This window comes from Desulfacinum infernum DSM 9756, from assembly GCF_900129305.1.
In the GTDB taxonomy this organism is placed as follows: Bacteria; Desulfobacterota; Syntrophobacteria; order Syntrophobacterales; family DSM-9756; genus Desulfacinum; species Desulfacinum infernum.
Genome location: NZ_FQVB01000007.1, coordinates 1 through 56,786, shown reverse-complemented (window position 1 = coordinate 56,786; position 56,786 = coordinate 1). Strand labels below are relative to the sequence as shown.

53 protein-coding genes (1 of these 53 running past the window's edge) are annotated in these 56,786 nt (G+C 62.9%); 28 read left to right on the top strand and 25 right to left on the bottom strand.

The genetic code is table 11. The features are described 5' to 3' along the window. From BUB04_RS04170 to BUB04_RS04140, 7 genes are all read right to left on the bottom strand, one after another. Positions 1-517, bottom strand: partial view of a hypothetical protein gene (locus tag BUB04_RS04170; protein WP_073037242.1) — the 5' portion only. It extends 251 nt beyond the left edge of the window; the window shows 517 of its 768 coding nt (coding positions 1-517); the start codon lies at positions 515-517; its stop codon lies beyond the left edge, outside the window. A 9-nt stretch (positions 518-526) separates the two neighbouring features. After that, positions 527-799 carry a DUF1573 domain-containing protein gene (locus tag BUB04_RS04165; protein WP_073037240.1) on the bottom strand — a complete coding sequence of 91 codons (273 nt, stop codon included), beginning with the start codon at positions 797-799 and terminating at the stop codon, positions 527-529. A 548-nt stretch (positions 800-1,347) separates the two neighbouring features. Next, on the bottom strand, positions 1,348-2,076 hold the full coding sequence (locus BUB04_RS19240) for a divergent polysaccharide deacetylase family protein (RefSeq protein WP_073037238.1): 729 nt from the start codon (positions 2,074-2,076) through the stop codon (positions 1,348-1,350). Positions 2,077-2,864: 788 nt separating this feature from the next. Next, positions 2,865-4,184 carry a S41 family peptidase gene (locus BUB04_RS04155; protein ID WP_073037237.1) on the bottom strand — a complete coding sequence of 440 codons (1,320 nt, stop codon included), beginning with the start codon at positions 4,182-4,184 and terminating at the stop codon, positions 2,865-2,867. 11 nt (positions 4,185-4,195) lie between these two features. Further along, on the bottom strand, positions 4,196-5,143 hold the full coding sequence (locus BUB04_RS04150) for a murein hydrolase activator EnvC family protein (protein ID WP_178371897.1): 948 nt from the start codon (positions 5,141-5,143) through the stop codon (positions 4,196-4,198). Between the two features lie 203 nt (positions 5,144-5,346). Next, positions 5,347-6,237, bottom strand: a complete 891-nt coding sequence (locus BUB04_RS18940) for a cell division protein FtsX (RefSeq protein ID WP_073037233.1) — start codon at positions 6,235-6,237, stop codon at positions 5,347-5,349. Further along, a complete protein-coding gene (locus BUB04_RS04140) occupies positions 6,228-6,956 on the bottom strand; it encodes a cell division ATP-binding protein FtsE (protein ID WP_073037231.1) in 729 nt (242 codons plus the stop codon). Before BUB04_RS04140 ends, BUB04_RS18940 begins: the two co-directional genes overlap by 10 nt. Positions 6,957-7,092: 136 nt before the next feature. Between BUB04_RS04140 and BUB04_RS04135 the strand changes: the two genes are divergently transcribed. Beyond that, entirely contained in the window at positions 7,093-7,635 is a 543-nt protein-coding gene (locus BUB04_RS04135) for a hypothetical protein (RefSeq protein WP_073037229.1), read from the top strand. A 45-nt stretch (positions 7,636-7,680) separates the two neighbouring features. On the opposite strand, the gene BUB04_RS04130 is transcribed toward BUB04_RS04135, so the two are convergent. From BUB04_RS04130 to lgt, 4 genes are read right to left on the bottom strand one after another with little or no spacing between them, the layout of a single operon-like run. Next, a complete protein-coding gene (locus tag BUB04_RS04130; RefSeq protein WP_073037227.1) occupies positions 7,681-8,349 on the bottom strand; it encodes an MBL fold metallo-hydrolase in 669 nt (222 codons plus the stop codon). A gap of 46 nt (positions 8,350-8,395) precedes the next feature. Beyond that, the gene (locus tag BUB04_RS04125; protein WP_143156344.1) at positions 8,396-9,331 is read right to left on the bottom strand and encodes a hypothetical protein; all 936 of its coding nucleotides are present in this window, start codon (positions 9,329-9,331) and stop codon (positions 8,396-8,398) included. Next, positions 9,328-11,253: a GNAT family N-acetyltransferase gene (locus BUB04_RS04120; protein WP_084076135.1), complete on the bottom strand. Its 1,926-nt coding sequence runs from the start codon at positions 11,251-11,253 to the stop codon at positions 9,328-9,330. Before BUB04_RS04120 ends, BUB04_RS04125 begins: the two co-directional genes overlap by 4 nt. A 3-nt stretch (positions 11,254-11,256) precedes the next feature. Beyond that, positions 11,257-12,051, bottom strand: a complete 795-nt coding sequence (gene lgt, locus BUB04_RS04115) for a prolipoprotein diacylglyceryl transferase (RefSeq protein ID WP_143156343.1) — start codon at positions 12,049-12,051, stop codon at positions 11,257-11,259. Between the two features lie 141 nt (positions 12,052-12,192). On the opposite strand from lgt, the gene BUB04_RS04110 reads away from it, so the two are divergent. From BUB04_RS04110 to BUB04_RS04090, 5 genes are all read left to right on the top strand, one after another. Beyond that, on the top strand, positions 12,193-13,638 hold the full coding sequence (locus BUB04_RS04110; RefSeq protein WP_178371896.1) for an aldehyde dehydrogenase family protein: 1,446 nt from the start codon (positions 12,193-12,195) through the stop codon (positions 13,636-13,638). Between the two features lie 45 nt (positions 13,639-13,683). Then, positions 13,684-14,343 carry a molybdopterin-guanine dinucleotide biosynthesis protein B gene (mobB, locus tag BUB04_RS04105; RefSeq protein WP_073037223.1) on the top strand — a complete coding sequence of 220 codons (660 nt, stop codon included), beginning with the start codon at positions 13,684-13,686 and terminating at the stop codon, positions 14,341-14,343. Further along, positions 14,340-14,930, top strand: a complete 591-nt coding sequence (gene mobA / locus BUB04_RS04100) for a molybdenum cofactor guanylyltransferase (RefSeq protein WP_073037221.1) — start codon at positions 14,340-14,342, stop codon at positions 14,928-14,930. The genes mobB and mobA overlap by 4 nt, the downstream gene beginning before the upstream one ends. 3 nt (positions 14,931-14,933) lie before the next feature. Continuing rightward, positions 14,934-16,178: a molybdopterin molybdotransferase MoeA gene (locus BUB04_RS04095; RefSeq protein WP_073037219.1), complete on the top strand. Its 1,245-nt coding sequence runs from the start codon at positions 14,934-14,936 to the stop codon at positions 16,176-16,178. A 73-nt stretch (positions 16,179-16,251) separates the two neighbouring features. Next, on the top strand, positions 16,252-16,908 hold the full coding sequence (locus tag BUB04_RS04090; RefSeq protein ID WP_073037217.1) for a CDP-alcohol phosphatidyltransferase family protein: 657 nt from the start codon (positions 16,252-16,254) through the stop codon (positions 16,906-16,908). Positions 16,909-16,946: 38 nt separating this feature from the next. Here BUB04_RS04090 and BUB04_RS04085 read toward each other — a convergent pair whose 3' ends face one another. Further along, the gene (locus tag BUB04_RS04085; RefSeq protein ID WP_073037215.1) at positions 16,947-17,465 is read right to left on the bottom strand and encodes an AbrB/MazE/SpoVT family DNA-binding domain-containing protein; all 519 of its coding nucleotides are present in this window, start codon (positions 17,463-17,465) and stop codon (positions 16,947-16,949) included. Positions 17,466-18,324: 859 nt separating this feature from the next. Then, positions 18,325-19,404, bottom strand: coding sequence for a uroporphyrinogen decarboxylase/cobalamine-independent methonine synthase family protein (locus BUB04_RS04080; RefSeq protein WP_073037213.1), 1,080 nt, complete (start codon positions 19,402-19,404; stop codon positions 18,325-18,327). Between the two features lie 357 nt (positions 19,405-19,761). Between BUB04_RS04080 and BUB04_RS04075 the strand changes: the two genes are divergently transcribed. Then, positions 19,762-20,805, top strand: a complete 1,044-nt coding sequence (locus BUB04_RS04075; protein ID WP_073037212.1) for a hypothetical protein — start codon at positions 19,762-19,764, stop codon at positions 20,803-20,805. A 113-nt stretch (positions 20,806-20,918) separates the two neighbouring features. Here the strand turns inward: BUB04_RS04075 and BUB04_RS04070 are convergent, their stop codons facing one another. Continuing rightward, on the bottom strand, positions 20,919-21,314 hold the full coding sequence (locus BUB04_RS04070) for a hypothetical protein (RefSeq protein ID WP_073037210.1): 396 nt from the start codon (positions 21,312-21,314) through the stop codon (positions 20,919-20,921). Between the two features lie 222 nt (positions 21,315-21,536). Between BUB04_RS04070 and BUB04_RS04065 the strand changes: the two genes are divergently transcribed. From BUB04_RS04065 to BUB04_RS04055, 3 genes are all read left to right on the top strand, one after another. Next, positions 21,537-22,826 carry an IMP cyclohydrolase gene (locus BUB04_RS04065; protein WP_073037208.1) on the top strand — a complete coding sequence of 430 codons (1,290 nt, stop codon included), beginning with the start codon at positions 21,537-21,539 and terminating at the stop codon, positions 22,824-22,826. Positions 22,827-22,880: 54 nt separating this feature from the next. Continuing rightward, complete coding sequence (locus tag BUB04_RS04060; protein WP_073037206.1) at positions 22,881-23,273, top strand: pyridoxamine 5'-phosphate oxidase family protein; 393 nt, start codon at positions 22,881-22,883, stop codon at positions 23,271-23,273. 547 nt (positions 23,274-23,820) lie between these two features. Continuing rightward, complete coding sequence (locus BUB04_RS04055; RefSeq protein WP_073037387.1) at positions 23,821-25,230, top strand: cytochrome B6; 1,410 nt, start codon at positions 23,821-23,823, stop codon at positions 25,228-25,230. Between the two features lie 93 nt (positions 25,231-25,323). On the opposite strand, the gene BUB04_RS04050 is transcribed toward BUB04_RS04055, so the two are convergent. The 7 genes from BUB04_RS04050 to BUB04_RS04020 form a co-directional block, all read right to left on the bottom strand. Then, complete coding sequence (locus tag BUB04_RS04050) at positions 25,324-25,893, bottom strand: UbiX family flavin prenyltransferase (protein WP_084076127.1); 570 nt, start codon at positions 25,891-25,893, stop codon at positions 25,324-25,326. Beyond that, positions 25,884-26,675 carry a 2-amino-3,7-dideoxy-D-threo-hept-6-ulosonate synthase gene (locus BUB04_RS04045; protein WP_073037203.1) on the bottom strand — a complete coding sequence of 264 codons (792 nt, stop codon included), beginning with the start codon at positions 26,673-26,675 and terminating at the stop codon, positions 25,884-25,886. The genes BUB04_RS04050 and BUB04_RS04045 overlap by 10 nt, the downstream gene beginning before the upstream one ends. Then, complete coding sequence (locus BUB04_RS04040; RefSeq protein WP_073037200.1) at positions 26,657-27,559, bottom strand: menaquinone biosynthetic enzyme MqnA/MqnD family protein; 903 nt, start codon at positions 27,557-27,559, stop codon at positions 26,657-26,659. The genes BUB04_RS04045 and BUB04_RS04040 overlap by 19 nt, the downstream gene beginning before the upstream one ends. Beyond that, positions 27,547-28,827: an amidohydrolase family protein gene (locus BUB04_RS04035; protein ID WP_073037199.1), complete on the bottom strand. Its 1,281-nt coding sequence runs from the start codon at positions 28,825-28,827 to the stop codon at positions 27,547-27,549. Before BUB04_RS04035 ends, BUB04_RS04040 begins: the two co-directional genes overlap by 13 nt. Next, positions 28,824-29,894 carry a cyclic dehypoxanthinyl futalosine synthase gene (gene mqnC, locus BUB04_RS04030; RefSeq protein ID WP_073037197.1) on the bottom strand — a complete coding sequence of 357 codons (1,071 nt, stop codon included), beginning with the start codon at positions 29,892-29,894 and terminating at the stop codon, positions 28,824-28,826. The genes BUB04_RS04035 and mqnC overlap by 4 nt, the downstream gene beginning before the upstream one ends. A gap of 150 nt (positions 29,895-30,044) precedes the next feature. Then, a complete protein-coding gene (mqnE, locus tag BUB04_RS04025) occupies positions 30,045-31,178 on the bottom strand; it encodes an aminofutalosine synthase MqnE (RefSeq protein WP_073037195.1) in 1,134 nt (377 codons plus the stop codon). Between the two features lie 20 nt (positions 31,179-31,198). Beyond that, positions 31,199-31,861: a TetR/AcrR family transcriptional regulator gene (locus BUB04_RS04020; protein ID WP_073037193.1), complete on the bottom strand. Its 663-nt coding sequence runs from the start codon at positions 31,859-31,861 to the stop codon at positions 31,199-31,201. Positions 31,862-32,287: 426 nt separating this feature from the next. On the opposite strand from BUB04_RS04020, the gene BUB04_RS04015 reads away from it, so the two are divergent. The 10 genes from BUB04_RS04015 (at position 32,288) to BUB04_RS03970 (ending at position 39,913) form a co-directional block, all read left to right on the top strand. After that, complete coding sequence (locus BUB04_RS04015) at positions 32,288-32,827, top strand: RsbRD N-terminal domain-containing protein (protein ID WP_073037191.1); 540 nt, start codon at positions 32,288-32,290, stop codon at positions 32,825-32,827. Between the two features lie 34 nt (positions 32,828-32,861). Continuing rightward, the gene (gene dsrM, locus BUB04_RS04010; protein WP_073037189.1) at positions 32,862-33,866 is read left to right on the top strand and encodes a sulfate reduction electron transfer complex DsrMKJOP subunit DsrM; all 1,005 of its coding nucleotides are present in this window, start codon (positions 32,862-32,864) and stop codon (positions 33,864-33,866) included. Positions 33,867-33,868: 2 nt separating this feature from the next. Continuing rightward, the gene (dsrK, locus tag BUB04_RS04005) at positions 33,869-35,491 is read left to right on the top strand and encodes a sulfate reduction electron transfer complex DsrMKJOP subunit DsrK (protein WP_073037187.1); all 1,623 of its coding nucleotides are present in this window, start codon (positions 33,869-33,871) and stop codon (positions 35,489-35,491) included. Continuing rightward, positions 35,484-35,861 (top strand): sulfate reduction electron transfer complex DsrMKJOP subunit DsrJ, encoded by a 378-nt coding sequence (gene dsrJ / locus BUB04_RS04000; protein ID WP_073037185.1) that lies wholly within the window; start codon positions 35,484-35,486, stop codon positions 35,859-35,861. The genes dsrK and dsrJ overlap by 8 nt, the downstream gene beginning before the upstream one ends. Then, entirely contained in the window at positions 35,861-36,652 is a 792-nt protein-coding gene (gene dsrO / locus BUB04_RS03995; RefSeq protein ID WP_073037183.1) for a sulfate reduction electron transfer complex DsrMKJOP subunit DsrO, read from the top strand. The genes dsrJ and dsrO overlap by 1 nt, the downstream gene beginning before the upstream one ends. A 12-nt stretch (positions 36,653-36,664) precedes the next feature. After that, positions 36,665-37,822 carry a sulfate reduction electron transfer complex DsrMKJOP subunit DsrP gene (dsrP, locus tag BUB04_RS03990; protein WP_073037180.1) on the top strand — a complete coding sequence of 386 codons (1,158 nt, stop codon included), beginning with the start codon at positions 36,665-36,667 and terminating at the stop codon, positions 37,820-37,822. A 253-nt stretch (positions 37,823-38,075) separates the two neighbouring features. Next, the gene (locus BUB04_RS03985; protein ID WP_073037179.1) at positions 38,076-38,441 is read left to right on the top strand and encodes a hypothetical protein; all 366 of its coding nucleotides are present in this window, start codon (positions 38,076-38,078) and stop codon (positions 38,439-38,441) included. 211 nt (positions 38,442-38,652) lie between these two features. Further along, the gene (locus BUB04_RS03980; protein WP_143156342.1) at positions 38,653-39,021 is read left to right on the top strand and encodes a hypothetical protein; all 369 of its coding nucleotides are present in this window, start codon (positions 38,653-38,655) and stop codon (positions 39,019-39,021) included. 117 nt (positions 39,022-39,138) lie between these two features. After that, positions 39,139-39,570: a hypothetical protein gene (locus BUB04_RS03975; RefSeq protein ID WP_073037175.1), complete on the top strand. Its 432-nt coding sequence runs from the start codon at positions 39,139-39,141 to the stop codon at positions 39,568-39,570. Between the two features lie 16 nt (positions 39,571-39,586). Next, a complete protein-coding gene (locus tag BUB04_RS03970) occupies positions 39,587-39,913 on the top strand; it encodes a hypothetical protein (RefSeq protein ID WP_073037173.1) in 327 nt (108 codons plus the stop codon). Positions 39,914-40,057: 144 nt separating this feature from the next. Here BUB04_RS03970 and BUB04_RS03965 read toward each other — a convergent pair whose 3' ends face one another. Continuing rightward, positions 40,058-41,479 carry an alanine/glycine:cation symporter family protein gene (locus tag BUB04_RS03965; RefSeq protein WP_073037171.1) on the bottom strand — a complete coding sequence of 474 codons (1,422 nt, stop codon included), beginning with the start codon at positions 41,477-41,479 and terminating at the stop codon, positions 40,058-40,060. 232 nt (positions 41,480-41,711) lie between these two features. Next, positions 41,712-43,145: a dihydrolipoyl dehydrogenase gene (gene lpdA / locus BUB04_RS03960; RefSeq protein ID WP_073037169.1), complete on the bottom strand. Its 1,434-nt coding sequence runs from the start codon at positions 43,143-43,145 to the stop codon at positions 41,712-41,714. A gap of 359 nt (positions 43,146-43,504) precedes the next feature. Here lpdA and BUB04_RS03955 point away from each other — a divergent pair, with 359 nt between their 5' ends. From BUB04_RS03955 to ald, 8 genes are all read left to right on the top strand, one after another. After that, positions 43,505-43,948, top strand: coding sequence for an Lrp/AsnC family transcriptional regulator (locus BUB04_RS03955; RefSeq protein ID WP_073037167.1), 444 nt, complete (start codon positions 43,505-43,507; stop codon positions 43,946-43,948). Between the two features lie 14 nt (positions 43,949-43,962). Beyond that, positions 43,963-45,234, top strand: coding sequence for an aminomethyl transferase family protein (locus tag BUB04_RS03950; protein ID WP_073037166.1), 1,272 nt, complete (start codon positions 43,963-43,965; stop codon positions 45,232-45,234). A gap of 22 nt (positions 45,235-45,256) precedes the next feature. After that, complete coding sequence (gcvH, locus tag BUB04_RS03945; RefSeq protein ID WP_073037164.1) at positions 45,257-45,664, top strand: glycine cleavage system protein GcvH; 408 nt, start codon at positions 45,257-45,259, stop codon at positions 45,662-45,664. Next, positions 45,661-46,995 (top strand): aminomethyl-transferring glycine dehydrogenase subunit GcvPA, encoded by a 1,335-nt coding sequence (gene gcvPA / locus BUB04_RS03940; RefSeq protein ID WP_178371895.1) that lies wholly within the window; start codon positions 45,661-45,663, stop codon positions 46,993-46,995. Before gcvH ends, gcvPA begins: the two co-directional genes overlap by 4 nt. Continuing rightward, positions 46,992-48,446 carry an aminomethyl-transferring glycine dehydrogenase subunit GcvPB gene (gene gcvPB / locus BUB04_RS03935; RefSeq protein WP_073037161.1) on the top strand — a complete coding sequence of 485 codons (1,455 nt, stop codon included), beginning with the start codon at positions 46,992-46,994 and terminating at the stop codon, positions 48,444-48,446. Before gcvPA ends, gcvPB begins: the two co-directional genes overlap by 4 nt. Before the next feature lie 282 nt (positions 48,447-48,728). Continuing rightward, positions 48,729-49,418, top strand: coding sequence for a lipoyl(octanoyl) transferase LipB (lipB, locus tag BUB04_RS03930; protein WP_218588362.1), 690 nt, complete (start codon positions 48,729-48,731; stop codon positions 49,416-49,418). Between the two features lie 106 nt (positions 49,419-49,524). Then, on the top strand, positions 49,525-50,427 hold the full coding sequence (gene lipA / locus BUB04_RS03925; protein ID WP_073037159.1) for a lipoyl synthase: 903 nt from the start codon (positions 49,525-49,527) through the stop codon (positions 50,425-50,427). 22 nt (positions 50,428-50,449) lie between these two features. After that, positions 50,450-51,562, top strand: coding sequence for an alanine dehydrogenase (gene ald / locus BUB04_RS03920; protein WP_073037157.1), 1,113 nt, complete (start codon positions 50,450-50,452; stop codon positions 51,560-51,562). A 54-nt stretch (positions 51,563-51,616) separates the two neighbouring features. On the opposite strand, the gene BUB04_RS03915 is transcribed toward ald, so the two are convergent. Beyond that, complete coding sequence (locus tag BUB04_RS03915; protein WP_073037155.1) at positions 51,617-54,790, bottom strand: efflux RND transporter permease subunit; 3,174 nt, start codon at positions 54,788-54,790, stop codon at positions 51,617-51,619. Positions 54,791-54,799: 9 nt separating this feature from the next. Next, a complete protein-coding gene (locus BUB04_RS03910) occupies positions 54,800-56,284 on the bottom strand; it encodes an efflux RND transporter periplasmic adaptor subunit (RefSeq protein WP_178371894.1) in 1,485 nt (494 codons plus the stop codon). Between the last annotated feature and the right edge of the window lie 502 nt (positions 56,285-56,786).

The following is a 56,786-nucleotide window of genomic DNA, read 5'->3' as shown; positions in this document are numbered from 1 at the left end:
CCGGGAGCCCGGCCTTGAGTCTCCCCACCACCACGCTGGTGGGGCGAACCCCCACCACCCCTTCGATCATGCCTCTCACGTGAACGCGGATCTCGGGCTTTTTGGGATGGTCCGTTCGGCAAGTGATCACACCGGAGTAATTCCCCTTTTCCACCAGATTGGTGATCACCAGCCGGTAGAGATGCCCTTCTTCCACAGGCTCCACCGCCACGTCCACCTTTCCTGAAAGCCCGTTCTCCAGCCCGGTGATCGTCCACCGCTCATTGCGAGATTCCAGCTCCACCACGCCGGGCTTCAGGGCCTTGGCCGGCCCCCGGAAAAAGACGCTGTCGGAAGGACGAACCGCCACGTGAGGCACCACCCTGGCACTGAGACTCAGGCGAAGCCTGGGGTTTTCCGGGTCATCGCAGTAAACGGTGGCCCCCTTGGAAACCTTTCCCTGGTAGCCGGCCACGTTCACCCTGAGCGTGATCTTTCCCTCACCGCCGGGAGGGATTTCCCGGTCGAACCGGGCCACGCTGCAGCCTCAGCCGGGGCGCACGTCTTGGATGTGCAGGGGGGCTTCCCCCTCGTTCCTTACCAGAAAGTCATGGAGCAGCGCCCCGTCTTCGCTCACCTCGCCCAAGTCCACATGGAGCTTGTCCACCCGGATGGCCGGCCGCGGACTTGGGCTGCCGATCTTTTCCTTCGCCCCGGTGGGAACCGTCCCGGTTTCCGAACAGAGGGCGGCGGGCCCGTTTCTCACGAGCATAACCAGACAAAGCAAAAGGAATGCGGCTTTCCGCATCCAGTTCCACATCGCCGAGACCCTCCCGTCAGCAAAGTCCGGATTTCATGGAAACCTAGAGCCTGTCTGAGAACGCCGCGGACAACCTCTCTTCTCGTAGCGCAGCCTTTTAGGGCTGCGGAGGAATCCCGGCCTTCGGATAGGCCATCGTGTATTTCCTGTCACTTCATGGAGTTACCACGGCCCTTTCCGCGGGGCCAAAGCCCCGCGGCTACAAGGAGAAGGGGGCTCCCGGCCTTCCCAGCTGGAAAAACATTTTTGGACAAGCTCCTGGGAGCCTGTCTGAAAACGCCGCCACCCGTCACTCCCGCGCAAGCGGGAGTCCATAACTTACTGGAAATTCTGGATCCCCGCTTTCGCGGGGATGACGAATGGGCGTTGAACGGCGCAAATCTGCCGTTCTCGGACAGCCGCCTGGGCCGTTGTACCTTCCACGGACGCGGATCCCCGCCACCGCCCCGTGCCTGGCGAGCGGACACGCGCTCGCCGCCCCTACGCAAGACTTCAACCCGCTACCATAGGAGCGGGATTCATGCCCGAGCGGGGTGGACATCCCCTGCTCACCCCCCGTTGACGAGCCTGCCCAGGGGAACCACTTCGATGCCCTCTTTTTCAAAGGAAAGGGCCTCTTCCTGGAGCACTTTCAGCGTGACCGGGTAGGGATGGCCGATGGCCACGGCCCTGCCCTGGATCCTGGCCCTGCGGATGAGCTCCCGTATCTGCTTTCTCACAAAGGTTTCGGTGGGCACATGATCCAGAAAGATGTCCCGCTTGATCGTGGCAACACCCATCTGCTTCGCCAGATGCACTCCCACGCTGTTGGGGCTGGTGTAGCTGTCCAGAAAGTAGAGCCCCTGTTTCTTGAGTCGGCTCAGCACCCGTTCCATCTGTTCTTTGGAAGCCGTGAACCGGGAGCCCATGTGGTTGTTGATTCCCCTGGCGTAGGGGTTTTCCCGAAAGGCGTCGTCCAGGCTCTTCTCGATCTGGCGACGGGACATGGAAACCAGCAGGGCCCCGGGGCCCGGGTTCTTCTCCGGGTACCCTTCCGGCTCCATGGGCATATGAATCATCACCTCGTGCCCGTGAACGGTGGCAAGTTCGGCGATTTCCCGCGAGTGCTTGAGTCCGGGAAGAATGGAGAAGGTGATGGAGATCGGGATGTTGAGAAACCGTTTGGCCATGGAAAGGTCCTGGCCGAAATCATCGATGACGATGGCCACCTGGGCCAGGGGAGGTCCGGCCGGGGGCGCTTCCTCACGGGGAAACGGGGCCGGGGATCCCCCGCCCACGGCCGCAGCGTGCGGCCGGCTTTCCGCGGAATCACCCCGTGCTTGGGTGGAGGTGGATGTGTGCTCGGGGCCGGCTGGAGGCCTGGGTTCCGTGCGGGGCGTCGGTACCGCAGCCGGCGCCCCCCGCTCGACTGTCCTTTCCGCAGGGACTCCGGCCGGCCGGCCGCTCTTCCACAGACCCCGGTAGGGTCCGCGGCCCCAATAGAGCAGGCTGGCCAATACCACCAGGGCGATGAACCAGACGGTGAGCAGCGGGAGGAAAAGGCTGTTACGGGCCGCATTCTTCCCCGCTCCGGTTCCGGCCTTCCGCCCTGCCCTCGATCCGCTTCGATCGGACTTCCGCCCTCCCGCTGAAGCCCCTGATTTCCGGGGTCTTTTTCCCCCTGTTTGCGCCATTTTCCACCGCCCCGAAAGGCTCAGGGCCCAGGAGCCTGTCCGAGAATGGTTTTCAGGCTCAAGAGGCCCGGGAATTTCCAATCACTTCGTAGCCGCGGGGCTTCAGCCCCGCGGAAAAGGGAGCACACTAACCCGATAAACTGACAGGCAATACCCGATGGGCCATCCGACGGCCGAGGATTCCTCCGCAGCCCTAAAGAGCTGCGCTAAGAGAAAGGAGATCATCCGCGACGTTTTCGGGCAGCCTCCTAGGAGGCGGTCTGAGAACTCCCCCAACCGTCACTCCCGCGAAAGCGGGAGTCCATAACCTGCTGGAAATTCTGGATCCCCGCTTTCGCGGGGATGACGAATGGGCGTTGAACGAGGTAAATTTGTCATTGTCGGACACGCTCCTAGAAGGTCATCTGAGCCATGATCTTGTAGCTCTTCAAGAGCTCCAGGGCGCGGCGCACCTGGTTGTCCTGCTCCAGCCACTGCTCCGTCTCTTGGGTCACGGAGTCGGATTCCTCCGCATCTTTCGTCTCATTTTCCGGCGTCTCCATGTGGCGGGGGAGGTCCTTTTCCCGGATGCGGCGCATCAGCTCTTCGTCGTCGCTGTTTTCATTGACCGCCTTCACTTCCCTCTTGACCACAATGTCCGGATGAATGCCTTTGGCCTGGATGGACCGGCCGCTGGGTGTGTAGTAGAGGGAAGTGGTCAGGCGCACCGCGGAGCCGTCCTTCAAGGGGATGACGGTTTGGACCGAGCCCTTGCCGAAGGTGGGTTCCCCAATGATCACGGCCCGCTTGTGGTCTTGCAACGCTCCCGCTACGATTTCCGATGCGCTGGCGCTGCCGCCATTGACCAGCACCACAATGGGATACGGATGCCGCGCCGAACCCTTGTGGGCTTCGAATTTCATTTGCTGGCTTTCGCGACGGCCGCCGGTGTAGACAATGAGGCCCTCGTCAAGGAATTCATCCGCCACGGCCACGGCCTGGTCCAGCAGCCCGCCGGGGTTGTTTCGCAGATCCAGGATGAGCCCCTGGAGCGGGCCGTCTTCCTTTTCGAGTTTTTCCAAGGTCTTTCGCAGATCCCGTCCCGTCCCGCTCTGGAAGCTGGAGATGCGCACGTAGCCGTAGCCTTTCTCCAAAGGCCGCGTGCGCACGCTCCGGATGGAGATGATGTCCCGGACCAGCTCAAACTCCAGAGGCTTCCGGGCCCCTTCCCTCAGGATGGTGAGTCGGACCTTGGTCCCCTTGGGCCCGCGCATCTTCTGAACGGCCTCCATCAGGCTCATCTCCTGGGTGGGCGCCCCGTCGATCTTGATGATCTGGTCATTGGCCTGGATGCCCGCCCGATCGGCCGGTGTGTCTTCCAGAGGCGCCACCACCGTCAGCACGCCGTTTCGGATGGTGATCTCGATGCCGATCCCCCCGAACTTGCCCTTGGTTTCGATCTCCAGTTCCTTGTAGTCTTCCGGTCGCAGGAAACTGGAGTGGGGATCGAGCTCATGGAGCATGCCGCTGATGGCTCCGTAGATCAGCGTCTGGGAATCCACCTCCTCCACGTAGTGCTCCTGGACCAGGTTCATAACGTCGCTGAACAGCTTGAGTTGTTCGTAGATGCTTTTCTCGGCCCCGGTGGCCACCGACTTCAGAGAGACCCAGCCGGTCAACACAAAGACGATGCCCAAGGTGAAGACGATGATTTTCCTGTTGCTTTTTCGCATTGGCCTTTCCTTTAACTCTCCATCGATTTTCCAGCCGCCAGCCAATCCTCGACCCGCACCGGTCGGCCTTTATGCCGCAACTCAAAATACAGCATTGCCTTGGCGCTGTCAGCCTTTTGCATCAGGGTCGCCACGGGTTCGCCGGCCCGCACCCGATCCCCCGTGCGCTTGAGAAACGCTCCCAGGTGGGCCAGGAGGCTGAAGTAGTGGTCTCCATGGTCGATGATCATCAAGCGACCGTAACCACGGAAGATATCCGCAAAAACCACCACCCCGTCGTGCACCGCCCGCACCGGCTCTCGGGGATCCGTTTCGATGAGCACACCGTCATTATAAAGGATGGAGGAGCCAGGCGAACGTTTTTTTGTCCCCTCCCTTTTGACTTGCCCCGAAACGGGCAGAGGCAGACGCCCCTTGAGGCTCTCGAAGGGGCAGGTCCGGACCGGAACCCGGGCGATTCTCTTGCGCTTCGCCGATTCGTCAGGGTTTTCCTTAGGCGGCGCGGCTTTCCGCTCCTCCTGGAACCGGATGAGAGCCAGGATCTTTCGCTCCTTGATCTCGTCGAGGCGTTCCCGCTCATCGGCCGATTCCCGGAGAACACGCTCCATCTCCTTGCGGCGTTCCGACAGCTGCGCTTGGGCCGCCTTCAGAGATTCGCGTTCGGAAGCAAGTCGCCTCAAGAGCCCGCCGTCCATCCGGAGAAGCTCCCGGAGGGCATAGGCCCCGTGAAAAAGCGCAAAGTCCTCATCCCCACGCAAACCGCCCATGGCAACGAGACGCAGCCAGTCCACCTTGGCAAGGGAGTTCAGGCGCCGGAGCGCCCGTTGTTTCGTGCGGGCATGGGCAGCCTTCCGATCTGCAAGGCTTTGCTCCAGCCGGGCCGTCTCCTGCGCCAGCCGATCCCTTTCGCGAGCCAGGCTCTCCATTCGGTCGACCACCTCCTCCAGGCGTTTCTCCAAGGCATCGATTTCCTGAAGAAGGCTCTTGGGATCCTGCGAGCTATCCGCCGCCCACGCCCTCCGCGCCCCCTCCGGAAGGAGAGTTCCCCGGTTTCCATCGAGGCCTGCGAAAGAGATATCCGCCAAGGCAGCCGTCACCAGAAAGAAGCAGACAATGGTTTGCCGCAAGCCATGCATCGGACACCCTCGGGATCCGGCCCGGATCAGTAGGACACCACACGGCGAAGCGCCAGCCTCGCCCCCAGCCAGCTCAATCCCGCCCCGGTCAAAATCAAGACGCCCAGAAGGGCTCCGGCGTCCCCAAGGCCCAAAGCGCCCGCCCACAGGCCCGGAGGCAACACCTCCGCAGCCAGCCGCACCACGCCCCACAGGGGAAAAGCGGCACAAACGGCTCCCAGAACACCTTGCAAGATCCCTTCCAGATAGAACGGCATCTTGATAAAAGACGGCGGCGCCCCGACCACCAGGAGCACTTCCCATTCGTCCCTGCGCCCGTAAAAGGCCAGCCGCACCGTATTGGCAACAATAAGGATGGAACTTACAAGCAGGGCCCCCGCCAAAAAGATCCCCGCCCCCATGAGGGTCCGCATCAGGCGGCGAGTTTCCGCGGACCAGGCCTGTGCCGTGAGCACATCTTGGACCCCGCCCAGCGATCGCGCCTGCTCTTCAAACGAACGAAGCGCCGCCTCCATGTCGTCCGAAGCTCGCAAGCGCACCTCCAGGGCGGGCGGCAGGGGGTTTTCGTCGAGCCCTTGGAATACATCGTCCCATCCTGCATAGCGTCTTCGCAGTTCCTCCAGCACCTCTTCAGGGCTCTTGTAGCGGCATTCTTCCACAAAAGACCAGCCGGCAACGGTTTTTTTCACCCGTTCCGTTTCCTGGACCGAAAGGCCCTTTTCCAGGTAGACGACCGCCTTGGATGGGGAAAACAGGTGAGGCACCACCCGGTAAATCCCCCAAAGACCAAGACAGAAAAGCCAGGTCAGGAAAAGGCTCAACGCCACGACCAGCACACTCACGCTCGCCGGCAGGGGGTTTTTCCTGAATCCGCCCACCGCCCGCGCCAGATAGTATCCCCAACGGCTCAATCCCATCCGGGGCCTCCCAACGCGGATGCACAGACGGTTGAGGAAGCTTCCGCCTCCTCGTAAAAGACGCCCTCGTGGATGTGCACCCGGCGAGCTTCGGGAATGTGCTCCAACAGAGACGGGTCATGCGTGGCCACCACCACCGTGGTCCCACGGTCGTGCACGGCCTTCATGAGCTCCATGACCACGGCGGATGCACACGGATCCAGGTTTCCCGTGGGCTCGTCCGCCAACAGGATCCAGGGATCGTTGGCCACCGCCCTCGCCAGGGCCACCCGCTGCTGCTCGCCTCCCGACAGCCGGCAGCAAGGGGTGCCTGCCTTCTTTTCCAGCCCCACAAATTGCAAAAGGGCCTTCACCTTGCTGCGCACCAGGCCGGGCGGGCGCCCAGCGGCCACAAGGGGCAGGGCCACGTTGTAGGCCACGGAGTCCCGGGGCAGCAGCTTGAAGTCCTGAAAAACCATGCCCACCGTTCGCCGGTAGGCGGGAATATCCTTGCGGGACAAGCGGTGGATGTTTCTTCCGTCCACCAGGATATGGCCCCGGGTGGGAGCTTCGAGGCCCAGGAGCATCTTGAGGAAGGTACTCTTGCCCGCCCCGCTGGGTCCCATGAGGAACAGGAATTCCCCCTTGAGAATCTGGAGGTTGGCGTCCCGAAGGATGTCCTCCCCGGCCACATAACTCTTGGCCACGTGGAAGCACTGGATGAGCGGGAGTGAGGCCATCTGCAAATGTTATCCTCATGAAATACTTAGAATAAGTTTTCTTTTTTAGGGGATTGCCCCTCTTCTGTCAAGGAGATATATTCAGGGCCCTGGAAGCCTTCAAGACCAGCCAACCAATCGGCAGGAGAGGAAACCTATGGCGGAAATCAAGAGCACCATCGATCTCGTCATGGAAAGAACCAGGCACATGATCATGAGCGAAGAAGAGCGCCGGGCCGCCGAGCGGGCCGAACATCTGGAAAAGGCCCCGGGATATGTCCACAAGGCCGTGGAAGGACTCTGGCAACCGGAGCAGCTCCAGGAGGCCCTGGCCCAGGTGCCCGATTCCTTCCGCGAGGCCGTCCGCATGGAGGTGATCCGGGGGCTTTTGGATCGCCTGGAATCCTCCGAGTCGGCGGGAGCGGCCATGGCGGCACTGAAAGCCGTGGCCCGGGAAGGAGAACGGAGGTTTGTGGAGGAACTGGGCCGCCTGCTGGAAGCGTTTCACTCCCAAACGGAAGAGGCGGAAAGCGAGCAGAAGAAGGCCCTCCTTTCGGAGCTCGAAAGGATGGGCATCCGGGGAGACGCCATCCAGGTGGGGCCGCCGGGGAAGTCTCCCCGCGGGGATGCCCGGCGGGACCGGTTGGTCCGGAGGATCGAGGAGATCAAGGGGGCATGGCTTTCCGGCGGCAGGCCGTGACGGTGGCGGTCCGCCCGAAGGTCGGGGAAGCGAGTGCCCCGGTTCTCAGCGGCCCGTCCCGAAGATGTACTGTCGGATGATGTAGAAGTTCTCCTTCACCGCTCCCCGCCCTTCGATCCACGGCCCGTGCCCGGGACAGAGCAGCTCCACGTCCAGCCCCATGAGCTTTTCCAGGCTTTCGATCAGCTGGGCCGCGTCGCCGCCCGGCAGGTCCACCCGGCCCACGCTTTGGGCGAAAACCACGTCACCGGAAAAGAGCACCCCTTGCCCTTCCCAGAGCAGGCACACGGACCCCGGCGCATGACCGGGTGTTTCCAGCACCTGGAGGCTTTCCGTACCCAGCTCCAGGGTGCCCTCCTTGAGGTAAAAGTCCATCTGGAATTCGGGCATCTCCTGACCGGTCATCTGCCGCCACTGGTCATTGAAGCTGCGGATGAAGGAGTCCGCGTCCACGTGCATGGCCGTCTTGACCCCCAGGTCCCGGAGTGCCAAAAGCCCCTCGCAGTGATCCGGATGGGGATGGGTGGCCAGGGCCAGGTGCACGTCTTCGAAGGTGAAGCCGTCCTGGGCCATTTTGGCCTCCAGGTGATGCAGGGCGTGGGCGTGCCCCGGATCGATCAGGGTGCGGACGGGGCCGTCGATCAGGTAAGCGTTGCAATTGTTTTCGGTCATGCTTTCCCAGGGATATGCGTAGAGTCGATCTCTGAGTTTCATCGGATCCCTTCTCTCCTGTCTCGTCTGTATTCACCACCGGTCGCCATCATCTGTTTTCGCCGGCCGCCGGAAGGCGGCATCGGAACGAATCCCTCAGGCACGTGCGAAGATTGCTGTAGATGCCCTTCTGGCTGTTGATGAGATACACGGCATGGCCGATATGGAAGATTTCCCTGACCAAACGCTCGACGGGCCGGCCCTCTTCCGGCTGTTCCTCGAACCCAAGGGCTTTCCCGAACAGTGGAACGATCTTATCCCGCATGCGAAGTTCCGTGTCCACCAGAAAGACGGCCACATGGGGCTGCAGGTCATCGAGCCGGTTCAGGAAAGCCCGAACCGCCGGCATTTCCACTCCCCGCGGGGGCGACGACTTGACCTCCACGTAGACGAGACGGCCGTTGAGCAGCGCGATGACATCATAGTCTCCGCCGTGCCGGGTTCGGTTGAGCCGCACGTCGAAGAGGGCCGGGGCGAGGAATTCCCTTTGGAAGAGCTGCCACACGTACCACTCCAGCGTGGGGCCGAAGCTCGTCACCCGGGGGCTCAGCAGTTCGTAAGCACCGCTCCGCCGGATACGCACCAGGTTCAGGTCCGAAAGGATCTTGAGGTAACGGCGGACGGTGCGCGGAGCGCAGTAGCGGGTGAGATGGTCCGTCCCGGCCGCCTTGGGGGTATGAATCAGGTCGCGCAGAAAGAGGCGAAAGGAATAGCGGCGCATCAGTGCATAGAAGATCTCCACGTGGTCTTCCGGCGCGTTGGCGGGCAAAAGCACCTGCGAGTGATCCCCATGGCCGATGATGGGAAGGCCGCGCTGCCAGAGGGCGCTCTCCACGGGGTGGACCCACCGCCTCTGAGACGCCTTTAAGAAATCCACCTCCTTTTGAAGCCTTTCAACGCAAGCCCTCAGCGCTCTCACCTGCTCCGCCAGATCCGCACCGGGTCCCCCCCTTCGGGATCCCGACGCCCCTTCCATTTCCATCACTCAGGCCTTTCCGTCAGACAGGCATCGGCCGTTCGGTCGAAGTGCACCCGAATTTCGTAAAGGCCTTCCATGAAGGAGCTCTCCATGAAATAGCCCAGCTTCTGAAACACACCGAAAACGCGCTCGTTCCCGGCGCTGATGTAGGCCCTGAACTGACGCACCCCGCTCTTTTTGGCGATCTCCGAAAGATACTGGATCATGAAGGAGGCGATGCCCTTGCGCCCGTAGTCGGGATGGACGGCGAAGTCCACCTCGGCGATGAGGGTCTCCTCGTCCACCACGTAACGGCCCACCGCCACCACCCGCTCCGCCTCCATGTCCCCCACCAGCCCCACCAGGGTCATCTCCTTCTCGTAGTCGATGTTGATCAGCTTGTTCACATCCACCTGGGGATAGACCTTCATGGTGGAGAGGAAGCGGATGTAGGATTCGTCCTTGGGTAGCGAATAGAAGAATTCTCGAATGAGGCGCTCGTCCGTGGGTTTGGCGGGCCGGAAGAAGACGCGGGTCTCTTCGTCGAACACCTGGGAGACCTCCAGATTCTCCGGATAGATGGCCCGGGCCGAGCTGATGGCGAACAGCTCCCGGCGCAACACCTTCATCCGGTAGGCGTGCCGGGTAAGGTCCTCCCTGAAGTCGGGATGGGCGATGCCGATCAGCGCCAGGGCCCTCTCCCGAAGGCTGCGGCCTTGGAGCTGGGCGATGCCGTATTCGGTCACCACGTATTGCACCCCGCCGCGGGTGGTGACCACCCCGCCGCCCTCCGTCAATTCGGGTACGATGCGCGACTGCCCGTCCAGGGTGGTGGACGGGAGCACCACGATGGCCTTACCGCCCCGGGAATTTCTGGCCCCGCGCAGAAAGTCCACCGATCCGCCCACGCCGCTGTAGATCTGGTATCCCACGGAATCGGAGCACACCTGTCCGGTCAGATCCACTTCCAGGGCCGAGTTGAGCGTGACCATCTTTTCGTTCTGGGAGATGACCAGGTAGTTGTTGGTGTACTCCACGGGATGAAAGGCCACCATGGGGTTGTTGTGGACAAAATCGTAGAGCTTCTTGGTTCCGAGGCAAAAGCTGGCGATGATCTTGCCCGGGTGCAGGGTTTTTCGGGCGTTGGTGATAACCCCCTTCTCCACCAAATCCACGTAGGGATCGGTGAGCATGTCCGTGTGAACCCCCAGGTCCTTCTTGTCTTCCAGGGCGTAGAGCACGGCGCTGGGCACGGATCCCACGCCCACGCGCAGGGTGGAACCGTCCTCGATGAGCTTGGCCACCTGGGCCCCGATGGCTTTGGCCACGTCGTTGATGGGCGGAGGAGGCATCTCCAGGAGAGGCTCGTCCCACGGGATGAGGGCGTCCAGATCGCTGACATGGATGAAGGAGTCTCCCAGGGTCCGGGGCATGCGCCCATTGATCTGGGCGATCACGAATCGGGCGCTTTCCGCCGCCGCCTTCACGATATCCACGGAGATGCCCAGGGAGCAAAAACCGTGCTGGTCCGGCTCGGACACCTGGATGAGGGCCACGTCGATGGGCAGCACGCCGCTTCGAAACAGCTTGGGCACATCCACCAGATTCACCGGGGTGTAGTCGGCACGCCCTTCGGCCACGGCCTCCCGGGACGCCGCGGCCACGAAGAAGGACTTCAAACGGCACTTGTCGTGGTAACTCTCTTCCAGGAAGGTGTGCTTGCCCAGACTGAGAATATGGAGGATCTCCAGGTCCGCCAGCTTGGGCAGGTGCTCTTCCAGGGCACGCACCAGGTACTGGGGCTCTCCACAGCCCGACCCGATGAAGATGCGCTGGCCGCGCCTCAGTTCTCGAAAGGCCCTCCGGGTATCCGTCACCTTGTCCTGGAACAACTCCTGCCAGGCAGCGGACGTCCCGCCTTCCACACCGCTCACCACACCTTCCATCATGTCTCACTCCACCGCATACCTTCGGGTTCCGTAAGCGTACAGGCCTGCGGCAATCGCCATCATCCCCAGGCACAACAGCTGGCCCATGGTCAGGGTTGCCAGCACATAGCCCAGCTGCGGGTCCGGCTCCCGGAAGTACTCCAGGAAGAACCGGAAGAGCCCGTAAAAGAAAAGAAAGGCAGCAACCAGAAAACCGTCCCACCGGTCTTTTCGGGACAAGACCCAAAGTATCACGAAAAGGACCAGTCCCTCAAAAAGAGCTTCATAGAGCTGGGAGGGGTGTCGGGGAACAGCCCCTCCTCCGGGAAACACCATGGCCCAGGGAACCTGCGTGGGCCGGCCGAAGAGTTCCCCGTTGATGAAGTTTCCAATCCGGCCCAAGCCCAGCCCGATGGGAGCCGTCACGACGACGCAATCCGCCACGGCCGAAAACAGCAGGCCCCTTCGCCGACAAAAGATCCAGCCCGCCAGAACCGTTCCCACAAGGCCGCCGTGGAAGGACATCCCCCCGTGCCAGGTGGCGATGATCTCCAGCGGATGCTCCAGGTAAAAGGCCCAGTTGTGCGCCTGATAGAAGAGAAGGTAGCCGAGGCGTGCTCCCGCCACCAGTCCCACGGCAAGGAAGAAGATCAGGTCCGGGACGACCTCCCGGGATAAGCCGATCCGACGGGCCTTGGGCTGCCGGGGTACGAGCACGTACGCCGCCAGGAATCCCAGCACGTACATGAGCCCGTACCAGCGGATGCGAAGGGGGCCGACGGCCACGATCTCCGGGTCGATCTGGGGATAGGGTATCACCGTTCTTTTCTCCTCCCGCCCGAGCATATAATCACAGGCCCGTTGGGCCGTCAACGACGGCCCTGCCCCTTCATTGACAGCCCATGGGCCCTGTGCCATAGTTTTGCGTCTTGCATTCGGAGTCGGACAGGGGATGGGACATTGAACAAGCTGGAAACAGATATTCTTGATGTGGGCTGCCGTCTCGGCGGCCGTGAAGTTCGCACAGGGCAATGGACTCCGGTGCTCGATCCCGCCACCGGCCAGGTCATCGCGCGGGTGCCCTTGTGCAACGACCAGGTGGTGGACAAAGCGGTTGCCGGAGCGCTCCGGGCCCAGCCGTCCTGGGCGGATGCCCCGGTGGAGCACCGGACCTCCCTGCTCCTGGAATGGGCCCGAGCCGTCTCCAGCCGGCTGGACCAGCTGTCCCTGCTGAACTGCCGCGAAACGGGAAAACCCTTGCACGCCGCGCGGGCGGAGGTGGAAAACGCCGTCCAACTCATCCACTACTTCGCCGAGGAAGCCCGCCGACTGACAGGGCATCTGCCCCTCACCGGACAGCCGGGCAGCCAGACCCTTGTCTTTCGGGAACCCGTCGGGGTGGTGGCGGCCATCACGCCCTTCAACTACCCCATCAGCACCCTGGTGACCAAAGCGACCCCGGCCCTGGCCGTCGGGTGCGCCGTGGTGGCCAAGCCCGATGAGCACACACCCCTGGCCACCCTGGAACTGGCGCGCCTGGCCGAGGAGGCGGGCCTTCCGCCGGGAGTCTTCCAGGTGGTCACGGGACCGGGCCCCGAGACGGGCAGGGCCCTGGCGGCCCACCCCAAGGTGGCCCTGGTCACCTTCACGGGAAGCACCGAGGTGGGCAAATTCATTCAGAAGCTGGCGGCCGATGGTGTCAAAAGGCTGATCCTGGAGCTGGGCGGCCATTGCCCGGCCATCCTCTGCCGGGACGCGGACTGGGTGCGGCTCCTGCCATCCATCCTCTCCCAGGCCTTCAAGAACTCGGGCCAATACTGCTATCGAATCACACGACTCTACGTGGCCCGGGAAATTTGGGATGCCGTCCTTGAGAAACTTACCTCCGCCGCGGCCACGCTCAAGGCGGGAGATCCCCGGGACCCGGAAACCGATCTGGGTCCCCTCAACAACCCGCACATCTTCGATCGCGTCCGAAAACAGGTGCAGAAGGCCCTTTCCCAGGGCGCCGCTCTCGCCCTCGGGGGGCCGCCCCCGGGGAAGGACTCGGGGCTCTATTTCCCACCCACCGTTCTGACCGATCTGCGCCCCGGAATGGACATTCTGCGGGAAGAGATCTTCGGACCCGTCTTGTTGGTGCTTCCCTTCTCCGATGAGCAGGAGGCCGTGGACGGGGCCAACGACACCCCCTTCGGGCTGGCGGCCTATGTCTTTTGTGGCGACCTGTCCCGGGCGCTGCGCATGGCTCACCGGATCCAGGCCGGAAGCGTCTGGATCAACGACATCCACCAGGCGCGGCCGGAAGCCCCTTTTGGAGGCATGAAGCAGAGTGGTCTCGGGCGGGAAAAATCCCGCTTCGGAGTGGAAGCCTTTACGGAACTGAAAACCATCTACGTTTCCTATTGAAGCCGGTGCTCGAAAAAGTGCCGGGGGATCCACAGGAGGTCTTCCATGGTCCCCATCGTCTGTTTTGTGGGAAAGTCCAACGTGGGCAAAACCACCTTTCTGGAAAAGCTCATCCCCGAGCTGACCCGCCGGGGCTACCGGGTGGGCACCGTCAAGCACGACGTCCACGGGTTCACCATGGACCGGGAAGGCAAGGACACCTGGCGCCATGCCCAAGCGGGAGCCGGCACCATCGCCATCGCCTCCCCCGCCCGTGTGGCCTCCATCCGCACCATCGACCGGGAATGGCCGCTGGAAGAGGTGGTATCCCGGTACTTCTGGGACGAGGACATTGTGATCGCCGAGGGATACAAGCGATCCCACTTTCCCAAGATCGAGGTCTTTCGCTCGGAACTGGCCGATGTGCCGCTGTGCGACGAAAAGGACAACCTGATCGCCCTGGTCACCGACGATGCCCCGGATCTTCGGGTTCCCCGTTTCGGCTTCCATCAGGTGAGCCATGTGGCGTCGTTTCTGGAAGAGCGCTATCTCAAGGACAGAAAGCGACCCCGGGTGCTGGTCCAACTGGACGGCAAGAAACTGCCCATGAAAGACTTCGTCCAGGACTTCGTGGCGGGCGGCGTTGTGGGAATGCTCTCCCAGCTTCGGGGATGGAAGAAGGCCCGCCAGGTGCGTGTCACCATCACCATGGGGGATGAGGCGTGATCACGGGAGCGGTTCTGGCCGGCGGCGAAAGCAGCCGCTTCGGCCGGGACAAGGCGCTGGAGGTTTTCCACGGCACCCGGATGGTGGATCGCTGCGTTCAGGGCCTACGCGCTCTTTGCGACCCGGTCCTGGTGGTGGCCAACGACCTGAGCCGCCTGCTGGATGTGGACGCCGCCCTGGTCCGCGATATCATCCCCCGGCGCGGTCCGCTGGGAGGTATCTACACTGCGCTTTTCTTCTCTCCCCATCCGTGGGTTCTGGTCAAGGCAACGGACATGCCCTACCTGGAACCGGCCTTGGCTGAAAGGCTGGCCCGGGAGGCCCTCCAGGACAAGGCGGATGTGGTCGTTCCCCGTACGGGCCCCTATTATGAACCCCTTCTCGCCGCTTACCACGTGCGGTGCCTGCCCCATGTGGCCCGGTGCATTCGAGACGACAAACGCCAAATCATCAGCTTCTACGGCAAGGTGCGCGTTCGAACGCTCGAAGAAACTCAATGGCGCCCCTTGGACCCTCGAGGAAGAAGTTTCTGGAACGTGAACACACCGGAAGACCTTCAGCGCATCCTCCTGGAAGAGGAAACCTGAACCATGGCGGACGTTTCCTTGCACGAAGCCGCTCAAAGAGTGTGCGACCTCATGCCCCGGGGGCCCCTGGAGTGGGTTCCCACCGAAACCTGCCTGGGCCGCATCTTGGCCCGGAGCGTGACGGCCCCCTTCTCCATCCCCCGATGCGCCCAATCCCTCATGGATGGCTACGCCGTTTTCAGCCGGGAGACGGCCGGCGCGTCGCCCGGGCGGCCCGTTTCCCTGCCGGTGAGGGGCCGCCCTTCGGCAGCCGGACATCCGGCAGGAGACCGCCTGACTCCCGGAACATGCCGGCGGATCCTCACGGGAGCCCCTCTTCCCGAAGGGGCCGATGCCGTCGTTCCGCAGGAAGACGTGCGCCTCCAAGGGGACCGGATTCTCCTGGACGGCCCCGCCCGGCAAGGACAGTGGATCACCGTCCCCGGAGAAGAGATAACGGCGGGCGAGGTGATCCTGCACGCCGGCGACCGACTCACGCCCTCCCGACTTTCACTGGCCCTGGCGGCGGGCTTTTTCACCCTCCCGGTGGTGCGCAAATGCCGTGTAGCCGTTCTGGGAACCGGCGATGAGCTCCGCGAGCCGGGCTCGCCCCTGGAGCCCGCATCCCGCTACGGTGACAGCCGCCACCTGATCGCCGCTTTGGTCCGGCAGGCCGGCGCGGAACCGATCCATCTCGGGTCCGCGCCGGACGATGCGGCCTGCATTGCAGCGGCCCTGAAAGGAGCCGAGGCCGATCTGGTGATCACCACGGGCGGGGCCGGCCGAGGAGACAGGGACTTCCTGCTGCAGGCGTGGGCCCGGCTGGGGCTGCGCCCCCTTTTTTCGGAAATCGGTATCCGCCCGGGTCATGGTACGGCCTGTGCCGCCACGTCCTCTACGCTCTATTTCGCCCTTCCCGGGGGCCCCCTGGCGGCGGAAATCATGTTCCATGAGCTGGTGCTTCCCGCCCTCCAGACGTGGCATCGGTCCTCGGAAGGCCACCCGGAACGGGTTACCGCGACGCTGTTCGCCCCCGTCCGGAACGATGGGCCCGCCTTGAGGGCCGTGACCGGAACCGCATCGTTTCGAGAGACCGTTCTGTGGTTTCAGCCCTTCGGCAAGGACCGACCCACCCGCCACTTCTCCCGAAGAAGACTCAAGAACGCCTATGCCCTGATTCCCCCTCTAAGCGGAACACTGGGCGAGGGCCAGAAGGTCCCCATCCGCTTCTTCCTGGGCCACTGGCCCGTTGTGCACAAGGCCCCGTGAACTTCAGAGGTTGTTCAACGGTAACGCTAAGGTGTATAGTGGCGCTTCACATCCGAGGAGAGGGGACAATCTGATGCTCAAAGGAACGATCATCGAGACGGAATATTACCGCCTGCTGGAAAGATATCTGGTCCCGGTCCTGGTGAAACTGAGGCTCCGCCCCAACCACGTGTCGCTCCTGGGGCTGCTCCTCAGCCTCGTGGCGGGAATCTCTTTTGTCTTCCGCCCCTTCTGGGGAGGCGTTTTCACGCTTCTGGCCGGCCTCGTGGATACCCTGGACGGGAGCCTGGCCCGCTCCACGGGCCAGGCGAGGAAGTACGGAGCCTTTCTGGATTCCGTGCTGGACCGCTATGCCGAACTGCTCATCTACCTGGGCATCTATTTCTACTTCTATCGACAGGGGAACTTGGGGCCCGCCTTGACCCTGCTCTTCCTGCTCATCCTGTTCGGGTCCCTCATGGTCAGCTACACCCGGGCCCGGGCCGAAGGACTGGGGCAAAAATGCCTCGTGGGGCTGCTGCAACGCGGCGAACGGGTGATCCTGCTGGGCATCGGGGGCATGGCCAATCCCCTCTTCAACCGGCTCACGGAACTGCCTTTCAGCCGATCCACTCAGGACGCGGTCCTCGTGGTGGTTCTGGTGGTCCTGGCCGTTGGAACGAACCTCACCGCCTTGTGGCGGTTCTGGCACGTTCTCAACAACCTGAAACAAGAAGGAACCAAGGGGTGAGAAGGGGGGTCGAAGTTCCTCTACGACCCTCTCCCGGCTTAAGGGCTTGGCTCATCCAACTTCTTCAAGATGATGCGATCGTCTTCCCGGTAGATTTCGAAGGAATCCCCCACCGAAAAACCCAGCTGATCGATCAGGAGAGCCTTGTTCAGCGTAATGCTCCCGCTCTGGCCGATGGTCCGATGATTGGGGGTCTTGATGAGGATCGTCGGAGCCTGAGAGGGCGCGGAGACCTTGTTTCTGCGGCGCACGACAGGCTTCGGTCGCGCAGGCTGCTTGTATTCCACCTCCGGTTCAGCCTGCCGGGCCCGGGAGGGGGTGACAGTGCGTCGAACGCGGGTCGGAGCCGGTTCCTTTTCGACGACACCGGGTTCCCGCTTGGCGGAGAAGCCCACTTGGGGGATCTCTCCCAGTTCCATCAGGCCCTTGAGGTACAAGTCCTGAACTTCGCTCTTGAAACGGAGGCCGAAGAGCTTCTGGACCGCCTCCAGTGAACGACCGTTACGAATCTCGTTCACGATCAACTTGGGGTCTATATTCTTGTATTCCACATCCATCTCCCTTTCCTTTCCTCACACAAAAGCCTTCCGGCCACCTACCCCGCACCACATCCTGCGCCACCACGGCGTATGCTCTTCCGGGAAAGATCACAGCCTCTTGCTGGTTCAACACACGATTCGGCCCGTCTTTCTCTCACCGGGGTCGAAAGGGGGGTGCGTCTCGTGGACGCGCCGGCCTTTTGAGACCTCGCTACCCTTGGGCTGAAGAGGCTATGGATTGCAACTATTGGGATATTGGGATACACCCGAAAGCGATGTGCTTGCAACTAGGACACCGTTAAATTAACAAAACCCCGTCGTCCGATCAACAGCCTCTTTTGTAAAAAAGGCCAACTCGACCCAACCCCTCCATTGGGAGCCTCGGGGCCCATCCCTACCCGCTCGTTTCGCCTGGAGGCACACTCGGGGTTGAGAAACCCGGCGGGCCCTTATAGGGAACCCGTCCCGGTTCTGTCAAGCACTTTACCGGCCCGCTTCCACGGGCCTTAAAGCCCCCCGCCAGATGCCGACTGAGCACGGAATCGCTGGGATTCCGAGCACATGACGTTGAGGCGTACAGGTATATCGGGGGCAGGTCAACATCATTCGTCCCTAACGTTTTCCTCGACGTGGCGGGCCATCGGGATGGCGGTGGGCGCGAGGTAAGAGCCGGTCGGACGTTGGCGGATGTCCCGTATGCAACGGGAATCCGGCATTCCGTGGCAGATGGGATTTCATACTCCCGGCAAGGTCTGACGGGCGGGCATAAAGCCAGCCCCTACAAAATCCCATTGATCTCTTGGAAGCGGCGGGGCTTATCCCCGCCCGCTGATCGCGCGTCGATCGAAAAAGCCGATGAGAAACCGCACCATGTAGGCTACGAATTTTCGAACACGCTCTTCCTCAGCCGGTCGGCCAGGGCCCGGGTCAGGAACGCCACCCGTTCCGCCTGAGGCTCGCTCAAGGTTCCGCACCCGCAGCTCGGGGTAATGAGACTCCGGGCAAGGATCGCCGCCCTGTCCAGATCTTCATCGCATAGGCTCTGTACCTGCTCCGCCCACCACGCGGCCAGACTCTCGGCGGTCTCCTTCTCGATGGCGGAAGGATCCAGAGTGGGAACCATGCCCCAGGCCACGATGCCTCCCCGCTGGAGAAACTCCTTGAACTCGCGGCGATAAAGGGCGAAACGATCGAAATATTGGTAGGCATCGAAGTTGATGATGTCCACCCCGGCCCGATACACCAGGCCCCAGTCGGTGTTGGCGCACACGTGGATGCCCACCAGGGCTCCCGCAGCCCGGACGGGCTCCACCACCTGGCGCAAGATCTCTTCCACATCTTCGGCTGAAACCGTGATGAACGCGGACGTCCCAAAGCCCGCCAAGGCCGGTTCATCGAGGAAAAGGACCACCGGCTTGCCCAGCGTCTGAAGGTGGGTCAGTTGCCAGCGGGCCTTCATGGCCAGATGCTTCAACACCACGTCCTTCATGCGCTCGTCGTAAAGGAGCGCCTTGCGGTCCTGATCCGTCAGGCCCGTCAGGAGGGTGAAAGGTCCGACGATCTGTCCTTTGACGGCGACACAGTCCTCCGTCCGGAGAGCGACCCGTTCCAGAAAGGCCCGGAAGGTCCTCCCGGTTTCCTCCCCCATGGCGAAACGGGACTCGCCAAGAAGGGACGGCTCAGCCTCCACGGCCAAATATTCTTCGTAAAAACCCAGAACCTCCGAATCCAGGTCGGCGTCGTCGGTCTGAAGCCAGACCCGCCCCTCGTGCCATCGCAATCCCGGCAGGCCCTCCAGGTACTGCACCATCATCTGTTCGGCCGGATAGGCTGACAGCTGGGGCCATACGGGGATCTCCGGGACCTGCTCCAGGATCACATCAATGGCTTTCCGCCTGTCCTTATGAGGCATACTGCCCACGAGAGTGGCCCGCCCTTGAGGATTCCAAACTTTCATTGCAAACATGCTCCCAAAAGGATATTGTTTTATCTACTGTATATTTCTACGAGAATCGAAAAGGTGAAAATCGTCCCTCGCCGGAGGGTTGGATCTGAGTATCACACGGGGCGCTGCGCCGTCAAACGAGAGCGGACGCCTTTTCGTCTCCAGCGGCTTTTCTCGAACTCGCGGCGGATCGCAAGCCTAAGAAGGTGCAGATCCGACACGCTTGTCGGTCTCTCAAGGCAAGGGACATGAACCCGTTGTCCGACAAAGCCGCCGCCCCTTCGCGCGGGGATGGTGCCCGACAGAAAATTCATCGCGAAGCACCCCCCGAAGAAGATCCTAAGTGAGACAGGACTTGGGAGGACTTCCATGCGACAAGGACCGGAGAATCGTCCAGACCACGTTCACAACAGGCGGAAACTCCTGTGGATCGCCCTGTTGCTCCTCCTTCTGATCGCCGGCCTCGGCTACTACTGGTATTGGATCCGCCCCGGCTCTTCCGGAATCACCATCTCCACGCCCAAGGAGGCTCCCTCCCAAAGCGCCGCGGTCCCGGAAGAAGGACAAGCCGAAAGGGCAGCATCGGAACCGTCGGGGTCGCCCCCTTCCGCCGCCATCTCCGCCGGACAAGAACAGGCGTCAGCCGTTGCCGACTCCTCCCGATCCTCCACTCCCTCGACTCCCCCCGCCGGTTCCTACCCCCATGTTTCCGCCGGCCTGGGGCAAGAAGAGCGCAAGGAGGCTTTCGGACTTCATGAGAGTGTGGACCACGTGGTGCAGGCCCGGGAACCCTTCCAGGTCCAAGGCGAACAATGGACTATCGACAAGATACGACAACGTCTCGGCCCCAGTGCCCCTGAAGAGATCCGTCACGGGGAATCGGAACCCATTCTCCACTCCGTGCAGGAGCGTCCCGTCGGTCGTTTCGTCAAGCGATCCATCGGAACCTCGCTTCCCCCCGGGTCCGAGGCCGCTCCCAGCTATTACGGCGTTCGGCTGGTACGCCCCGGGGAGAATCTTTGGAACATCCATTATCAGATCCTGCGGGAATATTTCGCGAGACGAGGCGTCCACCTTTCGCCGTGGGCCGATGAACCCGCCGCCGACGGCCGCAGCACAGGTATCGGCAAGATCCTGAAATTTCTAGAGCATATCGTCTACGTTTACGACGTTCGGCACAACACCCTGGTCGAGGACATCAACCTGCTCTATCCCAACGACCTGGTGGTCTTCTTCAAGATAAGCGATGTGTTCGCCGCCTTGGATCAGGTCTCTCCCCAGGACCTGGAGGTCCTGCGCATTGTGGGCCGGACCCTGAGGTTGGAGCGCGACAGCGAAGCTCGGGTCCTTCTGGACACCCGGCAGTTCGAGCAGGAACCTCCTCCCATGCCGCCGCCGATGGCGGGGGATTGAACCTGCCGCCCAAGAAAATGACCGAGGCGCAGAGCCGAAACCCCGCGCCTCAGATGCACATCAATGATTTTGCCCAGAACCTGCGACCGGCTTTTGCCGGCGCCGCACCGGGTTCACATGCCCATCTGCAGCTCTTTCCAGGCCGCTTCCTGGGCCTCTCTTGTCCATCGGGTTTCCCACTTGCCGTCCCTCAGCACATGCAGTTTCTCCGCCGTAATGGAATTGTATTTTTCATGCAGATTCCCTTCCACACGGACCATCTCATTCACGTACCTGGAAAGAACGGCTCGGTCCAGATTCGACACAAAGAAATACGATCCTCCGTCCGCTAGGACCACGAAGACCCGCTCCACGGCGATTACGGGATCCTCCTTGCCCACCGGGCAGGTCTTGCCTTGGGTCACGCACTGAAAACCCTGTATGGTGCCTTCGACGGTCGCGGCGGAACCGATCATGGGAACGAGCAGTACCGCCAACAGCCCAATGATTCCAAACAGCCTGAATTTCATGATGTCTCTCTCTTTCCTGGGGGCGAAAGTTCGTGGCAATCGCCTGCAAAGGTGCTCTCTTGTAGGCTCGGTTATTTTCAAATAACCTAAGGACCCCAAAAGGACCTGTCAAACCGGAGAAGCCCGGAGGTTGCGGGCGCCCACATGCGGCGACGATGGAACGTGCGGCGCCCTTTTCCCGGAAAGCGACCTCATTTCGCCCCTGCGACGAGGAGGAACATCATGGCCGATGACTTGAAAAAGATGTACCGCACCGTTATGGACGACCACTTCCCGGAAAACCTCTCGATCCGTTTCGGCGACCAGGAATTGGTGTACAGGAAACGGACGTGGAAGATCCCCGACGACAAGACCGGGGAAGTCATCGAGAAGGGACTTCGCTATGGGGAAAATCCGGGGCAGGAAGCGGCCCTTTACGAGCTGGTGGGGGGACACCTGCAACTGGGCGACTGCCGGTTCATCGACCCCGGAAACGGCCTGGTGAGCGCCGTCACGGAAGAGGACATGCTCCAGGCCGGAAAACACCCCGGCAAGACCAACCTGACGGACCTGGACAACGGCCTCAACATCATCAAGTACCTCATGAAAAAGCCCGCCGCAGTCATCCTCAAGCACAACAACCCCTGCGGGGCGGCCCACGGGGAATCCCTCGCCCGGGCCTATGACCGGGCCAACCGGGCCGATCGAATCGCCGCCTTCGGTGGGTGCCTGGTGGTGAACCGCCCCATGGACAAGGAGACGGCGGAACTGGTGGCACGAAACTACCTGGAAGTGGTGGCCGCGCCCGACTTCGAAGAGGGGGCTCTGGAAATCCTGAAAAAGCGGTCCAACCTCCGCATCATCCAGATCCGCCGCATCGACCGCCTGGAAGAGTATCGGGATCTCAGGTTCGTGGATTTCAAGTCGCTCATGGACGGGGGCCTCATCGTGCAGCAGTCCGCCGTGTGCAGGGTCAAAGGCCCGGAGGACCTCAAGCTGGCGGAAGCCGTCCACGACGGCAAGACCTACCGGATTCAAAGAGAGCCCACGGAAAAGGAGATGGAAGATCTTCTCTTCGGCTGGTACGTGGAACAGGGAGTGACATCCAACTCCGTCCTGTACGTCAAGGACCAGTGCACGGTGGCCATTGGCACGGGCGAACAGGATCGCGTGGGCGTGGCCGAACTGGCCGTCTACAAGGCCTACCGCAACTACGGAGACGCCCTGTGCTTCGACAGGTACGGCATCTCCTACAAGGATCTGGAGCTGGCCGTGGAGCGGGGCGAGCGGCCGCGGGAAGACCGGGAGGCCATCGACGCCGCCACCCGTGAGGCCAAAGCAGGTCTCAAGGGATCCACCATGGTCTCCGACGCTTTCTTCCCCTTCCGGGACGGCGTGGACGTGGGCATCCGGCAGGGAATCACCGCGGTGGTCCAGCCCGGAGGGTCCCTGCGCGACTGGGAAGTGATCGAGGCCTGCAACGAAGCCGGGGTCACCATGGTTTTCACCGGCCAGCGGGCCTTCAAACACTGAGGTGAAATTCTTCCGAGTTTGGACCCACAAGGAGGAGGAGGAGGAGGAGAAGCGATGCAGGAAGTCTACGAATTTCTCAAGAAGTGCGGCACCTACTACCTGGCCACCGTCGACGGAGATCAACCGCGAGTGCGCCCTTTCGGGACAATCCATCTTTTCGAGGGCAAACTCTACATCCAGACGGGAAAAAAGAAAGACGTCTCCAAGCAGATGGCGAAGAACCCGAAGATCGAGATATGCGCCTGGGACGGCGAGCGATGGATCCGCGTGGAGGCGACCGTCATCGAGGATGAGCGCGTGGAGGCCAAGCAGAGCATGCTGGATGCCTATCCACAGCTGAAGTCCATGTATTCCGCAACAGATGACAACACCCAGGTGCTCTATCTGAAAGACGCAACGGCTCGGATCTACTCGTTTACCTCGGAGCCCAAGATCATTCGTTTCTGAGGCCCGAAAAGACGCCCTCAACCCCTTCAAGAGGCGCTCCCCGGCAAAAACATCTGCTTTCACGCGCCTCAGGCTGTACGCTCCGCTCTCGGGAGCGGCTCATGGTGATCGCGGGGCCGCTCCCGCCTCCACAAGCTCTTCATACCGACAGGCCGGAGGGAAAATCCCCGGCAAATCACCGGAAAAACCACCAACGCGGCGACCCGATAAAAATGTGAGATCCTGCGGTTGCTTCTTGACCTGCCCTGCGCCCCGTGTTTTCATAATGCATTATATGGAACTTCCGTTTTTCAGTCGCCGTTGTGGACGGAGTCCCCGGGCAAACGACCCGTTCCGAAGCGAAAACACTCCAGTGACGCACGCTCATCCTTTCTTCCGTGGGGCGCCGGCCCCCTTGGCGTCTACTCGGTGATTGTCCCAAGAAGCAGGTGCACTTTCTTTGACAGTTTCCATGGACGCCTATTCTTTTCCGTAATGCCCCGGCGCACCCTGTTCGCCGGGGAACGGATGGGTCAAACAGCACACGAAGGAAGAAAGGAGAATGGTCATGAGAGATCAATGGATTATGCCCCTATGGGGCCTGCTGGCCGCTCTGGTTCTCCTCTTGGCCCCCGTCGGCGAGGCCAACGCCGCCGATGACGGTCCCACGACGAGCAGCTATTCACCGGTGGTGATAATGGAACCTTTGCCAAAAATCATGATGCGAATGAGCAAGGCCAAAGAAGAGATCATGAAGCGCCAGAAGGCCTTGCTGGAAGAACGCTACGACCTGACCAACCGGCCCGCGGAGGGTGTGATGATGTCAGGCGGGCGAGAACCGGTCCAAGAAGGCGTTCGCGTGAAGCTCCCGAAAGGGATAACCTGGGAGGCGCTTGCGAGCATGAGTCCGGGGGAAATCAAGGAAAAGGGACTATGGCCGAAGGGCTTCTACCCGCTGCCCCATCCGAATCACAAGGAAGGGGGCATGCTTTTCCCCAAGTTCCACATAGATGAGATCCTGAAGCAGGAAGGGCGGGATCTGACCCGGTTCGATCTGGACTATGATCTGCCCGATCATTTTCTGCCCGAGTACCCACCCCCCATCTACCTGACCACCCGACCTGACCTGGGGGATGTCTCCAAGGGCAAGGTGGTCACGATCATGAACTACTACGAGCTTTTCAACGGAATCCTCAATCCTAAACAACTGGAAGGGCTCAGGCTCCTTGTCACACCGTTTCCGCAGCAGCAGTTCAACCAGACCGAGGACCGTAGGTCCGAAAAGCCGAGCCGGGGTGTCACGTGCTTTGACTGCCATGTCAACGGGCATTCGAACGGAGCCACCCACCTGGTGGGTGACATCCGCCCCCAGGAATTCCGCCACCGTCTCGACACACCGTCCCTGAGAGGAGTGAATGTACAGAGGTTGTTCGGGTCCCAGAGAGCGCTGAAAAGCGTCGAAGATTTCACCGAATTCGAACAGAGGGCGGCTTACTTCGACGGAGACCCGGTCATCGCCACCAAGAAGGGCGTCAACATCCTCGAACGCGGCAGTCAAGTGCACTTCATGGCCGAGTTTCAATCGATCCTGGATTTTCCTCCTGCCCCCAAACTGGACATCTACGGCAAGCTGGATCCGTCGAAGGCCACCCCCTCCGAAATGCGCGGCCAGGAGATCTTCTTCGGGAAGGCGAAATGCGCCGTCTGCCATGTTCCCCCCTACTACACCGACAACCTGATGCACAACCTGAAGGCGGAGCGCTTTTACAAGCCCACCCTGATCAACGGCCGCATGGCCAGTGCCGACGGCCCGATCAAGACGTTCCCCCTGAGAGGCATCAAGGACTCCCCTCCCTACCTCCATGACGGGAGGCTGCTGACGCTGGAGGATACGGTTGAATTCTTCAACCTGATACAAGGGCTAAAATTGACGCAACAGGAAAAGAAGGACTTGGTGGCTTTTATGAGGGCGCTTTAGGTAGGTGCGGATCAAACCCCGCCGGTCCACTCCGTGTGCGTGACCGGATCAGCACCCGCAGGGGTGCCGACGATTTCTCTCTCCGCACGGAAGTCATTGCAGGCCTTGCCAGCGGGCGCCCAGATCGTGCTCCACCCCCAGGTGATCCAGGATGCGGGCCACCACGAAATCCACCAGGTCCTGAACGGTTTCCGGGTGGTGGTAAAAACCGGGCATGGGCGGCAGGATGAGCGCTCCGGCTTCACACAGGGCCAGCATGTTTTTGAGGTGCACGGCGTTGAGGGGGGTCTCCCGCGGCACCACGATGAGGGGACGCCGTTCCTTGAGGCACACGTCGGCGGCCCGATGGATCAGGTTGCTGCCCATGCCCCGGGCCACGGCCGCCAGGGTGGCCATGGTGCACGGAACAATCACCATGCCCCGGGACGGGAAAGACCCGCTGGCCATGGGAGCGGTGAACTGGTCCTCGGCAAAGAGGCGCACGCCGGGAGGAAGGTCTTCCTCCAGGGGCCGGCCGATTTCCAGCCCGTACACCAGCCGACCTGCTGCCGACGCCGCCAGGTGCACGGGAATGCCCGCCTCCGCCAGCACATGGATGAGGCGCCGGGCATAGGGGGCGCCGCTGGCCCCCGTGAGGCCCACCAGGATGGGTTTCATTGCCATGGCCTCGCCGCCTCCTGAGCGGACAGCCCCTCGTGGACCAGGCCCACGATGGCCTTGAGAAAACCTTCCGGATCCCTGTGCTGAAAGACGTTCCGACCGACGGCCACCCCGGCCAGCCCGGCGCGGAGTCCCGTCCGGATCCGCTCCAAGATCACCGCCTCATCGGCTTCCTTGGCCCCGCCGGCCATGACCACGGGAACCGGTACACACCGGGCGATGCGTTCCATGACTTCCGGGTCCTTGGGGGCGGGGATCTTGATCAAATCGGCCCCCAGCTCGCCCGCCACCCGCGCCGCATGGGCGACGGCCTCGTCGGTGACGGGCTTGGGGGCATGGGCACCCCGCACATAGATCATCACCAGCAAAGGCACGCCCCACCGGAAACAGGCTTCCCCCACAGTCCCCAGGTCCCGCAGCATCTGCGGTTCGGCGTCATCGCCCAGATTCACGTGGACCGAAACCCCGTCCGCCCCACGTCCCAGGGCTTCCTCCACCGACCCCACCAAGACCTTGCCGTGAAAGGCCGGGCCCAGTTGGGTGCTGGCGGAAAGGTGCATGAAGATCCCGGGCAAGGGGCCGGACACTTTCTCCAGGCAGGCCATCATTCCCTTGTGGAGGACCACCCCGTCGGCGCCCGCACGCACGCCGTAGGACAGCACCCGGTGCAGCTCTTCCAGCCCGGCAACGGGACCGCAGCTCACGCCATGATCCAGGGGAAAGAGGACCAGACGACCGTCCCCGCGAGAAAAAAAACGGCGCAACCTCAGGCGTTTTCCACCCATCTTCGGCCTCCTTCCTCGGCTTTCTCCCGCATGGCCGTTCCCTTGCCCTCCTCTGCCCCCACGAAATCCAGGGGAGGCATCCGCGGGATGTCGCCGATCTTGACCATGTAGCGAAAGAAGAGCTCCAGGCCCGCCAGGGTCTGGCTGTCGAGATCGAAGGTGAAGGTGCGGTAGTAGCACTCCAGCCCTGCATGGTCCAGGATCCCGGCCCGGGCCGCCTCGTGGCAGATCACGTGGAGATCTTCCAGCCCCCGACTTCTGGCGGCCCACAGGGTACACACCGCCCGCTCCACCTCCCGACGTTCCGCCGGGAGCAGGTCCCGTCGAGCCACCCACAGGGCGAACACGAAGGGATGCCCCGTCCAGCGCTTCCACACCTCGGCCAGATCCCACACATGGGGATAGTCCGGATGATTGCGATACATGAGCGCTTCATCGCCGATGGCCAGAAACGCCGTGGGAGGCGCCCCGTCGGTGAGGCACTCCCCCAGGACGCCCCGCCGATAGCGCACCCGGCGAAACTTAAGCAGTTCCTGCATGAGCACCTTCAGGAGCACCACCGACGTGTCCGACTGGGTGGTGAGCAGGATTTCCCGACCGTCCAGGTCCTCCACGGGCCGGCGGCTGAGGAGCAGAACGCTCTGGACCGGGCCGTCGCAGGCGATGGCAAGCCCCGGCAGAACCTGCATCCGGTCGGGATGGCGCGCATAGGCCACCGAGGAGACGACGCTCATGTCCAGCTCGCCCCGGCGCATGAGTTCGTTCAGTTCCGCGGGGCTTCGGGCCACGATCTCAAAATCGTGGGGAATCCATCCCTCTTCCAGCGGAAAGTAGATGGGCCACACATTGAGAAAAGCAATCTTTCCCAGCTTCAGACTCGCCATTCGTTCATCACCCATTGAACGTGTCCTTCGGCCCCCCTACACACGATCCCTTCGGCCAGATCCCGCGCCCGGGACACCGCCCCCCCCAGATCCACGCGAAGGAAAGGAACGGCCGCTCCCGGACCCAGTCGGCCCCAGGCACCGTCCACACCCAAAGCCTTGGCGCCGTTGATGCTGATCATAGAAAGAATCCGCTCCGGGCCCACCCCGCCCCAGAGGGTCAGGCCATAGGCTGCTTCCTTGAACAGGTTCAGATCCTCGTTGCTGGCCCTGCTGTCCGTTCCCAGGCAGACTCGAATCCCCCGTGCCAGGGCGTCTTTCAGCTTCGGCCGCCCGCCGGTGATGAAACGGTTGCTTCTCGGGCAGAAACAGACCGTCGCCCCCGCGCGGGCCACCCGATCCCAATCGTCATCGTCCATGTAGACCGCATGGACCAGAATGGTGGAACGGTCCAGAACGCCCAAAGCTTCCAGCGCCGCCACGGGGCTCGCGCCGAAGGGACGCCACCGCGGGTTCCAGCGCCCCAGGGACTCCAGCAGGGTGCGGCAAAAACCGGTTCCCCGCTGCACGAATTCCAGCTCTTCCGGATGTTCGGCCACATGGATGGAAAAGGGAAGACCCCGGCGGCGGGTCCACTCCTTGGCTTCCCGGATGAGTTCGGGGGACGCTGCGTAAAGGGAATGGGCCGCCAAGGTCTCCACCCGGAAAGGATGGAAGGCCGCCTCCTCGGACCGGCCCGGCGCGTCCGCGACGGCCCCGGAAACGCCCGCCTCCGCCAACCCGGTAAGATGAAAGCCCAGCACTTCCACGAAGCGGACTTCCACCGGAAAGGCCCCCGGGGGCGGCGCCTCGGCCCCCTCCGGCGGGGGATTGCGCACATCGGCCGCCACCGCCGTTCCGGAAGCATGCAGCTCTTCCCTTCCCTGAGACCGCGCCCGCCGACGGCTCTCCGGGTCGAGCGCCTCCCTTTGAGCGAACAGACCCCGCACCCAGGCCGGAAATCCCGGAGGATCGTCGGGGATCCGACCCTGCAAAAGGCTCCAGTCCAGGTGCGTGTGGGCGTTCACGAGCCCCGGCAGAAGCGCGGCCCTCCCGTGATCCACCTCCCTACAGCCCCCGGAAGGCCTCCGGCCGATCACCTCCCGCCACGGGCCCACGGCGGCGATGCGGTCTCCGGCAACCGCCACGGCCCCGTCCTGGACCGGCGGCGCCGTCATGGGAAGGACCCAGTCGGCCCGGTGGATCGTCACGGTTTCGGAAGGGTTCATGCGCCGGTGCCTTCCACGTATTCGTAGGCCATGGTCCGCTGGCGAGGCTCAAAACCCGCCCCGCGGATCAACCGATGGATCTCCTCCACGGACAGCCGGAAATGAACCCCGGCCGCCGCCACCACGTTCTCTTCGATCATGGTGGACCCGAAGTCGTTGGCCCCGAAAAAGAGGGCGGTCTGGGCCACCTTGGGCCCCATGGTCACCCAGGAGGCCTGAATGTTGTCGAAGTTGTCCAGCACCAGCCGGGAAAGGGCCAGGAGCCTCAAGTAACTCACCGCCGTTTCCGGATCGCGCCGGATGGCCGTGTTTTGTGGTTGGAACGCCCAGGGGATAAAGGCCGTGAATCCGCCCGTGCGGTCCTGGAGATCGCGAAGGGCGAAGAGGTGGCGGAGCCGGTCCCCGGGCTCCTCCTCGTGGCCGAACATCATGGTGGCCGTGGTGCGGAGTCCCTGCCGGTGGGCCTCCTCCATCACCTCCAGCCATTGGGAGGCCGAACACTTGTTGGGTGACACCTTGCGGCGCACCGCATCCACCAGGATCTCCGCGCCGCCTCCCGGAATGGAATCCAGGCCCGCAGCCCGCAGGCGACGAATGACAGTGGAAATGTCCGTTCCTTCCAGCCGGGCGAAGTAGACAATCTCCGGAGGGGAAAAGGCGTGCACGTGGATGGGGTAGCGCTCCTTGATGAAGCGGAGCATCTCCTCGTAGAAGGTGAGCGGGAGATCCGGGTGGTGGCCGCCCTGCATGAGGATCTGGGTGCCGCCGAGAGCCAGGGTCTCTTCGATCTTTTGAGCCAGCTCCTCGCGGCTCAGCACGTAGCCTTCCGGGTGCCCCGGCGGCCGGTAAAAGGCGCAAAACCGGCACCCGCAGGCACAGATGTTGGAATAGTTGATGTTGCGGTCCACCACGTAGGTGACCACATGCTCCGGATGTTTCCGGCGCCGCATCCGGTCGGCCGCATGGCCCAGCCAGTGAAGATCCGCCTGTTCGTAAAGGAGCCGAGCCTCTTCGAAAGTGAGCCTTTCGCCTTCCTCGGCCCGTCTTTTCAGCGCATCCAGCTTCATGGAAGGATCCCCGAAAAACAGTGATTTTGGCGGGCGGGGATAAACCCCGCCCCTCCCTGGGAGGCCCATCGGTTTCTACAGGGGCGAATCCGGATTCGTCGCCACGACGCCTCTTGTTCCTTCCCCCTTGCACCTTGTACCTTTACTCTTTCACCTTTGGCCTTTAGCCTTTAGCATTTCCCCTTGTACCTTTTGTACCTTTTCAAAAAAACAATCGCGCTCCACCGGCTCAAAGCCGGCCTCCCGGATAAGTCGTTCCAGTTCCGTGCGGGTCAGGGCCTGTTCCGATTCGGCGCCGGCCATGTGCCCGATCTTTTCCTCCACCACGGTCCCATCCAGATCGTCCGCTCCGAAGTGCAGGGCCACCTGGGCCAGTTTGACCGTGAGCATAACCCAGTAGGCCTTGATGTGGGGGATGTTGTCGAGCATGAGGCGGCTCACGGCGATGGTCCTGAGCTCCTCCACACCCGTGGTGCCCCGGGCGTCCTCCACCTTCGTGTTGTGGGGCTGGAAGGGAAGCGGGATGAAGCAGACGAAGCCGTCCGTCTCGTCCTGGAGTCGCCGAAGAGCGTCCAGATGCTCCAACCGCTCTTCCAAGGTCTCCTTGTGGCCGAAGAGCATGGTGGCGTTGGTCTTGATCCCCAGCTCATGGGCCTCCCGAACCACCCGAAGCCACCCGTCGCCGCTCAGCTTGTCCGGACAGAGCAGGCGTCGGATGCGCGGGCTGAAGACCTCCGCCCCGCCGCCCGGAAGCATGTCCAGCCCCGCCGCCTGGAGCCTTTGCAGGACGGCCCGGGTCGAGATCCCTTCCAGCCTGGCGAAGTGGTCGATCTCCACGGCCGTAAAGGCCTTGAGCCGCACGCCGGGCCGGATCCTTCGGATTTCCCTCAGGAGCCGTTCAAAGGTCTCCAGGCGAAGGTCCGGGTGGCACCCGCCCACGATGTGGATCTCCGTGATGGGGTCGTGGAGTCGCTCGCGCACCTTTTGGAGGATCTCCTCCACCGACAGTTCGAAGGCACCCGGCCGTCCTCTTTCCCGGGCGAAGGCACAGAAGCGGCAGCCGTTGACGCAGACGTTGGAGTAGTTGATGTGCTGGTTCACCACGTAATAGGTGGTGGGACCGTGAAGCCGTGTCCGCACATGGTGCGCCAAGGCCCCCACCGCCAAAAGATCGGGACAATCCAAGAGGCGGAGTCCCTCTTCCAGGTTCAGCCGCTCCCCGGCCAGGACCTTTTCCCGCACCCGGGCCAGACCGAGTCTTTCATAAACGGACGGAGGAAGCATGGAACCACTCTCCTTTTCCATCATCGGCGCCCGGAAGGTTGCTCAGCACCCAGACCGCGGCGCAGGAAATCCACCAGGTCCCCCACCTGCTTTTCCACCCGCTCCGGCGGCGCCTGGAACAGGCCGGCGTTGCCGTCCAGGAAGGGCACACAATGGGCTTGCAGGAACCGATCCATCACGGCGTCCAGGGTGAAGACCACCAGATGGACGTCCAAGTCCGGCCGAAGATCCCCGTCCGCCATCCCCTTTTCCACCAGCGGGGTGAGGTACTCGGCGGAAAAGAGCCGGATCTTTTGCAGGAACTCGTCCCGGAAGGGAAAATCCTCCTGGAAGAGCATCTTGAGGTAGATCTGGTAGATGTGGGGATGCTTACGGATAAAGGAGACTCCCGCCAGGAGGCTGGAACGGATCCGCTCGAAGAAGTCCTGATCCGCCGTCTCCGCCTTGACCCGTCGCAGGTTTCGGCGGATGAGTTCCACGGCGTGGTCGAAGATGAAACGGAAGAGGCCTTCTTTGGTGCCGAAGTATTGAAAGAGGGACCCCTTGGCGATGCCGGTGAGTCGGGCCATGCGGTTTACGCTGGCCTGACGGAATCCGTAGCGGGCGAACTCGTCGATGGCCGTGGCGACGATCTTCTCTTTTTTTTCGGGCTTGAGCCGCTGGAATCTTTCGGTGGCCGTCATGGGCGGACGCCTCGGGTTCAGGGGGTATCCACAAAATGACCAGGTGGTCATCTTATAGAAGAGCCCGACTTCCCTGTCAACGGCCTCCTTGCCCCCTTCCAGGGGCCTCGGCACGGGGACCCTTGCACCCCCGACAGCTCACTTCGCGCCTCTTTTCACGCAATGCGGCCTCCGCACAACCCTTGGAAAACACTTGACCTTAGGATCACCCCCTCTCTATAATCGCCGCGACTTTGCGCCGCGTCCCCCGGCCAGGGGACCGGCGCACAGGTTCGAGGGGCGTCGGCCCAGGAGCGGCGGCGCTTGACACGTTTTTTCCATCCGTCTATAGTGAGATAGTTCACAAGATGAGTGCCGGTGCGCCCTCCCGGCCGTTCAAGGAGGAGCGCAGCGGACCAAGCGGCCTCTGGCGCGGACGAACCCAACATGAGCCTCACCGATTACCTCCGACAAAACCAAAAGGCCATCCTCAAGGACTGGTTTCACGCCGTGGTGGATTCCTACCCGGCGGAGACCGCCGCCTTCCTCAAGAAGGAAAAAGACCCCTTCGCCAACCCCGTGGGATACTCCATCCTGGAGGGCCTGCAGGGAGTCTTCGCCCAGGTGGTGGAAGGAGCGGAACAGGAAAAAATTACCCCCTTCCTGGACCGGATCATCCGTGTGCGCGCCGTCCAGGACTTCACGCCGGCCCAGGCGGTCTCCTTTGTTTTTTCCTTCAAGGAAGTGGTGCGCACCCGTCTGGAAGGCGACGGGAGGCTGCAGGAGCTGGCCGGGGACCTTCGTACCCTGGAGGCCGCCGTGGACCAGGTGGCCCTTATGGCCTTCAACATCTACATGGAATGCCGGGAAAAGCTCTATGAGCTGCGCGTGGAAGAAGTAAAGAACCGCACGGCGCGGCTTCTGGAGCGGGCCAATGCCATTTGGGAGAGCCAGCGCAAGGGCGAGGGCTCCCGGGAGGAATCATAAACCATATTATCAACCAACAGTGAGGTAGGGTGGTATGAATGCGTCTCGTTCCATCATTTTCTCCCTCGTCGCCGTCGGGATCCTCGTATGCCTCCCACTGATCGGAGTGGCGGCCGGGATGACCTCCTTTTTCGGGGTGATCGTCCCGTATCTGGCCGTGGCGCTCTTCTTCATCGGTGTGGTGGCGCGGGTGGTACGATGGGCCCGGTCTCCGGTTCCCTTCCGCATCCCGACAACCTGTGGCCAGCAAAAGAGCTTCAACTGGATCAAGCCGGACAAGCTGGATAACCCCTGGGACAACAAGGGGGTGGTGCTTCGGATGATCCTGGAAGTGCTCCTGTTCCGGTCGCTTTTCCGCAACAGCCGGATGGAGTTCTACGAAGGGCCCAAGATCCGCTACGCCTCCGCCAAGTGGCTCTGGCTGGGGGCCATCGTCTTTCATTACTCCTTTCTGGTGGTGTTGCTGCGCCATCTGCGCTTCTTCTCCGAGCCCGTCAGCTCCCTGGTCCATCTGTTGGAAGGTGTGGACGGATTTCTCGAAGTGGGAGCCCCCAGGCTGTACATCTCCGGTCTGGCGCTCTTGGCGGGAGTGGCCTTCCTTTTCCTTCGCCGGGTGACCATCCCGCAGCTCAAATACATTTCGCTGCCGTCCGACTACTTCCCGCTTTTCCTCATCTTCGCCATTGCGGCAACAGGCGTCCTCATGCGCTACATCTACAAGGTGGACATCGTGAGCGTCAAAGAGCTCACCATGGGCCTGGCCACGTTCCACCCGGTGGTCCCCGAGGGCATCGGCAGTCTCTTCTACATCCATCTGTTCCTGGTGAGCGTGCTCTTTGCCTATTTCCCGTTCAGCAAGCTGGTGCACATGGCCGGTGTCTTCCTCAGCCCCACGCGGAACCTGCCCAACAACAGTCGCATGGTCCGCCACATCAACCCGTGGAACTACCCTGTCAAGGTTCACACATACGAAGAGTATGAGGACGAATTCAGGGAAAAGATGATTGAAGCTGGTCTCCCAGTCGAGAAGAAGGAGTAGACATGGCTCAGGTCCCCAAAGCAGACGAACTTGCCAAGGTCAGCCACAGGCCGCCGGAGACGCCGTGGACGGAAACACCGGTGGAGTTTCGTCCGGGCACCTTCTGTTACGGCGCCAAGCCCAAGAACCTGGAGGTGGTGGGCCTTCCCAATCCCCGGGAATGGAACCCGGCCGACGAGGACTGGAAGCTTCCCGACAATTGGAAGGACATCACCCTCAACGGCATGAAGGACCGCCTGGACAAGTTCCGATCCTTCAAGCTCTTCATGGACATCTGCGTCCGCTGCGGCGCCTGCGCCGACAAGTGCCACTACTACATCGGCTCCGGCGACCCCAAGAACATGCCGGTGCTTCGCGCGGAGCTGATCCGCTCCGTCTACCGCAAGTATTTTACCGGAAGCGGCAAGATCTTCAGCAAGTACGCCGGCGCCCGGGCCCTCACCGAGCGGGTTCTGAAGGAGTGGTTCTACTACTACTACCAGTGCACCGAATGCCGCCGCTGTTCCGTCTTCTGCCCCTACGGCATCGACACGGCGGAAGTGACCATGATGGCCCGCGAGCTTCTGAACGAGCTGGGCTGCGGCATCGACTGGATCGCCGGCCCCGTGGCCAACTGCTACATGAACGGCAACCACCTGGGCATCCAGCCCCACGCCTTCAAGGACATGATCGAGTTCTTCGTGGACGAGATCGAGGAGGTGACGGGGGTTCGCGTGGAGCCCACCTTCAACCGCAAGGGCGCGGAAGTTCTCTTTATTACGCCCTCCGGTGACGTCTTCGCCGACCCGGGCACCTACACCCTCATGGGCTATATGATGCTCTTCCATGAGATCGGCCTGGACTACACCTGGAGCACTTACGCTTCGGAAGGCGGCAACTTCGGTCTCTTCACGTCCCACGAGATGATGAAGCGCCTGAACGCCAAGATGTACGCCGAAGCCAAGCGCCTGGGGGTCAAGTGGATCCTGGGCGGCGAGTGCGGCCACATGTGGCGCGTCATCAACCAGTACATGGACACCATGAACGGTCCGGCCGACTTCCTGGAGGTGCCCAAGTCGCCCATCACGGGCACGGTCTTCGAAAACGCCAAGAGCACCAAGATGGTGCACATCGCCGAGTTCACCGCGGACCTCATCCGGCACGGCAAGATCAAGCTGGACCCCAGCCGAAACGACAACAAGATCGTGACCTTCCACGATTCGTGCAACACCTCGCGGGCCATGGGGATCTTCGAGGAGCCGCGCTACATCCTGAAGCACGTGTGCAACCACTTCTACGACATGCCCGAAGGGACCATCCGCGAAAAGACCTTCTGCTGCGGTTCCGGTTCGGGCCTCAACACCGACGAATACATGGAGATGCGCATGCGGGGCGGCCTCCCACGGGCCAACGCCGTGCGCTACGTCCACGAAAAACACGGGGTCAACATGCTGGCCTGCATCTGCGCCATCGACCGCGCCGTTCTCCCGCCGCTCATGAACTACTGGGTCCCGGGCGTGGATGTCACGGGCTTGCACGAATTGGTGGGCAACGCGCTGGTCATGACGGGTGAGAAGAAGCGGACCACGGATCTCCGCTACGAGCCGCTGCCGGGCATGGAGGATGAGGAGGACGACGATGTATGACTCTGGGAAGATCATTCCAGGAATCATCCTGTTTGTAGGGCTTTTCACCTTCCCCCTGTGGTCCAACCTGGGGAAGGCGGCGCCGGCTCCCAAGCCCGAGCTGCCGAAGACGGAAAAGGTGTGTGTCATGGACGCCGCCTTCATGAAGACCGAGCACATGGTGCTCCTGAACGATTGGCGGGACAAGGTGGTGCGTGAAGCCAACCGGGTCTGGGTGGGCCCCGACGGCAAGGAGTACCAGATGAGCCTGCAGAACTCCTGCATGCAGTGCCATGCCAGCAAGACCAAGTTCTGCGACCAGTGCCACAACTACGCCGGAGTCAAGCCCTACTGCTGGGAGTGCCACCTCGAGCCCAAGGAGAATATGTGATGGAAAAGGATCGTCGCGAATTCCTGAAGATAGGCGGGATATCCGTCCTGGGCCTGAGCGCTCTGCCTGTCTTCGAGGCGCTCGCCCAGGGACAGGGCCCCAAGGCCATGCCGGACCCCCGGGCCCTCCAGGCCGGCCAGTGGGCCATGGTGGTCGATATGAAGAAGTGCTGGGAGGAGCAGGAGAAGCGTCAGTGCAAGGACTGCATGGACGCCTGCCACAAGATCCACAACGTCCCGACCATTCCCGACCCCAAGCGGGAGATCAAGTGGATCTGGCTGGAAGAGTACAAGCACGCCTTCCCCGACCAGGCCAATGAATACGCTCCGGAGCACGTGAAGGAGAGCCCCTTCCTCCTCCTTTGCAACCACTGCTCCAACCCGCCCTGCGTGCAGGTCTGCCCCACCAAGGCCACGTTCAAGAGGGCGGAAGACGGCGTGGTCTTGATGGACTTCCACCGCTGCATCGGATGCCGCTACTGCATGGCGGGATGTCCCTACGGAGCCCGGAGCTTCAACTGGGGCGACCCGCGCGAATACCTGGATCCGCAGCAGATCAACCAGGCCTTCCCCACCCGCCGCAAGGGCGTCGTGGAGAAATGCAACTTCTGCGCCGAGCGCCTGGCCGAAGGACTTCCCCCGGCGTGCGTGGAGGCGTGCAAGGCCAAGGCCCTGGTCTATGGCGACATTACCGATCCGGAGTCCGAGGTCCGGAAGATCCTGGCCGGCCAGTACACCCTGCGCCGCAAGATCGCACTCGGGACCGGACCCAACGTCTACTACATCATCTGATGAGGGGTTGACATGCTTGAAAAAGCACTGAAAGGAAGTCAGAAGTACTGGAGCCTGCTGGCCGCCTTGGCCGTCCTCTCAGGGATCGGTTTCGCCTGCTTCATGCTCCAGTTGAGCCAAGGGTTGAAGATCACCGGCATGAGCCGGGACGTGTCGTGGGGCTTCTACATCGCCCAGTTCACCTTCCTGGTCGGTGTGGCCGCCTCGGCCGTCATGGTGGTGCTCCCCTACTACCTGCACCACGTCAAAGACTTCGGGCGAATCACCATCATGGGTGAGTTCCTGGCGGTGAGCGCCGTGACCATGTGTCTTCTGTTCATCGTAGTGGACTTGGGCCAGCCCATGCGACTCCTGAACGTGTTGCTCCATCCCACGCCCAACTCCATCCTCTTCTGGGACATGATCGTCCTGAACGGCTACCTGTTCCTGAACATCGTCATCGGCTGGACCGTACTGAGCGCCGAGCGCAAGGAAGTGCCTCCGCCCAAGTGGGTGAAGCCGCTCATCTACATCTCCATCCCCTGGGCTGTTTCCATTCACACCGTGACGGCGTTCCTCTACGCGGGCCTTCCCGGTCGCCATTTCTGGCTCACCGCCATCATGGCCGCCCGCTTTCTCGCTTCGGCCTTCGCCTCCGGCCCCTCGCTTCTCATCCTGCTCTGCTACCTGTTGAAGAAGCGCACCAATTTCGATCCCGGCGACGGGGCCATCAAGAAGCTCTCCCAGATCGTCACCTATGCCATGATCACCAGCGTCTTCTTCCTGCTTTTGGAAGTCTTCACGGCCTTCTACAGCCAGATCCCCGGCCACATGCACGGGTTCGTCTACCAGTTCGTGGGCTATGAGGGTCACGGCGAGCTGGTGCCCTTCATGTGGCTGTCGGTCCTTCTCTCCGCCACGGCCCTGGTCCTTCTCGTTCCCCCCAAGTTCCGCAACAACGAAAAGCTCCTGAAGGTGGCATGCGTGGCCGTCTTCTTCGGTCTGTGGCTGGAAAAGGGCGTTGGTCTGGTGGTGACCGGCTTCATCCCCAACGTGTTCGACAAGGTGACCCCCTACGTGCCCACGGTGCCTGAGCTGGGGATCACCATCGGCGTGTGGGCCACCGGATTTCTGATCCTCACGATCCTCTACAAGGTGGCCGTGGGCGTCAAAGAGGAAATCGGCGCCTAGAAAGGTTGTTCTTCCCGTTTTGTGTCGGGGCGGTTCGCGAACCGCCCCTACCGGCAACCACCGCCGGCACACCCCCGCACCCGCGGGGATACGGATTCATCATGTCAGTCAGGGCGGCTTCGGCCGCCCTTTTTTGTTTCCTTTGCCGCATTCTTCCCGCCTCCACCTTGACCTGGTCGGATCTTCGGGTTCTTCTACATTATCGGCTTCCGGCCCCTTTCTTTTACCTTCGGTCCGAGCCCCGGAGTCTTCCATGAAGGCAGCAACCTTGATCGGTACCCTCCTCCTTTGTTTGCCGATGTTCTTTTCTCCCTGGACCCGTGCAGGGGAACTGCGCCCCTACCAGCTCCCCAGTCAGCAATATCATGGACCCTACCGCCAGTCGCCCGTGCAGAGTCTGCCGACTCCGTCCACGGCCCCGTCGCCCCGTGAACCCCAGGTGGATCCGCAAGTCTACGAAGACTTCCGGAACCACGCACTGCGCCTTACCCCCGAGCAACGGGAAGATCTTCGCCGCGCCCTGACCAGCAAGCTGGAACAGGCCAAACGGCGGGGAACTCCCGCAGAGGTCCGTCACTATGAAACCCTCCTCCGCACTCTCCAGACCACCTCACCTTAGGAGAGGCCTCCTCATCCTCGGGCTTTGCCTCGCTGCATGGATCGCCTCATGGGTATTCACGGCAGGTCTTGTGGTTGCCCGGGCGCAAGAAGTCGCGCCGTCCGAATCGGATCCAACGGAGGCCATCCTCCGCTCTTTTGATTTCTCCAACGTACCCAGGATCCAGGAGCCTCGGACGGCGGGATCGCAGGAAGCCCTGAGGACCCGGCTCATGGCGTCCCCGGAAGGCCAGGCCCTGTTGGAGAGGGCCGATGAGCTCACCCATGAGTACCGGATGCGCCAGGAACAGTACAAGTTCTACGAGGCCTTGCTTGTCAGCGTCTTCGCCATGGTGGGGCTGCTCCTGATCCTCGTTTTCATGTGCCGGCGCCCCGCCTGCTCGCCGGCCCAGATGGTCACGGCCAGCGGGCTTGTCTTCGTCATCTTCGGCACCATCCTGCTGGTCATTCTGGCGGACGTGGAAGAACAGCTCACCGCCTCCATCGGGGTGCTCGGCGCCATCGCCGGATACCTGTTTGGAAAGACCCAGGCCCTGGAGGCACCCGGGGGCCCCGGGTCGAAGGAGGATGCACGCTCTTGAACCAGCTGAATCCATGGCGAATCCTTCCGAGACCCATGACACCCGCAGCGGGCGTTCGCAACATGGCCAACAAGGCCCGAACCCATCCCGAAGAAACGGAAAGAAAGGAGCCCCCCCATGAAGCCCTCCCGAAGAAGACGCGTTCTTATCCTGCTCCTCCCGCTGTTTCTGGGGGCCTGCGCCTCCGCCATCGCCCCCTACGATCACTATGCCTACGTGCAGGCCACCTCCCTCAAGGTGGAGGCCCTGGAACTGCTGGATCTCGCAACGGAAAGCTACGAAGATCATCGGGTCCGGGTCGAGCGGTTTCGGAGCCGCATGAAAAAGGCCTACGAATACGTGCGGTCCCTGCCCCGAAACGAGCTGACCGCCCGGCAGTACGAAATCCTCATGGACCCCGACGGGCACTCCATTTTCGGAGCTCTTCGACGCTGGGAGGAGTCCGGGCGCCTGTCCCCCGTCTTCGTGGAGGAGCTTCGGGGCGAGATCGCCCAGCATTTCGACCAGGTGATCACCCTGGAGGCCGCCAAGATCAAACGGATCCCCTGACGGAAAGGATCGCGAGATGTCAGACTTCGACCGTTACCTGGAGACCTTGAAGGACGAGTTGACCCGGATGGTCCGCGAGCATTGGGCGGATTGGGGGGAGGAGGCTCTGAAGAGCGGAGACCGCTTCCTGCGGGACGTGGAGGGAGATCTTCGGAGATGGACGGCTCTTCTCGTCGAGAGACGCCTGACGGAGGAAGAGTTTCGGTTTCTCGTGGAAAGCAAGAAAGACCTTCTGGAATTGGCGGCCTTGAAGGAGGCGGGTCTGAGCGCCATCCGGCTCGAACAATTCAGAAACGGGGTGGTGAACTTGGCCGTCTCCACCGCCGTGGATGTCCTGCTGTAGCGATACCCCCCGGCGCGCGGGTCAACGAAGCCGGAAGGCGCCTTTCCTTGCCAACGAGCTGTGGGGGCGAATCATGATTCGCCCCCACAGCCACCTTCTACCATCGCCGAATGGTCCAGCGGCACTGATCGCCGCCGGCCTCCATCACTTGGAGACCGGCTCGGCCACGGCGGCCGCCTTCACATCACGGGCCTCCTTCGCTTCGTAGCGGCGCACCGTCTCGAAGATCACGGGGCACAGGGCCAGCAGCGCCACCAGGTTGGGAATGGCCATGAGGCCGTTGAAGGTGTCGGAAAGATTCCAGACGAACTTGAGCGACGTGGTGGCTCCCACGAAGACCAGCACCACCCACATCCACTTGTAGATCTCCACCGCCTTCACCCCGGCGATGTATTCGAAGCACTTGGACCCGTAGTAGTACCAGCCCAGGATGGTGGAGAAGGCGAAGAAGATCAGTCCGAAGGAAACGATGAAGGAACCGATGCCGGGCAGGGACTGGCCGTAGGCCGCACTGGAAAGAGCCGCGCCGGAAAGACCGCCCTCGATGGCCATGAGACCCTCCGGAGTGAACTGAACCAGGCCCGAAACCAGGATCACCAGCGCCGTCATGGAGCAGATGATCAGCGTGTCAATGAAAGAACCCAGCGAGGCGATAAGACCCTGAACGGCCGGATCGTTGATCTTGGAGGCCGCATGGGCGATGGGGGCCGAACCAAGGCCCGCCTCGTTGGAAAAGACACCCCGGGCCACGCCGAAACGAATGACCGTGCCCAGGAGGCCTCCGCCCACCGCCTTGCCCGTGAAGGCATTGGAAAAGATGAGACCGAAGGCTTCGGGGATGAGCGAGGCCTTGGTCACCAGCACGATGAGGGAACCCAGGACATAAACCACTGCCATGATGGGAACGATCTTGGAAGTCACCCGGGCGATGCTCTTGATGCCGCCGATGATCACCAGGGCCGTGGCCACGGCCAGCACGATGCCCGTGATGTAGGTGGGAACGCCCAGGGTGGAACGGACGGCGTCGGCCACGGAATTGGACTGGACCATGTTGCCGATGCCGAAAGAAGCGATAAAGCCGAAAAGAGCGAAGGCCCATCCGAGCCAGGCCCAGTTTCCGCCGTAGCGCTCCTGCATGCCGTTTTTGATGTAGTACATGGGGCCGCCGGACTTTTCGCCCTTCTCGTTGGTCACGCGGTACTTCACGGCCAGAACGGCTTCGCCCAGCTTGCTGGCGCCGCCCACCGAAGCGGTCACCCACATCCAGAAGACGGCACCGGGTCCGCCCGCGGCGATGGCGGTCGCAACCCCCGCGATGTTGCCCGTCCCGATGGTGGCGGAAAGCGAGGTCATGAGAGCCTGGAACGGCGTGATGTCACCGTCTTCTGCATGATGTTTGGAAAAGAGCAGCTTGAAGGCGAGACCAAGACGTCGGAACTGGACGAAACGGGTCCCCAGGGACAAGACCAGGCCCGTTCCCACCAGGAAGACGATCATCACCGGCCCCCAGGCAAAGGAGCCCAACTTTCCTACGAATGTTTCAATGGTGTGTGCCAAACCTTCCATGAAGAATTCCTCCTGAAGATGTTAGTTTGTCCGCCTCCACGGGAGCATCCGTACGCGCATCGCTTTCCGCGCGTCGCTGCACCGTCTTCCGGGAGCGTGTCCGACAATGGCAAACTTGCCTCGTTCAACGTCCACTCGTCATCCCCGCGGAAGCGGGGATCCAGACTTTCCGGCAACTTATGGACTCCCGCTTGCGCGGGAGTGACGATTTGCGGAGTTCTCGGACAGTCTCCTAGCCGTGCAGCGCCCGATCCGTGGCCTTGAAGGCCGCTTCCGCCATCACCTCCGCCAGGGTGGGATGGGCATGGATGGTTCGCGCCAGGTCGTCGGCCGTCATGCCGTGTCGCACGGCCAGGGTCGCCTCGGCGATGAGCTCCGTGGCGTGAGCCCCCACAAGATGCGCCCCCAACAGCCGGCCCGATCCCTTTTCGGTCACCAGTTTCGCCATGCCGGCCAGTTCCCCCAGCACCTGGGCCTTGCCCATGGTTCGCAAAAGCACCGTGTCGGCCCGCACGTCCACACCCCGCTCCACCGCCTGGGCCTCCGTGAGCCCCACCGTGGCCACCTCCGGACGGCAGAAGATGGCACCGGGCACCGCGTCGTAGTCCATGCGCTCCCGCCCCCCCAGGGCGCAGGAGGCCGCCACCTGCCCTTCGCTGGAGGCCACGTGGGCCAGCATCACCTTGGCAGGCCCCAGGACGTCGCCGATGGCGTAAACCCCTTCCACACGGGTCTGCATCGATTCGTCGGCCTTGATCCACCCCCTTTCGTCCACGGCCACCCCCAGCTCCGCCAGCCCGAGATCGTCCGTGTTGGGCCTTCGGCCCACACAGACCAGAACCTTGTCACAGGCCACGGCCACGGGTCCCGCCTTCTTTCCCTTGGGCGGCTCCACCCACGGGGACGGTCCCAGCACCACAGACAGCCCGTCGCCGTCCAGGTGAAGGTCCTGAACCGTCCGGCCCAGATGGAGAGCCACCTTCCGTTTTTTCATCTCCCGCTCCAGGACCTTGGAGCAGTCCGCATCCACCGACGGCAGGGGAAGCAGCCGGTCCAGGGCCTCCACAATGGTCACCTGCGCCCCCAGGGCGCTCAAAATCGTGGCGAATTCACAGCCGATCACCCCGCCGCCCACGATCACCACGGATCGGGGAACCTCCTCCATGGAAAGGGCGTGGTCGCTGGACCAGATCCGCTCCCCGTCCGGCTCCAAGCCCGGAAGGCCCATGGGCCGCGTCCCCGGAGCCAGGATGAGCCGATCCCAGGCGAGTTCCTCCACCGCCCCGTCGGAAAGATCCACCCGGGCCCGCCCCGGCCCGCTCAGGCGGGCTCGCCCCGCCACCAGCCGGATGTTATGGTGCTGGAAAAGCGCCCGGATGCCTTTTCGCTGATCGTCCACGACCTTCTCTTTCCGGGCCATGAGCCGGGCCAGGTCCATTGCGGGCGGCTCGGGAAAACGGAGACCGAAATCCGCCCCGTGGCGGGCCTTTTCCAGGATTTCCGTGGCGTGCAGGAGGACCTTGGACGGGATGCAGCCCCAGTTGAGGCAGGTGCCGCCCACATGGTCCTTTTCCACCACCGTGACCCGGGCGCCGGCCTGGGCGGCGCGCACCGCCGCCACATAGCCCCCGGGCCCTGCACCGATGATGAGGACATGTCTTTCCATGAAGGATTCCTCGGTCTTGGCCCGGACGGCGGGCCCGCTGAAACCCCCGACACCCGGGCGGATGGGTTGTGTTCGGAACGAGCGGGTTGCGGAAAACGACCCGGACCCCGCTCCCTTTTCCAGGCAGGGCCTGCCTTACTCCATGGCCTCTCCAGGGTCAAGAAATGTTTGAAGGAATCAACATGCGTTTTCCTTCACAATACGCCCTCAATCCTGTGCATTCTCCTTTTTTCGCTGTTTTGCTTTTTCTTCCCATCCATATTTCGGATACCATAAATTTTGGTTGCCTTTTTTGAGGAAATCAGCAATTCATAGGGAGCTCTTGGAACAACAAAAAACCCCTGCGCATGGAGAGGCGCATGAAGATCGACGACACCAATATGGCCATCATCAAGCGGCTGCGCCGGGGCCGGACGCCCTACCGCAAGATCGCCGAGGACCTGGGCCTGACGGAGAACACCGTCCGAAACCGCGTGCAGAAGCTCATGGACGAGGGGGTCCTGAGCATCACGGGCGCGGTGGACCCGGCGGCCCTTCCCGGGCACCGGCTGGTGATCGTGGGCGTCAAGCTCCACGACATGGACATGGTGAAGGCGGCGGAAGCCTTTGGATCCCTTCGGGGCGTGGTGGCGGTGACCATCGTCACGGGCCGCTACGACCTGATGGTGATGGTTCTTTTGAACGAGGAGTTCGACCTGCTGAAGTTCTACACCGAAGAGGTTTCCAAGGTTTCCAATGTCCAGTCGGTGGAGACCTTCGTGGTTTACAAGACCTTGAAATTCAAGGTTCCCTACGTTCTTTAAGAGAGGAGGCCTCCATGGCACCCAAGACGACACCCCTGCACCCCTGGCACACGGCCCGCGGCGCCAACATGGCCGATTTCGGCGGCTACGACATGCCCGTCTGGTACCCCACGGGGGCCAAGGCGGAGCACCTGGCGGTGGTGCAGGCCGCCGGGCTTTTCGACACGAGCCACATGGCAGCCGTTTCGGTCCGGGGCCCCGGTGCTTTCGAGCTTTTGCAGTGGACGTTCACCAAGGATCTGGAGCGCTGCATCGGTCCCGCCCGCAAGCCGCTGGCGGAGGGCCGTTGCGTGTACGGCGCCTTTCTGAACGAGCGGGGCGAGGCCCTGGACGATTCCATCGTCTATCGGGTGGGATCCGACGAGTTCCTGGTGGTGGTGAATGCCGGCATGGGGGCTCCGGTGGCGGCCCACCTTCGGGAGCAGGCGGGGTCCCGCTCCGTGGAGATCGTCGATCTCACGGACCGGGTGGGCAAGATGGACCTCCAGGGACCTCTTTCCGGCAAGATCCTGGCACGCATCCTGGCCGATCCGGAGGCGGCCTTTTCGGGCATGGCCTATTTCTCCTTCAAGGGCCACTTCGATCCCGTCCACGGGAACGCCCCGGCGGTGACCCTCAAGGACGGCACCCCCCTGCTTCTTTCCCGTACGGGTTATACGGGCGAATTCGGATTCGAGCTCTTCATCGCCCCGGAACATGTGACGCGCCTGTGGGAGGCGCTTCTGGAAGCGGGCGCCGCCGACGGGCTCCTTCCCTGCGGCCTGGCCGCACGGGATTCCCTGCGGGCCGGGGCCGTCCTTCCCCTGTCCCACCAGGACATCGGCCCCTGGCCCTTCATCCATCATCCCTGGGACTTCGCCCTGCCCTTCGGCGAAGACAAGACCGGCTTCACCAAGGACTTCCTCGGCGCCCGCGCCCTGCTGGACCTGGACACTCCCGAATTCACCAAGGCCTTCGTGGGCTTCGACCTGAGAAAGCTCGCCGACCCCCACGACGCCCAGGTGCTGGACGAGGAGGGGAACGTCCTGGGCACGGTGCTCACCTGCGTCACCGACATGGCCATCGGCCGGGTTGGAGACCGCATCTATTCGGTCACCAGCCCCGACAAGCCGGAAGGATTCCAGCCCCGCGGCCTCAGCTGCGGCTTCGTGAAAATCAGAACGGACCTGCCGGCGGGCACCCCGGTGGTGCTCAAGGACCGGCGCCGTTCCATCCGCGTGGTTCTCACCGACGACGTCCGGCCCCACAGGACCGCGCGGCGTCCCATCCGACAGATGCTTGCCTAAACCATAGAAAAGGAGGCTCCCCATGAAGGAAATCCATGAATTGATCCTGGCCGAAGACGTTCGTTACACGGAAGACCACGAGTGGGCCCGCCTGGAGGGCGACCAGGTGGTGGTGGGCATCTCCGACTTCGCCCAGGACCAGCTGGGGGAAATCGTCTACGTGGAGCTGCCCCAGGTGGGCGATTCCTTCGACAAGGGCGAAGAGTTCGGTTCGGTGGAATCGGTCAAGGCCGTGAGCGAGCTCTACATGCCGGTGGCCGGCGAGGTGGTGGCAGTGAACGAAGAACTGGAAGGCGCCCCGGACCTGGTCAACAAGGATCCCTACGGCGCCGGCTGGATGATCCGCATCAAGCCGGAAGACCCGGCCCAGATGGATGAACTTCTCGACAAGAACGCCTACCTGGAACACCTCAAGGGGATGGAATCATGAGGTACCTGCCGCATACACCCGACGACGTGGCTTCCATGCTTAAAGCCGTGGGAGCCGACAGCCTGGAGGAGCTCTTTGCGGGCGTTCCCGAGGCCTGCCGAAGAAAGGACGCCTGGACCCTTCCGGAGCCCCTCACCGAATGGGAGCTGAACGCCCACATGGACCGCCTGGCGGCCCGCATGGCGTCGGCCCATTCCTGGAAGGTCTATCTGGGCGCCGGAAGCTACGAGCACCATATCCCCTCCACGGTCTCCTACCTTTTGGGCCGCTCGGAATTCAGCACCGCCTACACCCCCTACCAGCCGGAGATCAGCCAGGGCACCCTCCAGGGCATCTACGAATACCAGACCCTCACCGCCCGGCTTCTGGGCATGGATGTGGCCAACGCGTCCATGTACGACGGCGGCAGCGCCCTGGCCGAAGCGCTCCTCATGGCCTTTCGCATCACCCGCAAGAAGCGGCGCGTGGCCGTCTCCCGGGCCGTGAACCCCTTCTACCGGCGCGTGGTGGCCACCTACTTCGAGCCCACCGGCTACGACGTGGTGGAGCTGCCTGTTTTGGCCGACGGCACCACGGACCTTTCCGGCATCGGCGGAATCGAGGATCTGGCCGCCGTGGCGGTGCAGTCGCCCAACTTTTTCGGCTGCCTGGAAGACCTGGAGGCGGCGGGCCGGGCCATCCACGATGCCGGAGCCGTTTTCGTGGCCTGCTTCAGTGAACCGCTGGCCTTCGGGATCGTGAAGAGCCCCGGATCCCAGGGAGCGGACATCGTCTGCGGCGAGGGCCAGAGCTTCGGCAATCCCCAGTCCTTCGGAGGGCCGGGTCTGGGCATGTTCGCCACGCGCCAGGAGCACGTGCGCAAGATGCCCGGCCGCCTGGTGGGTCGCACCACCGATCTGGAAGGACGCCCGGGGTTCGTGCTCACCCTGTCCACCCGCGAACAGCACATCCGCCGGGAAAAGGCCACGTCCAACATCTGCTCCAACCAGGGCCTGTGCGCCATGACGGCAGCCATGTTCATGGCGACCCTGGGCGGAACGGGCATCCGGGAGCTGGCCCAGCTCAACCACGACAAGGCGGAATACCTGAAGGAAGGACTCCTGGCCGCGGGCTTTTCGGCTCCGTTCGCCGCACCCACCTTCAACGAGTTCGTCCTGAAGGCTCCGGCCGGCTTCGCGGACACCTGGAAGCGGCTCCAGCAGCAAAAGATCGTCGCCGGCCTTCCCCTGGCTCGCCTCTACCCCGAGTTGGACGGCCACTACCTTTTCTGCGTCACCGAAACCAAGACCCGCGACGATCTGGACGCGCTTATCAGGGAGGTTTCGTCATGACAACATCCCAGGGTACCACCGGTCTCATCCTGAACGAGCCGCTGCTGTGGGAACGCGGAAAACCGGGCCGCAGCGCCTATTCCCTGCCGCGGCGCGACGTGGAACGAAAGGCCTTGGACGAGCGCTACGCCGGCTCCGGCCCGGACTTTCCGGACCTGAGCGAAGTGGAGGTGATCCGCCACTACACCCGTCTTTCCCAGTGGAACTTCGGCGTGGACACGGGCTTCTACCCGCTGGGCTCCTGCACCATGAAGTACAACCCCAAGACCAACGAGCGGCAGGCGTCGCTTCCCGGTTTCGCCGGTGCCCATCCGCTCCTTCCCGATGAGCTGTGCCAGGGCGTGCTGGAACTCATGGCACACCTGCAGGAGCTCCTGGCGGAAGTGACGGGAATGGATGCGGTGAGCCTGCAGCCGGCCGCCGGCGCCCACGGCGAGCTCACGGGCATGCTCATCTTCGCCGCCCATTTCCGAAACAAGGGCGAAAACCGCACCAAGATCCTCATCCCCGACACCGCCCACGGCACCAATCCGGCCAGCTGCGCCCTGTGCGGCTTCCAGGCCGTTCCGCTCAAGTCCAACGACCGGGGCGTCATGGACCCGGAAGCGGTGGCGGCCCTCATGGACGAGGAAACCGCCGGGATCATGGTGACCAACCCCAACACGCTGGGGCTGTTCGAGGAAAACATCAAGGAGATCGCCGAGATCGTCCACCGAAACGGCGGCCTGGTCTACTGCGACGGGGCCAACATGAACGCCGTCATGGGCATCGTGAACATGAAGGACATCGGCGTGGACGTGCTGCACCTCAATCTGCACAAGACCTTCTCCACGCCCCACGGCGGCGGCGGTCCCGGAGCGGGTCCCGTGTGCGTGACCAAGGAACTGGAGCCCTTCCTGCCGGTCCCCCGGGTGGTGAGGGAAGACGGCACCTACCGTCTCTCGGATGATTTCCCGCTGAGCATCGGCAAGGTGCACACGTTCCACGGCAACTTCGGCGTGCTCATCAAGGCCTACAGCTACATCCTGTCCATGGGCCCGGAACTGAAGAAGGTGAGCCAGCTGGCCGTGCTCAACGCCAACTACATCAAGGAGCGGCTGAAAGACGTCTATCACCTTCCCTTCGACCGGCCCTGCATGCACGAATGCGTCTTCACGGACAAGAAGCAGCAGGCCCACAAGGTGACCACGCTGGACATCGCCAAGCGGCTCATGGACTACGGGTTCCATCCGCCCACCATCTACTTTCCGCTGGTGGTGCAGGGAGCGCTCATGATCGAACCCACGGAGACGGAGACGAAGGAGGACCTGGACCGGTTCATCGAGGCCATGCGGGCCATCGCCCGGGAGGCGGAAGAGGATCCGGAACGGGTGCGCCAGGCGCCCAGCAAGCCCAAGCTGCGCCGACTCAACGAGGCGGAGGCGGCCCGCCGGCCCTGCCTGGCAGGTTAAGGTAAAAGAAAACCGCGAATGAACGCAAATAGACGCGAATGAGTTTTTCAATCCTGAATTGGACGGTTCTTTCTAATGGACAGCTCCTGAAGGGCGGGCGTAAAGCCCGCCCCTACAAAAAGCCCCGGACCCATTGGGTAGGGGCGGGGTTTATCCCCGCCCGCTAATCACGCGGTGTAAGAGACACCCGAAGAAAAAATCGCTCAGATTAGGTCAGTAGCTCCGACGGTGCCGAGCCGTACCGAAGGGGACACGTCACAGGTCATGGGAGTCGCGGAAACCATGAACACACCGGCCCGGACGAAACGACGCCCCGGACTCCTGATGGACATCCCGGTCCTGGACTACCGGGAGGCCCTGGAGCTCCAACACTCCCTGGTGGACGCCCGGCACGCGGGTCGTCTGGACCGGGACGTCTTCATCCTGCTGGAACACCCCCCGGTCTTCACCCTGGGCCGGCGCGGCGGCCTGGAGAACCTCACGGTTCCCGAAGAGATGCTGCGCCGTCGGGGCATCCCCGTGGTTCCCATCGAACGGGGAGGGAACATCACCTACCACGGGCCGGGCCAGGCGGTGGGCTATCCCATCGTGCACCTGCCGTCCGCGGGCTGGAAGGTGGTCTCCTTCGTGGAGGCCCTGGAGGAGATCATGATCCGAACGGCGGCGGACTTCGGGGTCTCCGCCCGCCGGGACGGCCGAAACCGGGGCGTGTGGGTGAACGGCAAGAAGCTGGGAAGCATCGGGATCGCCGTCCGCCACGGGGTGAGCTTCCACGGCTTCGCCCTGAATGCCGTGGTGGATCTGGAACCTTTCGGCTGGGTGAACCCCTGCGGCCTGGCGGGCGTGGAGATGACGTCGCTGGCCCGGGAAACGGGAAAAACCCTGGACATGAAGGCGGTGCGCCGAAGCGTCCTCCACCACACGGCCCACGTCCTGGGGCTGGACCTTCAGCCCGTGAACCGAAAACCGTGATCCGTGATCCGTAAGCCGTAAACCGATAACCGTGATCCGAAAACCGCGAACCGTGAACTGAAAACTGAAAACCGTGATCCGTGAACCGCGCCAAAGGAAACCGGCCATGACGGCACCCAACCAGGAACACCCCATCCGGATCCGCAAGCCCGCGTGGCTGCGCCGCCGTCTTCCGTCCGACGCGTCCTACCAGCAGGTCCGACGTCTTCTCCACGACGGAGCCTTGCACACCGTCTGTCAGGAAGCCCGCTGCCCCAACCAGTTTGAATGCTTTTCGCACCGAACGGCCACGTTCCTCATCCTGGGGGAACGCTGCACACGGCGGTGCCGGTTTTGCGCGGTGGAGCACGGCCCCCTCGGCCCCCCGGACCCCCACGAGCCCCGGCGAGTGGCCGACGCCGCCGCGCGCCTCGGCCTGCGCTACGTGGTCATCACCTCCGTCACCCGCGACGATCTGCCGGACGGCGGGGCGGAAGCCTTCGCGAACACCATCCGGGCCGTGAAGGAACGCATTCCCGAAGCCCTCGTGGAAGTCCTCATCCCCGACTTCCAGGGAAGCCGGGACGCCCTGCACCGGGTGCTGGATGCCGCTCCGGATGTCCTGAACCACAATCTGGAGACGGTCCCGCGCCTTTACGACACGGTGCGGCCCGGAGCCCGCTACCAACGCTCCCTGGAACTCCTGGGCCGCTCCCGCCGGCACGCCCCCCACATCCCCACCAAGTCCGGGCTCATGCTGGGCCTGGGGGAGACGGACGAGGAAATCGGACAGACCCTGCGGGATCTTCTGGACGTGGGCTGTCAGATGCTCACCCTGGGCCAGTACCTGCAGCCGTCCAGGGAACATCTGCCGGTGGACCGGTTCGTCACCCCGGAAGAATTCCAGGCATGGAAAGAAAAGGCCCTGGAGATGGGATTTCAGGAAGTGGCCAGCGGCCCGCTGGTTCGAAGCTCCTACCACGCCAAGGAGCTCTATCAATCCTCGTGTACGGAACGAAACGTCGAATGAAACCAAGCAAAGGAGAAATCAGATGATCGTCGGAGTGCTCAAGGAAATCAAGACGGAAGAAAACCGCGTGGCCATGACGCCGGCGGGCGTGGAAGTGATGCGCCAGAACGGCCACACGGTGCTGGTGGAAACCCAGGCCGGGGTGGGAAGCGGCTTTCCGGACGAAGCCTACCGGGCCGCCGGAGCCGAGATCGTGGCGACCCCCAAGGAGATCTACGACCGGGCGGACATGGTCATGCACGTGAAGGAACCGCTGCCGCCGGAATACGACCTCATCCGGGAAGGCCAGATCGTCTTCACGTACCTTCACCTGGCGGCCGATGAGGAGCTCACCAAGGCCCTCATCCGGCGCCGGTCGGTGAACATCGCCTATGAAACCATCCAGAAGGCCGACGGATCCCTGCCGCTGCTCACGCCCATGAGCGAAGTGGCGGGGCGCATGGCCATCCAGGAAGCGGCCAAGTACCTGGAGATGCCCCAGGGAGGCCAGGGCATCCTGCTGGCCGGCGTTCCCGGCGTGGAACCGGCCACGGTGGTGGTGATCGGCGGCGGCGTGGTGGGCACCAACGCGGCCAAGATGGCCTGCGGCCTGGGCGCCAAGGTCTATCTGCTGGACATGAACCTTCAACGGCTGCGGTACCTGAGCGACGTCATGCCCGCCAACTGCTTCCTGCTCATGTCGTCTCCGGCCACCATCCGGGAACTGGTGAAGAAGGCCGACGTGGTCATCGGCGCCGTGCTCATCCCCGGCGCCAAGGCCCCCAAGCTCATCACCCGAGACATGCTGCCCACCATGAAGAAGGGGGCCGTGATCGTGGATGTGGCCATCGACCAGGGCGGCTGCTTCGAAACGTCCAAGCCCACCACCCACAAGGATCCCATCTACGTGGTGGACGGCGTGATCCACTACTGCGTGGCCAACATGCCGGGCGCCGTGGCCAAGACCTCCACCCTGGCCCTCACCAACGCCACCCTGCCCTACGCGGTGGAAATCGCCAACAAGGGCTGGAAGCGGGCCATGCAGGAAAACCAGGAGATCAAGCTGGGCGCCAACGTGGTGGACGGCAAGGTCACCTACAAGGGCGTGGCCGACGCCTTCGGCCTGGAATACGTTCCCATCGACACCCTGCTCTAACCCCTCCCTCCTCACCTCCCCGGCGGGGCGCATCTTCGGGTGCGCCCCGCACCGTCAGCGACGGCTCAGGAAATAGAGAATGGGCACGGCCATGCGCGAAAGCAGCAGGGACGCCACCTCCCCGGACATGAGAGCAAGGGCCAGGCCCTGAAAGATGGGATCCAGCAACATGGGCGCCGCCCCCACCACCAGGGAGACGGCCGTGAGGACCATGGGCCGGAACCGCACCGCGCCGGCGTCCACCACCGCATCCTCCAACGGCATGCCCTCCTGGAGGCGCAGCTCCACGAAGTCCACCAGGATGATGGAGTTTCGCACCACGATGCCCGCCCCGGCGATGAATCCGATCATGGACGTGGCGGTGAAGAAGACGCCGAAAAGACCGTGGGCCGGCAGAATCCCCACCAGGGAAAAGGGGATGGCCGCCATGATGGTGAGGGGCGTGACGAAGGACTGAAACCAGCCCACCACCAGGATGTAGATGAGCACCAGAACGGCGGCGAAAGCCAGCCCCAGGTCCCGGAAGACCTCGTAGGTGATGTGCCATTCGCCGTCCCACTTCATGGAATAGCGTTCCGTGGAAAGGGGAAGCGCCGCCACGTGCCGTTCCAGCCGGTAGCCCTCGGGAAGGACCAGCTCGTCCAGCTTTTCGTTCATCTTGAGGATCGCATAGACGGGGCTTTCCTCCTCGCCCGCCACGTCCCCCGTCACATACACCACGGGAAGCAGGTTCTTGTGGTAGATGCTCTTGTCTTCGACGGTTTCCCGCACCCGCACCAGCTCGCTCAAGGGAATCAGCCTTCCGGCCGGGTTCAGGACCCGAAGGGAGAGGATCCGGGCGACCCTCGACCTTTCTTCCTGCGGCAGCCGAAGGACGATGGGAACGTCCTCCTTTTCCTGCGGGATATGGGCCAGTCCCACGGGCGCTCCGGCCACGGCCGCCGAAAGCACCCGGCTCACCTGTTCCACGCTCACGCCGTGGAGGGCGGCCTTCTCCCGGTCCACGGAAAAGGCCACCTTGGGCTGGTCGTCTTCCACGTACCAGTCCACATCCACCACGCCGTCGGTGTTTTCGAAGATCTCCTTCACCTGTCGGGCGATCCGGATCTGCCGGTCGTAGTCGGGGCCGTAGATTTCCGCCACCAGGGTCTGGAGGACCGGAGGTCCCGGCGGGATTTCGGCGATCTTCACGTTGGCGCCGTAAAGGGCGGCGATCTTTTGGATCTCGGGTCGCAGCCGCTTGGCGATGTCGTGGCTCTGGGTCTCGCGGTCCCCCTTGGGGACGAAGTTCACCTGGATGTCCGCCACGTTGCCGCCCCGGCGAAGGAAATAGTGGCGGACCAGGCCGTTGAAGTTGTGGGGGGAGGCGGTTCCCACGTAGATCTGGTACTGGGTCACCTCGGGGGTTGCGGCCACCGCCTCAGCCATGTGGCGGGCCGCCGCGGCCGTCTCCTCCAGGCTGCTCCCTTCCGGCATGTCGATGATCACCTGCAGCTCGCTCTTGTTGTCGAAGGGAAGCATCTTGACGCGCACGGCCTTGAAGAGCACCAGGCTGCAGGCCGCCAGCAGCAGGACCACCACGAAGCCGAGAAACCCGTAGCGCCACAGCGGCCGGTGAAGGAGCGGCTTCATGACCCTCCGGTAGAGCCGGGTGGTCCATCCTTCTTCCTGGCGCCCTTCCTCCTTTTGGCGGCTCAGGATCCTCACGCTGGCCCACGGCGTGATGACGAAGGCCACCAGCAGGGAAAAGAGCATGGCCGCCGTGGCTCCCACCGGAATGGGCCGCATGTAGGGCCCCATGAGGCCGCGCACGAAGGCCATGGGAAGGATGGCCGCAATCACCGCGAAGGTGGCCAGGATGGTGGGATTTCCCACCTCCGCCACCGCCTCCACGGCCACTTCCGACACGGGTCGGCCCCGGTTTTCCGGCATGCGGTAGTGGCGCACGATGTTTTCCACCACCACTATGGCGTCGTCCACCAGGATGCCGATGGAGAAGATGAGGGCGAAGAGGGTCACCCGGTTCAGGGTGTAGCCGCCCAGGTAGAAGACGGCCAAGGTCAGGGAGAGCGTCACGGGAATGGCGATGGCCACCACGCCCGACTCCCTCACGCCCAGAGTGAAAAGGATCAGGAGACTCACGGAAATGACCGCGATGGTCATGTGGCTCAGGAGCTCATCCGATTTTTCCTTGGCCGTCTCCCCGTAGTTTCGGGTGACGGTGACCCGCACGTCCCGGGGGATGAGGGATCCCTTGAGGCCCTCCACCTTGTGCAGGATGGTTTCCGCCAGGTCGATGGCGTTGGTCCCCTTGCGCTTGGCGACCGAAAGGGTCACGGCGGGGTGAAGTCCCCGGACCGGATCGCCTTGGTAGCGGGGCCCCGTCCCGAACAGGACGTAGTCGGCCGGCTCCTCCGGCCCGTCCTCGATCCGCGCCACGTCCCGGAGATAGACGGGGCGTCCGCCGTGAATCCCCACCACCGCCGATCCCACGTCCTGTGCGGAACGGAGGAACTCGCCGGATTCCACCACGATTTCACGATTTCCCGAAACCATGCGTCCCGAAGGAATGGCCCGGTTGGCGCCCTGCAAGGACTGCAGGAGGCCGTCGGCCGACACGCCACGGGAAGCCATCCGGGCGGGATCCAGGAGGACGCGGATCCGGCGCCGCTGTCCGCCGATGATTTTGACTTCCGAGACGTTGGGAACCTGCTTGATCTGGTCGTGGAGCTGGGCCGCCACGCGCCGAAGGTCGTAGTGATCCAGCCGGTCGCTCCACAGCGTGAGGGCCAGGATCGGCACGTCGTCGATGGACCGCGGCTTGATGAGCGGAGGGGTCGCCCCCGGCGGGATGAGGTCGAAGTTGGCGAACATCTTCTGGTTCAGCCGAACGATGCTCTCCTCTTCGTCTTCGCCCACCCGGAAGCGCACCACCACGAAGGATCTTCCCGGCGACGACGTGGAGTAGATGTACTCCACCCCGGGAATCTCCCACAGGAGCTTCTCCATGGGCTTGGTGACCCGCTCCTCCACCTCCTTGGCCGACGCCCCCGGCATGCCCACGAAGATGTCGATCATGGGAACGACGATCTGGGGCTCCTCTTCCCGCGGCAGCAGCACCACGGAGCCCAGCCCCAGCAGCAGGGACGCGGCGATGACGAGCGGGGTGAGCTTGGAATCCACGAAGGCCTTGGCCAGTCTTCCGGCTATTCCCAGATGTACGCTCATGGATCGCTCTCAGTTTCGGACCAGTTGGGCGCCGTCCACAAGACCGGGCACGATGCGGGAAACAATGCGCTCGCCGGGTTCCAGGCCGGAAAGGACCTCCACGTTCCCGTCCAGGCTTTTGCCCAGGCGCACCAGCCGGGCACGGACCCTCCCGTCGGCTTCCACCACGTAAACGCCGGTGAGCTGGCCGCGTTCATAGACCGCCTCGCGGGGAACGAGGACGGCCGTCCGTTCCCCCACGGAAAACCGGGCCCGCGCAAACGCACCCGAGCGAAAGACGATGGAGGGCGAAAGGTCAAAGGGGAAAGGAGAAAGGTCCGATTCCTCGGCCTTCCTGCCTCCCGGCTGCGTTCCCGTGCTCTGCGCCTGGGAGCTCCCGTCCGACTTCTCCCCTTTTTCTACCCCTTCTCCTCCTTCCCTGTCCTTTTCACCTTTCCCCTTTAGCCCTTCACCTTTCCCCTCGTCCCTTTCACCTTTAACCTTTCCCCTTTGACCTTTAGCCTTTAGCCTTTCCCCTCTCCCCTTTTCCCTTTCCCCCAGCTCGATCTTGACCAAGGCCGTGCGGGTGGCGGGATCCAGAGCCGGGACGATCTCCGAAACCCGTCCCGTGAGCGGTTCCGCGGCCTCGGGGAAGAAGACCGGCACCGGGTCGCCCAGGCGGACGAAACCCAGGGAGCTTTCGGGCACGGGCACTTCCAGCCGGTACCGGCTCGTATCCTCCACGGTCATCAGAGGCACGCCGGGAGCGGCCATCTGGCCCACCTCAACGTGTTTTGCCGTCACCACGCCGTCCACGGGGGACGCGATCCGAACGTAGTCCAGCAAAGACCGGGCGTCTTCCAGGGCCGCCTCGGCCGCCTGCTCCATGGCCCGGGCCTGGGCCTTCCGGGCTTCGGCCGCCTTTACGGCGCGCCGGGCCTTTTCCACCTGGGCGGAAGCCGCCTTGTATCGGGCCGCCACCTGATCGAATTCCTGGGCGCTGACGGACTCTCGGGCGAAAAGATTCTTGAACCGCTCAAAGGTCACCCGGGCCAGTTCCCGGTCGGCCCGAGCCGCCTTGAGATCGGCCTCGGCCACGCGCACCGCCTCCTCGGCTTCCCGGACCGCAAACCGGGCCCGTTCCAGGCCCGCCTCCGCCTGCCGAAGACCCGCCGTCACCTGGCGGGCGTCCACCTCCACCAGCACCTGGCCTTTGCGGACCGGATCCCCTTCCCGCACCTGGACCGCCGTGACCCGTCCCAGAACCTTGGAAGAAAGGACGGAAGAGACGGCGGCCTTCACCGTCCCGGGAAATTCCACCGTTTCCGGAATCGACGTCTCCCGGACGGCGAGGACCGGCACCCCGGACACCCGGGGGGACTCCGGCGCGGTGGGCGCTTTTTCCCCGGAACAGCCCCCCAGGAACACCCAGACAGCCGCGGCCGCCCACAGGAATCTTCTCAGACGGCCGTGAAGGGCCGTCGGACCTGTGCTTGATCCGATTTGCGGAACCACCCGTTCCTCCTCGATCTTTTCCGAGATTTTCAGGAAGTCACCCGCCGCATCCCGAAACACCCCCCGGACGGCCCGAGGGCACGAAGCGTAGGAGGCAGTCCGACAACGGCAGATTTGCGCCGTTCAACGCCCCTTCGTCATCCCCGCGAAAGCGGGGATCCAGAATTGCCAGTAACCTAAACCGAGCGATTTTTTCTTCGGGTGTCTTTTACACCGCGTGATTAGCGGGCGGGGATAACCCCCGCCCCTACCCGATGGGTCCGTGCCATTTTGATAGGGGTAGGAAGGACTCGTTGCCGAGTCCCTCCCCCCTCCGAACCGTACGTGCGGATCTCCCGCATACGGCTCTCCGGTTGGTGGTTTTACCCCGCTGAGGACTGGAGCATTGCGCGATGGGCTGCCACGAGGCTGTACAACCCATGGCGCTCAAAGAAAGCATTCGGCCATCTGTTATGATCGCGGCCTCGGCTGATCCCCTTTCGTCCGCTGCGCTTACGCAGAA

Excerpts from the sequence above, each read along its gene's own strand:
- BUB04_RS04165 (WP_073037240.1), bottom strand. The coding sequence starts at position 799 with ATGTGGAACTGGATGCGGAAAGCCGCATTCCTTTTGCTTTGTCTGGTT.
- BUB04_RS04155 (WP_073037237.1), bottom strand. The coding sequence starts at position 4,184 with ATGCGAAAAAGCAACAGGAAAATCATCGTCTTCACCTTGGGCATCGTC.
- BUB04_RS18940 (WP_073037233.1), bottom strand. The coding sequence starts at position 6,237 with ATGGGATTGAGCCGTTGGGGATACTATCTGGCGCGGGCGGTGGGCGGA.
- BUB04_RS04140 (WP_073037231.1), bottom strand. The coding sequence starts at position 6,956 with ATGGCCTCACTCCCGCTCATCCAGTGCTTCCACGTGGCCAAGAGTTAT.
- BUB04_RS04135 (WP_073037229.1), top strand. The coding sequence starts at position 7,093 with ATGGCGGAAATCAAGAGCACCATCGATCTCGTCATGGAAAGAACCAGG.
- BUB04_RS04130 (WP_073037227.1), bottom strand. The coding sequence starts at position 8,349 with ATGAAACTCAGAGATCGACTCTACGCATATCCCTGGGAAAGCATGACC.
- BUB04_RS04120 (WP_084076135.1), bottom strand. The coding sequence starts at position 11,253 with ATGATGGAAGGTGTGGTGAGCGGTGTGGAAGGCGGGACGTCCGCTGCC.
- mobB (WP_073037223.1), top strand. The coding sequence starts at position 13,684 with ATGGTCCCCATCGTCTGTTTTGTGGGAAAGTCCAACGTGGGCAAAACC.
- BUB04_RS04095 (WP_073037219.1), top strand. The coding sequence starts at position 14,934 with ATGGCGGACGTTTCCTTGCACGAAGCCGCTCAAAGAGTGTGCGACCTC.
- BUB04_RS04090 (WP_073037217.1), top strand. The coding sequence starts at position 16,252 with ATGCTCAAAGGAACGATCATCGAGACGGAATATTACCGCCTGCTGGAA.
- BUB04_RS04085 (WP_073037215.1), bottom strand. The coding sequence starts at position 17,465 with ATGGATGTGGAATACAAGAATATAGACCCCAAGTTGATCGTGAACGAG.
- BUB04_RS04080 (WP_073037213.1), bottom strand. The coding sequence starts at position 19,404 with ATGAAAGTTTGGAATCCTCAAGGGCGGGCCACTCTCGTGGGCAGTATG.
- BUB04_RS04075 (WP_073037212.1), top strand. The coding sequence starts at position 19,762 with ATGCGACAAGGACCGGAGAATCGTCCAGACCACGTTCACAACAGGCGG.
- BUB04_RS04070 (WP_073037210.1), bottom strand. The coding sequence starts at position 21,314 with ATGAAATTCAGGCTGTTTGGAATCATTGGGCTGTTGGCGGTACTGCTC.
- BUB04_RS04065 (WP_073037208.1), top strand. The coding sequence starts at position 21,537 with ATGGCCGATGACTTGAAAAAGATGTACCGCACCGTTATGGACGACCAC.
- BUB04_RS04060 (WP_073037206.1), top strand. The coding sequence starts at position 22,881 with ATGCAGGAAGTCTACGAATTTCTCAAGAAGTGCGGCACCTACTACCTG.
- BUB04_RS04055 (WP_073037387.1), top strand. The coding sequence starts at position 23,821 with ATGAGAGATCAATGGATTATGCCCCTATGGGGCCTGCTGGCCGCTCTG.
- BUB04_RS04050 (WP_084076127.1), bottom strand. The coding sequence starts at position 25,893 with ATGGCAATGAAACCCATCCTGGTGGGCCTCACGGGGGCCAGCGGCGCC.
- BUB04_RS04045 (WP_073037203.1), bottom strand. The coding sequence starts at position 26,675 with ATGGGTGGAAAACGCCTGAGGTTGCGCCGTTTTTTTTCTCGCGGGGAC.
- BUB04_RS04040 (WP_073037200.1), bottom strand. The coding sequence starts at position 27,559 with ATGGCGAGTCTGAAGCTGGGAAAGATTGCTTTTCTCAATGTGTGGCCC.
- BUB04_RS04035 (WP_073037199.1), bottom strand. The coding sequence starts at position 28,827 with ATGAACCCTTCCGAAACCGTGACGATCCACCGGGCCGACTGGGTCCTT.
- mqnC (WP_073037197.1), bottom strand. The coding sequence starts at position 29,894 with ATGAAGCTGGATGCGCTGAAAAGACGGGCCGAGGAAGGCGAAAGGCTC.
- mqnE (WP_073037195.1), bottom strand. The coding sequence starts at position 31,178 with ATGCTTCCTCCGTCCGTTTATGAAAGACTCGGTCTGGCCCGGGTGCGG.
- BUB04_RS04020 (WP_073037193.1), bottom strand. The coding sequence starts at position 31,861 with ATGACGGCCACCGAAAGATTCCAGCGGCTCAAGCCCGAAAAAAAAGAG.
- BUB04_RS04015 (WP_073037191.1), top strand. The coding sequence starts at position 32,288 with ATGAGCCTCACCGATTACCTCCGACAAAACCAAAAGGCCATCCTCAAG.
- dsrM (WP_073037189.1), top strand. The coding sequence starts at position 32,862 with ATGAATGCGTCTCGTTCCATCATTTTCTCCCTCGTCGCCGTCGGGATC.
- dsrK (WP_073037187.1), top strand. The coding sequence starts at position 33,869 with ATGGCTCAGGTCCCCAAAGCAGACGAACTTGCCAAGGTCAGCCACAGG.
- dsrJ (WP_073037185.1), top strand. The coding sequence starts at position 35,484 with ATGTATGACTCTGGGAAGATCATTCCAGGAATCATCCTGTTTGTAGGG.
- dsrO (WP_073037183.1), top strand. The coding sequence starts at position 35,861 with ATGGAAAAGGATCGTCGCGAATTCCTGAAGATAGGCGGGATATCCGTC.
- dsrP (WP_073037180.1), top strand. The coding sequence starts at position 36,665 with ATGCTTGAAAAAGCACTGAAAGGAAGTCAGAAGTACTGGAGCCTGCTG.
- BUB04_RS03985 (WP_073037179.1), top strand. The coding sequence starts at position 38,076 with ATGAAGGCAGCAACCTTGATCGGTACCCTCCTCCTTTGTTTGCCGATG.
- BUB04_RS03980 (WP_143156342.1), top strand. The coding sequence starts at position 38,653 with ATGGCGTCCCCGGAAGGCCAGGCCCTGTTGGAGAGGGCCGATGAGCTC.
- BUB04_RS03975 (WP_073037175.1), top strand. The coding sequence starts at position 39,139 with ATGAAGCCCTCCCGAAGAAGACGCGTTCTTATCCTGCTCCTCCCGCTG.
- BUB04_RS03970 (WP_073037173.1), top strand. The coding sequence starts at position 39,587 with ATGTCAGACTTCGACCGTTACCTGGAGACCTTGAAGGACGAGTTGACC.
- BUB04_RS03965 (WP_073037171.1), bottom strand. The coding sequence starts at position 41,479 with ATGGAAGGTTTGGCACACACCATTGAAACATTCGTAGGAAAGTTGGGC.
- lpdA (WP_073037169.1), bottom strand. The coding sequence starts at position 43,145 with ATGGAAAGACATGTCCTCATCATCGGTGCAGGGCCCGGGGGCTATGTG.
- BUB04_RS03955 (WP_073037167.1), top strand. The coding sequence starts at position 43,505 with ATGAAGATCGACGACACCAATATGGCCATCATCAAGCGGCTGCGCCGG.
- BUB04_RS03950 (WP_073037166.1), top strand. The coding sequence starts at position 43,963 with ATGGCACCCAAGACGACACCCCTGCACCCCTGGCACACGGCCCGCGGC.
- gcvH (WP_073037164.1), top strand. The coding sequence starts at position 45,257 with ATGAAGGAAATCCATGAATTGATCCTGGCCGAAGACGTTCGTTACACG.
- gcvPA (WP_178371895.1), top strand. The coding sequence starts at position 45,661 with ATGAGGTACCTGCCGCATACACCCGACGACGTGGCTTCCATGCTTAAA.
- gcvPB (WP_073037161.1), top strand. The coding sequence starts at position 46,992 with ATGACAACATCCCAGGGTACCACCGGTCTCATCCTGAACGAGCCGCTG.
- lipB (WP_218588362.1), top strand. The coding sequence starts at position 48,729 with ATGAACACACCGGCCCGGACGAAACGACGCCCCGGACTCCTGATGGAC.
- lipA (WP_073037159.1), top strand. The coding sequence starts at position 49,525 with ATGACGGCACCCAACCAGGAACACCCCATCCGGATCCGCAAGCCCGCG.
- ald (WP_073037157.1), top strand. The coding sequence starts at position 50,450 with ATGATCGTCGGAGTGCTCAAGGAAATCAAGACGGAAGAAAACCGCGTG.
- BUB04_RS03915 (WP_073037155.1), bottom strand. The coding sequence starts at position 54,790 with ATGAGCGTACATCTGGGAATAGCCGGAAGACTGGCCAAGGCCTTCGTG.